The organism is Lacipirellula parvula (genome assembly GCF_009177095.1).
In the GTDB taxonomy this organism is placed as follows: Bacteria; Planctomycetota; Planctomycetia; order Pirellulales; family Lacipirellulaceae; genus Lacipirellula; species Lacipirellula parvula.
In genome coordinates, this window is the sequence record NZ_AP021861.1 from 1,671,636 (window position 1) to 1,729,306 (window position 57,671).

Below are 57,671 nucleotides of genomic sequence, written 5' to 3' on the forward strand. Positions count from 1 at the left end.
CCGGCGTCGCCGCGACGCCGACCGTCGGCGTGCTGGTGCGCGACCTGCGTGCGGCCGGCGGCGTGCAGATTTCCGCGAGCCACAACCCGCCCCAGTACAACGGCATCAAACTCTTCAGCAGCGCCGGCCGCGTCATCCCCGCCGCCGCCGGCCAGCGCGTCTTAGACCGCTACCGAGCCACTGTAGCCGCCGCTCAACGACCGGCCGGAGCGACTACCGCCGCCGTCTCCCCCCTCGCCGACCCAATCACCGCCCACCTCCGCCTCATCGAACAAATCTGCAATGTCCCCCGCATCCACAGCAAACGCTTCCGCGTGCTGCTCGACGCCAACCACGGCTCGGGAAGCGTCCTCGGCAAGGTGCTGCTCGAACATCTCGGCTGCGAAACGATCATCCTCGGCCCCACGCCCGACGGCGCGTTCGCCCACACGCCGGAACCGACCGAAGCGAACCTCGCCGGCGTGCTAAAGGACGTCGTCGAGCGGCAAGCGGCGATCGGCTTCTGCCAAGACCCCGACGCCGACCGGCTGGCGATTATCGACGAGCTCGGCCGCTACATCGGCGAAGAAAAAACGCCGGCCCTGTGTGTCGATCATGTACTACGCAGCGGCTTGCGCGGGCCAATCGTGACGAACTGCTCCACCAGCCGGATGAGCGAAGACCTTGCGGCGAAGTATGGCGTGCCGTTCTTCCGCTCGAAGGTGGGGGAAGCGAACGTCGTCGACAAGATGCTGGAGGTCGGCGCCCTGCTCGGCGCCGAGGGGAACGGCGGCATCATCGATCCCCGCGTCGGGCTGGTTCGCGACAGCTTCGTCGGCATGGCGCTCGTGCTCGACGCGATGGCGGCCCGCGATCTGCCGGTGAGTGCGCTCGCCGACGAACTGCCAGCCTACGCGATTCACAAGTCGACGATCGCCGTACCGAGCGCCGCGATTCCGGCCGCTCTCGAAAAACTGGCGACGGTCTTTCCAAACGCGACCGCCGACCGCCTCGACGGCTTGCGCCTCGACTGGCCGAACGGGGCCTGGCTGCTCGTGCGGCCGAGCAATACCGAACCGATCGTCCGCGCGATCGCGGAGGCGCCCACGATGGAGGAAGCCCGCGAGTTGTGCGAACGCTCAGCGCGAGCGATTACGCCGTGAGGCGAAAAAAATGTTTCGGCTCCTTCCCCCTGGAGGGGAGGGCTGGGGAGGGGGGAGGAACCCTGGTACCCGCCGCCGTCACCCCTCCCTAACCCTCCCCTCAAGGGGAGGGGACCTCAGGGTTTCATTTTTATAGAGTTCTAGCGGCGTGGCGACTTGTAGAGTCGGCGGACTTGCTCCGCACCGATGCGGAGCGCTCTGCGAAGCACGAATCGCGCCAACCACTCGGCGGGCTTCAACGATAGATAGGCCGCGTCGGCTAGCCATGGATTCTTGAGCCGCCGGGCCAGCGGCGGGCCGATGCGATTGTAGAGTCGGCGCAGCCGACGATGCAATCGCGGCGCTGCGATTGCGATGGCGAGCTCCGCGGCTTTGAGCGTTTGGAGTTGCTCGTTCACCGGCATCGAGCGGCCGTCGAACGCGACGACGCGGTGGCTTCGCACGAAACGGCAATGTCCTTGCGCTGCCGCGGTGCAGACGTAGCATTGAGGCGGATCGGTCGGGAGCTTGCTGTAGGCTTCGATCGCCAGGTCCATCGACTTCCGCCAAGCGGCGAGATGCCCAGCCGCCCAGCCGGTGCCGGCGAGCAAATGGCTGATGCGAAACCGATAGCGGCCGTTCGGCAAGGCGACCTGATAGGCGGCGAACGAATAGGCGAGAGCGGCGAAAATGGGGCCGGGCGCGGCGACAAATAGGATCACGAAAGCGAGCATGGCGCCCGATTCGGAGTCGCCGAAGGCGATGAGCGCTGCGAGCAGCAATCCAAGGAGCGCGGAGGCCGTGACGATTTTCAGCCAGCCAAACGCTTTCGCGATTTCCAGGAACAGTCCGCCGAATAGTGCGAGCACAATTCCCAGCCCCACGGCGATGGGAATGATTGCCAGCAAAGCGACCAGGATTAGTGGCGCGTTCTGGAGCGGCTCATTCAGCGCCTCGGCGAAGTAGACCAGGAACACATACCTGCCAAGCCAAGAGGCTTCCGCCGTATAGACCGATCCGCACCCAGAAGCGTTCCGCGGCTTGTGCGGGGCGGAAGGCATAGTAGCCGATCGTGCCCATGCAGTAGAGAAGAAGCGGGTAGAAAGGCCACCCAGCTCGCGCGGTGAGCATGATGCTCGCGTAGACGTCGAAGCCTCCGGACTGCCAAGCGTCGCTCAGCGGCTTGCCGTGGACGGAAGAGGCTGCGAAGCAGACAAGCGGCGTGAGAATGCCCGCGTAGATGTAAGCAAAACGCGTGGCTCTCTTTGGGAAACCATCGTCCTCTGGGCGGGCCTCACTGCTGGAGGACCCCGCAAGCGGAGTTGATGCGTCCAGCGGCGGCGGGTCCGGCGATGACATCGACAAACTCTCCGATGGGGGCGCGGTCGGCGGGGATGGCGACGGGGGCGTAGCGGCAGGAGGTGCCGATGTGCTGGGGGACCGAGGGGATGAACCCCTCGGCTCGCTGTTGGTTGGGATTCTCTTCCGTGAGGGGGGATTCTACTAGGACGCGGAGGGGCATGCCTTCTAGCGATGCGAAGTATTTGTCGCGGAGTTCCGCCTCGACGCGAGCGAGTTCGACGCCGCGGTCGTGTTTGGTTTGCTTCGAAATCTGCTCGCCCATCTCGGCCGCCGGCGTGCCGCGGCGGGGGCTGAACGGGAACATATGGATCTTCGAGAAGCCGACTTGGTGGCAGACGTCGACCGTTTCGGCAAACTCGGCGTCGGTTTCGCCTGGGAAGCCGACGATGATGTCGGTGGTGATTGCCGGGCGATCGAGGCGTTCTTTCAGCAGACCGCAGCGGTCGACGAACCGCTTAGCGCCCCAGCGGCGGCGCATCCGGCGGAGGACGCCGTCGCTGCCCGATTGCATCGAGATGTGCAGATGCGGCGTGACCTTGTCGGGATACTCGGCCATTACGTCGATCAGCTCGCGCGTGACCTCGGTCGCTTCGATGCTCGACATGCGAACGCGGAAGTCGCCGGGGACTTCCGCTAGCGAACGCACGAGGTGCGAAAGCCGTGTCCATTCCGCTTTCGGCAGCGTCCGGTTCCAATCAACGCCGTAGTGGCCGAGATGGATGCCGGTGAGGACGACCTCGCGATGGCCGGCGTCGACGAGCCGGCGGACTTCGTCGGCGATGTGGGCGGCGGGGCGGCTGGCAAGATTCGGCCGCACGTAAGGAATGATGCAAAAGCTGCAGCGGAGCATGCAGCCATCTTGCACCTTCACGTAGGCCCGATGACGGCGGGCGAACCCGCTGATGCCAGTGGGAACGTCGATGACGCCGAAGCGGCCGAGCAAGTCGGGGAGTTCCCGCTTGTCGGTGACGACTTCCGAGACATTGGGTAGCGCCGCGACCTCTTCCGGAGCGCGGGTGGCGTAGCACCCCATCACCACGATCTTCGAGTCAGGATTGTCGCGTGCCAGCCGGCGGATCACTTGGCGGCTTTTCGAGTCGCCTTCATTGGTGACCGTGCAGGTGTTGACGATGCAGAGGTCGGCCGACTGCTCGTCGAGCGCATCTTCGTAGCCGATGCCGAGCAGCCCCTCGCGGACGAACTCGGTTTCGTATTGGTTGACTTTGCAGCCCAGCGTCACTGTCTTAAGTTTCATCGCTATTCCACCGGCTCGATGGTGCTCCACATCGAACCCTTGCTGCCTTCCATATTGTCTTTGCCGTAGGCGTGAATCTGATCCCGCTTCAGTTCGGCGTGTTCCATCGTGGTCGTCAGCACGACCGCTTTGCCGTCGGCGTCGACCGACTTGGCGATCTCCTCGCACTGCTGCTTTTCGTGGCCGAACAGTTCGCGGAGCATCTTCTCGACGTAGTCGAACGTGTGGCCGTCGCTGTCCCACAGGAGGACGTTGTAGCGGGGCTGGCGGCGGTGTTCGCGGTCGGGGGTGGTTTGCTTCTTCGGCGCCACGACCACGACCGTTTCGTCGTCAGGATCGGAGAACATCGACATGGTCGCGTCGTTTCGTTGGAGCGATTCGGGCTCGGCGCCGCCGCAGAGGGGCGTTGCCGGGCCGCGGATGGGCGTAGTGCAGGGGGAGTGGGGCCATTATATTGGTTGCGTTCCCGGCGGCCAAACGGCCCGGACAATCGCTGCCACCCCTCGCTTGAACTGCCGTGCTAGACCAGACGCTTGAGCATATCGACGCCCACCGCCCGAAGTTCGAGGGCGACCTGATGGCCCTGCTACGGATCCCGAGCGTTAGTGCGGATCCGGCCTTCAAGGGGGATGTCCGCCGAGCGGCCGATTGGCTCCGCGACCACTTGGTGAAGCTGGGGCTTACCGTCCACCTGATCGAAACGAACGGCCACCCGATCGTTTACGCCGAATCGCCCCCCGTGCCGGGCGCCCCAGTGGCGTTGGTGTACGGCCACTACGACGTCCAGCCGCCGGACCCGCTCGACGAATGGCAGACGCCGCCGTTCGAGCCCGATGTCCGCGACGGCAAGGTTTTCGCCCGCGGGGCGACCGACGATAAGGGGCAAATGCTGACCCATGTGAAGAGCATCGAGGCGTGGCTCGCCACCGCCGGCAAGTTGCCGCTGCAGGTGAAACTGCTGATCGAGGGCGAAGAGGAAGTCGGCAGCGAGCACCTCGGCGATTTCCTCAAAGAGAACGTCGAGCGACTGGCCTGCGATTGCGTCGTCGTCAGCGATACGAGCCAGTTCGCTCCCGGCGTACCGGCGATCACCTATGGCCTGCGCGGCATCGCTTACTTCGAGTTGAAGCTGATCGGCCCGAAGCAAGACCTCCACTCGGGCGTCTTTGGCGGCGGCGTCGCCAATCCGGCCAACGCCCTCGCGAAGATGCTCGGCGCCCTGGTGGACGCCGACGGGCGGGTGACGATCCCCGGGTTCTACGACGACGTGGCCGATCTCACGGAACGCGAACGCCAGGAATTCGCGGCGCTGCCGTTTGATGAAGCGGCGTTCAAGTCGCAGCTAGGCGTCGAGCACCTCGCCGGCGAAAAGGGGTTCAGCACGATCGAACGCCGCTGGGCCCGCCCGACGCTCGACATCAACGGCCTCACCAGCGGTTACCAAGGCGCCGGCGCCAAGACGGTGCTGCCGGCCAAGGCGACCGCCAAGCTGAGCTGCCGGCTAGTGCCGAACCAAGATCCCCACAAGGTGGCCGCGGGCTTAAAGAAGCGGCTCGAAGAATTGCTGCCGCCGGGGATCAAGATGAAGCTGGTCGAGCATCATGGCGCCCCCGGGGTGGTGTTCCCGCTCGATAGCCCCTACCTGCAAGCGGCGGCCGTCGCCGTGGAGAAGGGCTTCGGTCGCCGGCCCGTCTTCATCCGCGAAGGTGGTTCCATCCCGATCGTCAATACATTCGCATCGCTACTCAACGCCGACGTCCTGCTGCTGGGCTGGGGACAGAACGACGACAATCCCCATAGCCCAAACGAAAAGTTCTCGCTCGACGACTTCCACCGCGGCACGCGTGCGAGCGCGGCGCTGTGGCAGGAGTTGGCGGCGATTAAGAAATAAGCTGCGGTTTCCCGTTTCCTCGCAAATCGACACGCACAGAAAGCATCGCCCCCCATGCTTGATAAGCGCTTTATTCTCGAGAATGCCGAATCTGTTCAGCAGAACTGCGACGCCCGCGGCATGAAGGCCGACGTGGCGCGGTTCGTAAAGCTCGAAACCGAATGCCGCTCGCTGCAGCAGGAAATCGAAGAGCTGTCGCGGCAGGCTAACGTCGTCAGCAAGTCGATCGGCCAAGCGAAGGATGATGCGGAGCGCGAAGCCCGTAAGGAAGAAGGCCGCCAGCTGCGGGAATCGAAGGAAGCGAAGCAGGCCGACTTCGACCGGATCGACGCCGAGGCGGGGGCGATCTACCGCAGCCTGCCGAACATGACGCACCCCGAGTCGCCCCGCGGCGGCGAGGATGCGAGTCGCGAGCTGCGGAAAGGCGCCACGCAGGTGACGCCCATGCGGTTCCCGGTGCAGGACCACGTCCAACTCGCCGAGCAGCACGACCTGATTGATTTCGAAGGCGCCGCCCGCATCGCCGGCCACGGGTTTTACTTCCTGCGGAACGAAGCGGCGCTGCTTGAAATGGCGCTGCAGCAGTACGCCGTCGAACTGCTCGTGAAGGAAGGGTTTACGCCGACGATCACCCCCGACCTCGCTCGCGGCGAGATTTTGGCCGGCGTCGGTTACATTCCGCGCGGGCCGGAAACGCAAATCTACACGGTCGAGAATTTCGACCTGAACCTGGTCGCGACTTCGGAGATCACACTCGGCGGGTTGTACGCCGGCATCACGATCGACGCCGACGACCTGCCGATCAAGCTTTGCGGAATCAGCCACTGCTTCCGCACCGAAGCGGGCGCCGCCGGGCGCGCCTCGCGCGGCCTCTACCGCGTCCACCAGTTCACGAAGGTCGAGATGTTCGCGTTCACGCTCCCTGAGCAGAGCGAGGACATGCACAATTACTTCTGCGAACTCGAGTGCGAAATCTTCGACGGCCTCGGCATCCCCTACCGCGTCCTCGACATCGCCTCGGGCGATCTCGGCGGGCCGGCCTACCGTAAGTTCGACCTCGAAGCCTGGATGCCAGGCCGCGGCGACGGCGGCGAGTATGGCGAAGTCACCAGCACGTCGAACTGCACTGACTACCAATCGCGGCGGCTCAACATCCGCTACAAGACGAAGGGTGAAAAGGGGACGAACTTTGTCCACACGCTCAACGGTACCGCGGTGGCGATCAGCCGAGCACTGATTGCGATCATGGAGAACTGCCAACAGCCCGACGGCTCAATCCTCATTCCCGAAGTCCTGCGGAAGTGGGTCGGGAAGGACCGCATCGGTGGCGCCGAAGACGATGACGAGTAGGTCGTCGCGACCTAATTGATCGAATTCATCCGGAGGCGTGCGAGCCTCTCGCAGCCCGAACCAAATTCTTTTCGCGGAGTGCGTGGTGCGATACTTTTCCCTACTAGCTCTGTTGTCCGGCTCGCTATACGCATCAGTCTGCTCGGCGGAGGGGCATCGCCTCGCCACGCAGGGTAACGACCGCCTCGCAATCGTCGCCCCCGATGGCTCGATCGAACGCGAGAAGCCGTGGGGCGGGATTCACGACATCCACCGACTGCCGAACGGCCACTTCATGGTCCAGCGGGGCGGGGCGGAGGTCGTCGAGATCGATCCGGCGAATGGTCACATCGTCTGGTCGTACGATTCAGCCAAGCAGGGCGGTAATGATGGCAAGCCGGTCGAGGTTCACTCATTTCAGCCGCTGCCTGACGGCAAGCTGATGATCGCCGAATCAGGCCCCGCGCGGATCATCGAGATCGATCGCGAGGGGAAGATTGAGAAGACCATTCCGCTCAAGGTCGAGCATCCGCACCCGCACACCGACACGCGGCTCGTGCGGAAACTCGACGACGGCCACTACCTCGTTTGCCACGAAGGCGACGGCATGGTGCGCGAGTACGACGGGGACGGGAAGATCGTTTGGGAATACGAGGTTCCCATGTTCGATAAGCCGGCGGCGGACGGGCATGGGCCGGAGGCGTTCGGCAACAAGTGCTTTGCTGCCGTGCGGTTGGCGAACGGTAACACGCTCATCTCGACCGGCAACGGCCACAGCGTCATCGAAGTGACGCCGGCGAAAGAAGTCGTCTGGAAGCTGGAGCAAAACGAACTGCCCGGCATCACGCTCGCCTGGGTGACGACGCTCGAGGTATTGCCGAACGGGCAGTACGTCATCGGCAACTGCCACGCCGGCCCGGGACAGCCGACGCTCGTCGAGATCGATCCCAAGACGAAGAAGGTCGTCTGGCAGTTCGATGGCTTCGAGCAATTCGGCAACGCGATGTCGAATTCGTTGCTGCTCGACGTCGACGGCGTGCGGCGCTAGTCAAGCCGCTCGCGTCGGGAATCTTTAACGACCGCTGCTTTCGCTAGGGCATTCTCGCAATCGCGTGGCTGATTCCAAGGGTTCGTCCGCCGGTTCTGCCGGTGGAAATTCTGCGCTCGCGCGTCTAAGTTAAGTGTCGCGAGCAGGCGGCTTCGGCCACGTTCGCTTGGTCTGACTCTTCCTCTCTTTTGCCGCGTGGAGACGCCCGATGAAGTTCGGCATGAACCTGCTGCTGTGGACCGCCCACCTCGACGATTCGATTCTGCCGGTGCTCGATCGGCTGAAGAAGATGGGCTACGACGGCGTCGAAGTCCCCATGTTCGAACTCAATGAGGAGTTTTACGGCAAGTGGGGCAAGCGGCTCGACGACGCCGGCCTTGAGCGTACCGCGGTCACCGTGCGAACCGACGCCGACAATCCGGTGAGCCCCGACGCCGCGATTCGCGCGAAGGGCGTGGCGGGCAATAAGCTCGCGGTTGATTGTTGCGAAGCGCTCGGCGCCGTCACCATGTGCGGCCCGTTCCACTCGGCGCTCGGCAGCTTCAGTGGCGCCGGCCCGACGAAGGATGAGTGGAAGTGGGGCGTCGAAACGATGCGCGAGGTCGCCGAGCACGCCGCCAAGACGGGCGTGACGCTCACGGTCGAGGCCGTCAACCGCTTCGAGTGCTACATGATGAACTGCATGCAGGACGCGGCCCGCTTCGTGCAAGACGTGGCTCATCCCCGCTGCAAGCTGATGTACGACACGTTCCACTCGAACATCGAAGAAAAGAACATCCCCGCCGCGATCGCCACGGCGGCGCCACACCTGGGCCATGTGCACATCTCGGAAAACGACCGCAGCACGCCCGGCAAAGGGAACGTCCGCTGGGCGGAGAACTTCGACGCGTTGGCGAAGACGGGGTACGACGGCTGGATGGTCGTCGAAGCGTTCGGTTTGGCGATGCCGGAAGTCGCCGCCGCCACGAAGATTTGGCGGCGGATGTACGAGAGCGAAGACCAACTCGCGAGCGATGCGCTGGCGTTTATGAAGAGCGAGACGACGAAACGTCGGGGCTAGTCCGGTTCAGGACTGAGCGTGCATGAGAGCCACCGGCTTCGCCGGTGGATGAAGTGCTCGTTCGCCGTGCTTGCGCTACGTCCATCGGCAGAGCCGGTGGCTTTTATCAGTTCGGGAGAACCCCGTTCCTACGTTGGGCTGCGCCGACCAAAAGGCCGATGGCGCCGAGGCCCACGAGCGCTCCGGTCGCGGGTTCGGGAACGGCGTTCATTACGTTCGCAGCGTTCGCGCTGCCGAACGCATTTCGCCACGCCGCGAGGTCGGCTGCGTCAACGTCGCCGTCGCCATTGGCGTCGCCATGCGCGGGCAAGGCGCCGGTGGTTTTGCCGTAGCCGCGCTGCCATGCGAGGAAGTCGCCGCCGTCGACTGCGCCGTTGCCGTCGAAATCGACAGGCGAGAGAGCGACCTTGTCAGAAACGATGAGCCGGTTGCCGCCGCTAGAATAAGTGGCGAGATAGGCGAGCTCGCCTCGATCATTGAATCCGCTGCGCTGGCCATCGCCATTGCCCGATCCGCCCTCGAAAAAAAGCCCATCGAGTGAGCTAAAGAGATCAAAACTGTCCCAAGACTGTTCTTCCACGGCAACCAAGCGCAGTTCCCCGGCCGGAGTCGACGCCCAGATTCCGGCATCATTCCATTCATAAATGCCTGATCCACTCAGCGTGGCCACAAATGCGACCTGGCCGGCGTTGTTGAAGGCCAAGTCGCTGAAACTGAGGAACGACGCACCGTCTGCGCCGGGAGCCAGCGTTCCTTGGAGAGCCAATCTCTGCAAGCTTCCCTGCTTGCGGACCCAAATGCTTTCCATGCCACTGCTGAGTAGGCTTTGGAAAGCAATATCGCCTCGGTTATTAAGCAGTAGTGAAGAAAAGTCAAAGAAGCTTGTATTCCACGTTGACCCCGGCGCAACATCGCCGCTTCGAACCACTGGCGTCGCGACGCCGTCATTTTCGACGTAGATGACAGGATAGTCGTACGCGTTTGTCTTCCACGTCTGCGAGACGTACGCCATCGTGCCTGAAGCATTCAGCACGGGATCTGTTGCGAAGTACCGATGCAATCTTCCCGCTTCGAGCCCGGCCGCTTGACTCCCTTCGCGGGCTACCAGTGAAAGGGCGTTGTTCCGCCGCGCCCAGATGCCAACGTCGTTGCCGGAGCCGACGCCTGTTCCTTGAATCGAGGCGCGGAACGCGATTGCTCCGTTCTGGTTCATCGATGGGTGGCTATTGAAGAACGACTTAAAGCTCGTGCCCGCTGGCGTCCCGGCTGCATGCTGGCCGCCGCGCGCGACGAGGTGCAGCAAGCTCTCGTTCTGTGCCCAGATGCCAGGTTCGTTGGTCGCATCCACGCCGGCGCCGCGAACCGTGCCGCGAAACGCGGTTTGCCCGGCGTTGTTCAAGGTGAGATCGATGAGCGTCGCGAAATCGACGCCTGCCGGCGTGTCGACGGCTTGCGTTCCCTCGCGAGCAATCATCTGGAGGGGGCCGCCTGCGTTCGACCAGATGCCGCTGTTGCTATCCAGGGTGACTCCTGCCACGTTCTCGCGTAGGAGGCCGCCGAAGGCGACGGCGCCTGAGGAATTGATCACCGGATTGGCGGCGCGGCGGAAGAGCGCGCCAGCGGGACCGCCGGGCGCGGCCGATCCTTCACGCGCGACGAGGGCGAGCGCGCCGCCGCCATCCGACCAGACGCCAGTGTCATTCGGCGCGGTCACGCCGCCGAAGTTGTTCGTCAGCGTGGCGGAGAAGGCGACTCGGCCGGCGTTGTTGAGAACTGGGGGCGACGGCCCGTCGGCGGTGATGAAGAACGTGGAGAATTGGCCCGTGGTCCCGGGGGCTGAGTCGCCTGTTTGAGCAACGATTCGATCAGCCGCGATGGCTGGCAAGTTCGTCAGTGCAGCGACCAGAAGAATATGAACAATGCGGAGCTTCATAGAGAGGACTCAGGGGAGCTTTAATCACAGATGCGTGGGCTGCTTGTTGGGCCCGAATCTAAGCGAGACTGCCAGCATACAGAGAGATAGTGGATGTAGCCACCATATTAATGGTTTATTGGCGCGCGTTCCGCAGAAAACGGGAGTTTGCCGTCGACGACGCAGCGGCGGCAGGAATGCTCGATAAAAAGCAACTAAGGGCTCAATCCAAGCTGAGCCGCGCGGTCGAGGAAGGGTTGGGCCGCAGCCTGCCGCCCCGTTTGCCTAAGCAAGATGCCGAGCGTGAGGTTCAGCTCCGGCGAGTCGGGCGTCGCTTCCAGCCCTTCGCGCAGGCATTGTTCAGCCGCGTCGCGCTCGCCCGACTTGAGCAGCGCTTCGGCAAGGCCGACGCGGGCTTCGGCGACTTCCGGCTGCAGCTGAATGGCGCGGTGATACGCTCCGACTGCGGCGGCTGGCTGATTGAGGGCGAGCAACGCATCGCCGAGCTGGAGGTGCGCCAGGAAGTGCTTCGAGTCGAGCCTGATCGCTTCGCGCAGCGGGGCCACGGCCGCGGCCGCGTCGCCCTTTTCCAAAGCGGCCAGCCCTTGTTGATACTGCTCGTCCGCGCTGGCATAGTCTAGCTGCTGCGCAATCTTGCGGGCTTCGGGAACGTCGGGCGTCAGCCGGGCGAGGGCGGTTAGCATCGCCAGCTGCCGAGTCTCGCCGCGGGCGTACATCCGTTCGGCGCCGATGAGCATCGCGGCGATCGCGATCAGCACGGCCCATTTGCCGGCATGGAGGAACGCCGGCACGAAGTTCTCGAATGCCGGCGCCGCGGCGTCGACGAGCGCGTCCTGCGTCTTTCGCTCGCTCACCTTCCAGATGAACCCGTCATAGTAAAAGTGGAGGAACGACGAGGTGACGAACGCGGCGATTAGCCACTGGCGAGCGTCGTCGAGATCGCCGCTGAACATCCGGTCGCCGGCGTGGGCGGTGACGAAGCGGATTGAACTGTACGCGGCGATCGCGGCGAGGTAGATGCCGAGCATCGTCGCCCGATCGCGGAACATGAACCCGAGCGGGCCGAAGCGCTCGCCCGCTTTCTCAAACAGCCGGCGATTGTAGATCCAGACGATCGCGCTGTACTGCACCGCGTGGTAGATCTCGAACATCGCGATGCCGATGAGGAGGTTCGTCGACAGGCGACCGCAGTACCAGTAGAACCAGCCAGTCGACGCGGCGAGCAGCAGCTTAATCCAGTTGATCGGCAAGCCGCGGCGGCTGCGGGCGATCAAGTTGGCTGCGTAGAGAGCGAGGACGATCGCGGAGATGCCGCCGACGATCCAGCGGACCGTGGCGAGCGCCTCCGGGCCGAAGATTGGGAGGCCGCATTGCCACATGGCACTCGCGACGCCGAACATGCGGGTATCGCTGAAGAGGACGCCGGCGGCGAAGATCACCAGGCAGAGGGCGTGGTCGAGCCTCGCATCGGTACGGTCGTTCTCGCCGCGGCGGATGTCGTAGATCCGCATGAAGCCGTAGGTTTGCATCAGCCCATGCCAGGTTCCCCAAACGAGGAGAATCAACTCCAGGCCATGCAGGTGAACCCACGGCAAATGGAGCGCCTGAGCTACCGAGGCGGGTGGGCTGAACAGGAGCGCCAGCGCGAGGATTAGCGGCGGGGCGAGCAGGAACCGCCAGCGGAACCGATTGAAGAGTTCACGATCGCCGTAGGCTCGCATGAACCCGGGCAGGTGGTGCCCGAGCGAAGCGAACGAAATGACGGCCAGGTAGATCTCTTCGGGGCTCAGCCACTGGCGGGCGGCGACCAGCACGGCGGGGACGATTAGCAGCGGCGTGAGGACCAGATAAAACAGGTCCCACGAGGGGGAGACGATCCACGGGCGGCGTGGGGCGGCGGTGGCTGCTGGGGTCGACACGCGGCGAGGCTGGCGGCGGCCAGCGAAGGGCGGAAAGGGGCGAAGAATCGCTTCCATAAGTATGGCGCCAGGGGGCCGCGAGGGTGCCCCGCAATCGGGCCGATTTCGGGCAGATCGGCGGCTGCGGGCAGGTTACAGCCCGCATTTTCGAGCCCCCGGCGGGCCGCGGGCGGGGGTTTTCCTTGGAAATCCGCGGGGCGGTGGTTTATGCTGGAGAGGTCGTCCCCAGGCCGCGGGAGGGTCCCGAATCGGTCCGGCGGCGCTGTCTACCTTTCACGCTGTGATGACCGCCATGAAACGCTCCGTTGCGTCGATGTTTGCCTTGCTGTTTTTGGCTGCCGAAGTGGCGGCTCCGCTGAGCGTTGCCCATGGCGAAGGGGCCCCGAGCCCTGCGGCCGCCGAGTCGGTCGACCTGTTCGATGCGATGAAGAGCGGCTCGGTCAATGCGAGCTTCGTCGCGAAGAACTCGAAGCGCGGCCGGATCATCATGGAGAACAAGACAAACCAACCGCTGACGGTTGAAATCCCCGATGCCTTCATCGGCGTTCCCCTCGCTCAGATGGGCGGTATGGGCGGCGGCATGGGTGGCGGCATGGGCGGCGGTATGATGGGCGGCGGCATGCAAAGCGTCGGCGGCGGCGCTGGACGAGGCGGGGGCGGCGGCGGTCGTGGCGGGGGTGGCTTCGGCGGTGGTCGTGGCGGGGGCGGCGGCCGTGGCGGCTTCAGCATTCCGCCGGAAAAGACCGTTCGCGTCGATGTGCCGCTGCTGTGCATGGACCACGGCAAGCGCGAGCCTTCGTCGAGCAAGCCATACGCGATCCTGCCGATTGAGAACGTGATCAAGGATCCGGCGGTCATCGAAGTGATCGCGGCCTACGCCAACGGCGACCTGCCGACCGGCGCCGCTCAAGCGGCGATCTGGAACATGAACAGCAACGTCGGTTTCGACGAGCTGAGCCAGAAGCTGACCGGCACGGAACGGACTCACGTCCGCGAACCGTACTTCAGCCGTGAGGAGATTCAGGGAGCGATGGCGATCGTCTCCGAAGCCCGCGAACTGACGGCAGGTCAAGAGGTTGAGGCGCGTGACTTCCCGATGCCGGGCGAAGAGACGGCGAAGGAAGTGACTGAAACTGCTAAGCCGGCTGATGAAGCCGCTGCCGCCGAAGAGAAGGCCGACGAGAAGCCGGAAGCTTCTGAAAAGGATGCGAAGCCGTCGCAGGAAGCGGCCGAACCGGCTGCTGAAGTCGAAGCTACCTAATAACTATCGAAGGGTGAGTCTTCCGCTTGCGGGAGGCTCGCCCTTTTTTTATGCGCTGATGGTAAATAAATCGGATTAATACGGGGTAATTCAGGCCCCGTGAATGTTCTGGCTCCCTCCCCCTGGAGGGGAGGGCTGGGGAGGGGGGATGAACCCTGGTACCCGCTGCTTTCACCCCTCCCTAACCCTCCCCCTCAAGGGGAGGGGACCTCAGAGTTGAGTTTTTCTGGGGCGGCCGCCGCTAAGTGAGCTACGCGGCGGCGCGGAAGTCGTTGCGGATTTCGGCGAGCAGTCGCTGAATCTCTTGCTGGTACTCGCTCCGCTCCTGCTCCCAGCGGCGGGCGTCTTGCTGATAGTGCCGCTGTTGGGCGTCGAGTTCTTGCTCGCGAGCCACGAGCAGCGACGCTCGGTTCTCGATGTCGCGATCACGATTGTGGGCCCAACGATCGAGTTCTTGCCGCTGCTGTTGCAGCGCGTTGAACTGTTCGGTGATTTCGAGCCGCGCCGTTTCGAGGTCGCTGCGGCGGCGCTTCAGTTCGTCGCTGGTGAGTTGGAACTGTTCCGTCAAGCGCGCCCGGACGTGGGCGACCGAGCGTGCGAGCGTTGACGGGGCGAGGACGCCTTGCAGTTGCAGCCAAGTTTCTTCGGTGGCCAGTCGCAGTTCGAGGGCTTCGCGCTGCGTGGCGCGGAGTTGCTCGGCGACTTGTTCGAGCGCTTGTTCCCGCTTGTCGAGTTCGGCGTGCTGGTGCGCGAGCGAGCGCGATTGCTCGTCGCTTGCTAAGCGCGAAGCTTCCTCGGCGGACGCCAGGGCGCGGCGTTCACGAACAACCTGATTCTCAAACGCGAGGCGATCGTGTTCGAGCTCGCGTTCCTTTTCACTGATCTGCAGCTGCCGTTCGGCGAGCATCGCCTCGGCGTTGTCGAGGTAGCCGCTGCGCATGGCGATTTGGTCGGCCTGCTGCTGCACTTCGGCGATGCGGCCTTCGACGATGCCGAGCCGTTCGAATCGCTTGAGCGCGGTTTCGATTTCGCGTTGGCGGAACTCCATGCGGCGTTCGTCGTCGACGAGACTGGCGGCCCGCTCTTCGGCGGAGGCCCGCATTTGCTGCAATTCGGCTCGCTTGAATTCGAGCTCGCCGGCCGTTTCGGCCAGGCGGCGTTCGCAATCGGCGAGGCTCGCCTCTTGCGTGATGACGCGCGTTTCGCGGGCGTCGAGTTCTTTTTGTCGTGCGTCGAGGGCGAGCCGCTCGTGCGAGGCGCGTTCGTGTTCGACGTAGAGCTTCGCCTCGCGCGAATCGAGTTCGCGTTGCCGCTTTTCGAACTTTTGCCGCGCGTCGTCGAGTTCGAGCTGCCGCGTGCGGCAGCCGGCAGTTTCGAAGTCGAGCGCGTCGAGCTTGGTTTGTTGCTCGGTGACGCCGAGTTCAAGCTCCAGCTCCTGAGCGGCGAGCTTCTTCTCGCGCTCGCTGAGTTCCTTGAGCCGTTGCATCAGCTCGTCGGCTTCTTCGAGCTGGGCCGCGGCGAGCGTTTGGCGATCGGTGAGTTCGGCTTCCCAAGTTTCGAGCCGTTCCTGCAGTTCGGTCAGCTCGCCTTCGCGCTGATCGATCCAGAGGCGGGCGTTGCGAATGCGGGAATCGAATTCGGCTTCTTGCGAGTTGAGTCGAGCCTCGCGGCGATCGACTTCGGTGAGCCGGCCTTGCAGCCGCTCGGCGAGGTTCGCAGCGTGCTGGGCGATCATGTTCGCCGAACCGAGCAACGGTCCGTCGCCGTCCATGGCCGATGCGTCGTCGAGACCCAGCCAAGCGGGCAGGGCGTCGGCGTCGACTTCGGCGACGACTTCGAGTTGCGGATCGGCGTCGTCGAATGCTTGTTCAGCGGCTTGCCCGGCGATGACGAGTTCGTCGGAGGCGCCGGCCATCGCCATGACGCCGGAGCGCGGGCGAGCCTCGCCCCCCGCGCGGCGGACCGGGTGCGCAGCGTCGAGCCGCATCTCGCGTTGCGGCTGCTCGCGGTTCTCGTCGTCGCTGGGGTGTGGTCGTTCGCTCGCCATGCCGTGATCGAAGTTGGTCGCCCGATGAGGGCGTCGGTGTCCGCGCGGGTGGGGAGCGCAATCGCCCTCACAACCCGCAAAGATTGCCTAACTGGAACGATCGGCACGGCGGGCCGGCAAAGTTTGGCCGAATTGCCTGGAATGAAGTTTTTGGGACGGCGGGAGCTGGCAGTGCTGGCGGCGGAAAGGCGTCTCGCTAACAAGTTGTTTGTGGGAGGCGTCTCCGACGCCGATGTTGGTAGCCACCACTAACGGCTTGGGCTGCTCACCGCTGCTTCGGGGTCGGAGACCCCTCCCACAAATGTTGAATAAAGGTTCGTGTCGCGTTTGGCGTCGCTTGTGAGTCGAGATGCGATTTTTGGCGACATATTGTAAGTCGTTTAGTGTCAGTCGATTAAGTGTGGTTTTTCATGCGATTGGCGAGGCGACAGGCGACAGTTGATGGCAAGTTGGGGGCTTTGTGGTTTTGGTTTGAGCGGTTCGGTTCGCGTTGAGGTTTGTTGGCCGAGTTCGGGCTGTGCGCGCAGCATTTCCGGAACGCTGCGGCGCGATGGACTTCACCTTAGCCGATTGCGGGGCGGTGGTGAGGAGCTATTTTCGGCCACCCCTCTGGCGTGGGGGCGGGGAGATGTCTCTCGCAAAGGCGCAAAGGTGCTAAGGAATACGCAAAGAGGATATGTATTGAATGCGAGCGAAGGCTTCGGAGCGGGTTTTGTGGCGCAACGAAAAGCCCCCGGTTTTAAGAACCGGGGGCTAAGGTTGGGGGATGCGTTGCGGTGGGATCTTGCTGGCTTGATTAGGCCTGGGCTAAGACCTGGATTTTCACGTCGCGGATCATGTCCTTCACGCGGTCGCGGTAGCTCGCCATGTGCGGGGCTTTGAGGTGGGCTTCGAGCGCTGGGACGCTTGACCATTTTTCGATGACGGTGACGACGTTGTCGCGGGCTTCGCCGGTGGAAACGCTCGTCTTCAGGTCGATCGCGGGGCCGTATTCGATGCAGCCGTCTTCGTCGCGGACGATGCTGATGATGCGGTGGAACTCGCCGAGGAACTTCTCGCGAACGCCGTCGGCGAGTTCGATGGTGGCTAGGACGTGGATCATGGCTTCGGTGTCTGTGGGGGAGAGGGAGTCGGCCCCGTTGCGGGAAGCCAGGAAAAACGCTTAGCCCCCGGTTCTTTAAACCGGGGGCCGAGCGGTGATGCGTGCGCTGTTGGGTTCGCGGTTCGCCCCCGGTTTAAAGAACCGGGGGTTAAGCGGGTTAACCCTTGGCCGAGTCGATTGCTTGTTGCAGGCGGGTCTTCGGTTGGACGCCCACGAAGCGGTCGACCACTTCGCCGTCCTTGAAGACCATCAGCGTCGGGATGCTGCTGACGCCGTAGCTTTGCGCGCTGTGGGGCGCGTCGTCGACGTTGAGCTTCACGACCTTGGCCGAGCCGGAGTTTTCGCCGGCTAGTTGTTCGATCAGCGGCGCGATCTGGCGGCACGGACCGCACCAGGGCGCCCAGAAGTCGACCAGCACGGGCTGAGCCGATTTGAGCACTTCGCTGTCGAAGTTGGTGTCGGTGATTTCTTGAATCGCGCCCATGGTATTCCTCCGGTTCCTCGTGGGCCGTCGACGGCGACGGCTCGGTTTGATGATCTCTCTTATTTCCCCGGCAGGTGGTACGGATCAGCCAGGGGAGTGGTTCAATTCAGGCGGTTTTCGCCGATCCGCGATTATCTTGGCGATGGCTGGCGATGTCAACGAACGGCTTTGTTTGGGGAGAGCCCGCGAATCACGCGAATTGGCGCGAATGAAAGACAGGGATTTGCTTCTTATTCGCGGTGATTCGCGTGATTCGCGGGTTGTTCTTCCTCTCATCCAGACGCTTGGCCGTCGCGCGTGGTTCAGACAATCGGGCGATCGATGCGATAGGCGTTTCCTCTAGTTGCCGACCGACGGCGGCGTCGGCGGTTGTCGAGGGGGGCGGGTTGTTCGATACTCATTGTTCGGCGCTCGCTGCGGGGCCGCTCGATTTATCAAAAGAGATTGGAGAATTGCGATGGCTCGGACTCCCAGCACGATGTTGCCGCTCGGCACGGCAGCGCCCGACTTCAAGTTGATGAATGTGGATGGCCGCGAGGTGGCATTGGCAGACTTTGCGGGCAAGCCGGCCCTCTTGGTGATGTTCATGTGCAACCACTGCCCGTTCGTGGTTCACGTGGCGGACGAGCTGGCGCGGCTCGGCAGCGAATACACGGGCCGCGGCGTCGCGGTGGTGGGAATCAACTCGAACGATACGGCGACCCACCCGGCCGACTCGCCCGAGCGGATGGTGGCGGAAGCGGAAGAGCGGGGATACGCGTTCCCGTATTTATTCGATGAGACGCAAGCGGTGGCGAAGTCCTACCGCGCGGCGTGCACGCCCGACTTTTTTCTTTTCGATCAAGATCGGAAGCTGGTTTACCGGGGGCAGCTCGATGACAGCCGACCGGGGAACGGCGTGCCGGTGACGGGGAAGGATTTGCGTGCGGCGCTGGATGCGGTGATCGCGGGAGCGGCGCCGGCAAGCGAGCAGCGGGCGAGCTTGGGATGCAATATCAAGTGGAAGGCGGGGAACGAGCCGGAGTATTTTGGGTAGTGGCGGGGGAACGGTGAGTAGGTGAGTAAGTGATGGGGCGCGCGGAGGGTTCTAGGCCGTCGGGATGTAAAGCCGCGGCCGTTGGCCGCGCGTTTTCGGAAGCGCCGAGCGTGTCCCCGCTTCCGCACTGGCGACACGCCAGTGGCACCCAGAACGCCGCCGGAACGCCCGCCGCGAGCGGACGGGGCTAAATGGGCGTGGTGATGTGGGGAGCGGTTTGGCGGGGCGGGGGAGTGGAGCGCCCCGTGCGGCGGCGATCAGGTCGTGCGCGATTGTTTTAGCAGCGCGGTCACGGCGGCGGGAAGTCCGCCTTTCTGTGCGGCGAGCGTCAGTTGGCGTTCGGCCCAGCTGGGGCCGGCGGCGAGTTGGCGGCAGCGTTCTAAATGCTCGCGGCAGCCGAGGTCTTCGGCGGTGGGCGATAGGCGTTCGACTAAGTTGTCGACAATCTGCGGCAGCGTGTGGGCCGTGTAGGTGTGGGAGTCGACGAGTTGCGCTTTGTTGCCGTAGCGGGCGGCCCGCCACTTGTTCTGCGCGACGAGCATGGGGTGGCAGTCGTGTTGGTAGGCGCCATGGTCGATTTCGTCGGAGAGCGCCTTCACTAAGCACTGCATCAGGGCGGCTAACGACAGCACGTCGCTGAGGTTGCCCGGCATGTCGCACATGCGGATTTCGACGGTGCCGAAGTTGTGGTGGGGGCGGACGTCCCACCAGAGTTCCCGGATCGTGTTGATGAAGCCGGTGCCGACCATGTGGTTCACCAGCCAGACGTATTCGCTCCAGTTGCGCATCAGCGGCGGGAGGCCGGCGGTGGGGAGGCCTTCCATCACCTTCGAGCGGTAGGAGTGAAGGCCGGTCGCTTCGCCTTCCCAGAACGGGCTGCTGCTGGAGAGGGCGAGCAGCGTCGGCAGGTGTCGCATGATGCGGTCGCAGATCATTACCGCTTTGTCGCCGCTGTCGACGCCGACGTGAACGTGCAGGCCGAAGGTCATCATCCGGCGGGCGAGGACTTGCAGCAGGTCGACGAGTTTCAGGTAGCGCTCGTCGGGCGTGACTTGTTGCTCGTCGCAGCGGGCGAAGGGGTGGACGCCGCCCCACCAGAGGCCGAGGCCGAGCGCGTCGGCGGCCGCTTCGACGACGCCGAGCCGGCCGCGGAGATCGCGTTCGGCTTCGCCGATCGATTGGCAGACGTCGGTGTTGATCTCGACGACCGACTGAATGATCTCAGGCTTGAAGCGATTGCCGCCGCGGTCGGGGAGGCGCTCGACGAGCTGGTTGAAGGAGTTCGAGAGGTTGGATGTTTGGAGATCGACGAGGCCGAGTTCGAGCTCGATGCCGAGGGAAGGGTGGCGGTTGGGGGTGAACTCGATGGGGGGCATACGCAGAGGGTTCAGGTGTTGGGGTTCAGGGTTCAGGAGGGAGAAGGGTTTTTGCTGAACCCTGAACCCTTAACCCTAATGGCTACTGATGCAACTTATGCGCCGGCTGCAGGTTCGCAGGCGAGGATCACGGCTCTGGCTAGAATCTTCACTCCAAGTGGCAGGGCGGCTTCGTTCACGTTGAAGGTGGGCGTGTGGAGCGGGCGTATGACGCCGTCGCCGGCGGCGATGCCGAGGCGGAACATGGCGCCCGGGACGTGGTCGAGGTAGCAGGCGAAATCTTCGCCCCCCATGCTCGGGCGGGGGATGACGCGGGCGATGACGCCGGGGGTGGTTTCGGCGGCTTCTTCGAGGATGCGGTTGGCGGCTGCGTCGTTGCGAACCGACGGGATGCCGCCGTCGACGCGGACTTCGATTTGCGTCGCGGTGATCTCTTCGACGCCGCGGGCGATCTGATGAATCTGCTCGATCGTCTGGGCGAGGACGGCGTCGTCGAGCGTGCGGAGCGTGCCGTCAAGTTCGACCTCTTCAGGAATGACGTTAGCGTTCTGCCCGCCGGCGATGCGGCCGAAGCTGAGCACGACCGAGTCGAAGCTGTCGGTGGTGCGGGGGATGAACTGGTAGAGGCTGCTGACGAGCTGCGCGGCGGCGGCGATTGGGTCGCGCGATTCGTGCGGACGGGCGCCATGGCCGCCGCGGCCGCGGACGATGATCGTGACGTCGTTGCAGTTGGCGGTGAACGGGCCAACGCAGAGGCCGATCTCGCCGGTGGGGCGGGGCGGATCGACGTGGAGGGCGAAGATCGAGCTGACGCCGTCGAGGGCGCCGGCGGCGATCAGGCTGCGCGCGCCGGCGGCGGTTTCTTCGGCGGGCTGCAGGATGGCCCGCCAGCGGAGGGGCCAAGGGGCTGCGCCGCTGGCTTCGAGCTTGTGAAGTGCGAGGGCGACGTGCGTGGCGATGGCGGCGTGGGCGTCGTGGCCGCAAGCGTGCATCACGCCTTCGCGAGTGCTGCGGTAGGGGACGTCGTTCGCTTCGTGGATGAGGAGGGCGTCGATGTCGCCGCGGAAGGCGATGCGCGGCAGGCCGGGCGCGGCGGAGCGGTTGTCGGCGAGGACGCCGCAGCCGTCGGGGCCCATGCGGAGGGCGAGGCCGGGTTGGTCGAGCGCCTGGTAGAGGGCGAGGCTGGTTTGGAGCTCGGCGCCGCTCGGTTCGGGGTTCGCGTGGAGGCGGCGGCGCAGGGCGACGAGGTCGGGCGTCGCGTCGGCGACGATGGCGTCGAGGGTTTGTTGCCAAGCGGGCATTGGGGCGGAAGACCCCTCCCATAAAGGGAGGGGCTCGCTGGGGTACGTTGCGGCGTTGTTGCCGCAAGTATACCCCATTCAATGCGCGCGGCACTGCGGGCCGTTGTGGCGTGGTGCGCGACCCCCGGGCGGAGCCCGGGGCTAGACGAACACCGGCGTGACCAGCTTCGGCAGGACGCCGCGTTCGTAGCCCATCGCCAGGAACTGCGTCACGGCGTCGCGGCCGCGGGCGCCGAAGTCGAGCGTCCAGTCGTTCACGTACATGCCGACGAACTTGTCGGCCTGGCTGCGGTCGAGGTCGCGGCCGTATTGCAGGGCATGCTCAAGGGCGGCTTCGCGATGGTCGAGGCCGTACTTGATGCTCTCGTACAGTAGCCGCTGAACTTCTAGCGTCGCTTCGGGGCCGAGGTCCTTGCGGATCGCGTTGGCGCCGAGCGGGAGCGGCAGGCCGGTGAGTTCCATCCACCAGACGCCGAGGTCGACGATCAGCTTCAGGTTGCTTTGGCCGTAGGTGAGCTGGCCTTCGTGGATGATCAGGCCGGCGTCGATTTTCTTGCCGTTGTACTCGCCGCGGTTGACGACCTCGATGATTTCATCGAAGGGGACGACCACATGGTCGAAATCCCGATCGAGGCAGAGCCGCAGGGCGAGGAAGGCGCTGGTGAGCGTGCCGGGGACGGCGATCGTCTGCGTGCGGAGATCGTCGATCGTGCAAAGCTCTTTGGCGATGACCATCGGGCCGTAGCCGTCGCCCATGCTCGCGCCGCAGGAGCAGAGGTCGTACTTGTCGTGCAGGAACGCGTAGGCGTGGATGCTGACGGCGGTCAGCTCAAGTTCGCCCTGGAACGCACGACGGTTGAGGGTCTCGATGTCGACCAGCTCGTGCGTGAATTGGTATTTGCCGGTGTCGATGCAGTCGTTCGCCAAGGCGTGGAACATGAAGGCGTCATCGGGATCGGGGCTATGACCGACGCGGATGAGCTGCTTGGCTTGGGTAGCGGACACGACGGACCTCGGCAGTGGCGGGCTGTTTGGCGGGTTGGGTAAGCAGCCCATCCTACCGATTTCGGCCGGGGCGGCGAAGGGGGCGAGTAGCCGCGGCTCAACGAGTCGCCGGAGCCGAGATAAATGGGGAATGCTGAATGGGGAATGGGGGAAGACGCGACTGCTTCCTAGCGCTTCCGCCATTCAGCATTCCACATTCCCCATTGATTTTTGTGACGCTCCGGCCGGTCGTTGACCGGCGGCTACTGCGATTAGCCCTGCAGTGAGAGGCCGGCGGATTCGTAGTGGGCGCCGGCGAGCGGGGCGATCGGCGTCGAAGGGGCTTCGGACTTCAGCTTTTCGCAGGCTTGCTTCCAGGTCTCGCGCTCGAATTCGAGCAGGTGGAGAGCCGCAGCGAGCGGGGCGGCGTCGTGGTTGAGCTGAGCCAGGGCGAGCTGCCGGAAGGCGAAGGCGTACTCGTCGGCCAGGCGGCGCGAAAGCTCCGAAGACATATCGAGGCCCTGCACGAGCGCTTCGACGATGTCGTTCGTGCGGGTGAGAAAGTTGTCGCACTCGAGGCGTTGCTCGGCGACGTTCCAGAGGAGTTCCGCCTGCCGGCCGAAGCGAATGGCGCCATCGAGCAGCATGAGTTGCAACTCAGGCTGCGAGGCGGTGAGAACGCGACCGTCGAGATAGCGGGCGTTGGCGCTGGCGTACGTCAAAATTCCGTCCCCCTCGGATGATTTGGCTGGCGAGTTACTTTATCGGCATGGAGGGCAGGGCGGCGGTAGTTTGATCGTCGGCGTTGCGTGCTAGCCCCGGGCTCTGCCCGGGGGGGGTAGCGGTGATGGCGCTGCCGGTCGTCGCGGCGTGGTGCGCGACCCCCGGGCGGAGCCCGGGGCTAGGAGTTACGCACCGGTGTAGGGCGCCAGCGGTTTCAGGTCGGCGAGGGCGGACTGGCTTTGCTGCAGTTTCGAGATCACGAGCTCAAGTTGGTAGAACTGGTTCGTCAGACGTTCTTCTTGCGAAGATAGCTGGGTCGTCCACTGATCGAGCCGCAACTCGTTCGACGCGATCGTCGCTTGTAGCGCCTCGCTGCTGGAAGCCATGAGCGAATGTTCGTCGCCGGCCAAACCGTCGACGACTTTTGAGATCTTCATCGCGACGCCGGATTGGGCGTTTGAAAGGAATTGCTCAACGCCGCCCGGATCGTTGGCGAACGCTGACTTCAGTTTCGTTTTGTTGACGGCAAGCTGGCCGTCGGCGTCGACGCTGATGCCGATTTGCTCGAGCGACTGGAAGTTGCCGAGGCCGGCGTAGCGATCGGTAAGCGCTCGCGACAGCCGGGTGTCGATTTGCAGCGCTTCGTTCGTGCCGAACAGCAGGCCGGTGGTGAGGGCGTCCGGGTCGAACGAGGTGAGCTTGTCGAGGTCGTCGCGGAGCGAGTTGTAGGCTTTGACGAACTCGTCGACGGAAGTGAGCAGCGTTTCGTCCGTTTGCGCTACGCCGACGGTGATCGGCGTATCGCTCGCCCCGCCGACGGTGAGATTCAGGCCCGGAATGGCGCCGTTGAAGACGTTGGTTTGGGAACTCACCAGCACGCCGCCGCCAGGGGTGCTGCTGTTGCCGTACAGGATGACCGCGTCTTGGGCCTTCGCGGTTTCGGTGAAGTTCATCGCCGAGGTGCCGGAGTCGATCAGCAATTGGTTCGCCGAGCCGGGGGCGTTGACCGACAGGCTGAGGCGGTAGCCGGTGCCGTCGTAGACCGTCGAGGCGGTGACGCCGGCTTTGAGATCGTTGATCTTCGCGGCGAGGGCCGACAGGCCAGTTTGGGTGCCGGTGGAGGCGGTGAAGGCGCCGGCGCCATTGATGATTTTTTTCCCGCCGATGAGCGTCGATTCGCCGAGGATTTTGAGGTCCTTTGCGGCGGTGCCGTTGCCGACCTCTTCGACCTTGAGCTTCGCCGAGCCCGTGCCGGCGTCTTCGAGCTCGATGCCGGTCTTCGCCGAGTTGAGCCGGGCGACGACCTTCGTGCCAGTCGCCTCGGCCTTGGCGTTGATCGCGTCGATCACCTGGCCGACGGTGGTGATGCCGGAGTCGGCGCCGTTGAGGTCGAGAACCAGCGACTTGCCGTTCGAATCGGTGATGCGAATGTCGCCGTCGCCGATGCCCTTGCCGCCGTTGAGCGACGACAGGGGGACCGCAGCGCTGGAGCTTTGCAGGTTGGAAAGGTCGATCGTGTGCGAGTTCGTGCCGTCGATGACCTGCCGTTCCGTGCCGTTGACGTCTTGTTTTGTGCTGGCGCGGGTGAGGTTGAGCGACTTGGCGATGTCGCCGCTGAGGTCGGTGACGCCGAGCGTGCCCGAGCCGCCGACGACGTCGACGAGGACGATGCCGTCGCCGGCGTCGTTGATGCGGGCTTCGACGCCGTTGGTGAGCTGGTTGATCGAGTCGATGACGTCGCCGACGGTCTTGGGCTCAAGGCCCGACGACTTCATGTTCGCAGTGCGGGCGGCGCCGTTGGAGTCGGTGACGCGGACCTCGCCGAAGACGACCCCCTTGCCGCCGTTGAGCGAGGAGAGGAGCGTCGCTTCGCTCAGCGTTTGGCGCTTGAGGGCGCCGGAGTTTTTGGCGCCGCCGGCTTGATTCGCGGCGAGGCCGAGCTTGTCGGCGGTGTTCGTGGCGTCGCCGTTGGCGATGAGCAGATTGCCGCCGCCGTTGGAGTTGTCGGTGATCACCAAACCGTTGCGCGCGGAGTTGATCGAAGCGGTGACGTTGGGCGACGCGGCGTTGACGGCCGAGATGACGTCGCTAAGCGTTTCGGCGCCGGCGAGATTGACGGAGCCAGTCACTCCCGCGCGATCGGTGATCTGCAGCGTGCCGAGCGTGCCGACTCCCTGGCCGCCGTTGAGGCTGCTGAGGAGCGAATCGCGGAGACCGCTGAGGACTCGTTTGCCGGTGATCGAGGAGCCGCTGGTCGTGGTGGCGATGCCGAGATCGTCGGCGGCGGTGCCGGTGACGCCGTTTTCAACCTTGAAGTCGCTCGACCCCGAGGTGAGGTCGGTGAGTTCCAGCCGATTGCCGTCGCTGGAAATGGCGGCGGTCAGTTTGCCGGCGCCGGCCGTGTTGATTTGTTCGAGGACTTTGCCGAGGGTGTCGGCGTCGTGGAGGTCGATGCCGAGCGACGAGCCGTCGGAGAGCGACACGTCAATGTCGACGATGCCTTGCTTGCTTACGGTGACGCCGTTGCCGTCGTTGAGCGTCGAGAGCTTCGTCCCCGCGTGGAGCCGGAGGATGTCGGCGCCGGTGGCGGTGTTCGCGGCGACGTTCACGCCGCCGAGGCCGAGACTCGCGGCGGTCGTACCGCCAGCGACTTCGGCGACGGTCAGCGAACCGCTGCCGCCGGAGCTATCGGTGAGCACGAACGAGTCGCCGCTGACCGAGGCGTTGACGCCGACGTCGGTGTTGTTGTTGATCGCCGCGACGACGTCGTCGACGGTGCGGGCGAAGCTGAGGTCGATCACCGCGGCGCTGCCGCTGCGATCGGTGATGCGGATCTTGCCGCGTTGCAAGCCGGCGCCTTCGTTGATCTGGTCGAGCGAGATGCCCTGGTCGAGGAAGCCGCCGAAGCCAAACGAAAACGTGCCGCTGCCGAGATTGGCCGAGGCGCCTTCGAAGACCTGACTGACGACTTGCTGCGCCGAGGCGGACTGCACCGGGCGGATTTGGAACGAGCCGATCGAAGGCGTCGAGCCGGTGGCGATGGCGACCTTGAGCAGGCTTTCGTTGCTGGAAGTGGCGGTGCGGGTCGAGTAGACGCTGCTCGTCTTGAGCTTGTTGGCGGTGAACTGAAAGCTGAGCAGCTTCGAGCCGAGCGTGTCGTAGGCGATCTGCTCTTGTTTCAGGCTTTCGTTGCGCGCCGTCAGGATGTCTTTGGGGCGCGCGGCGACCGCCATCAATTGCTTGACGGTGTCCTGGATGTTCAGCCCGGTGACCAAACCGACGCTGGAGGAGATTTTTCCCATACGTTCAGACTTTCGATCGCAGCATCAAGGCGTCGAGTCGGCCGCGTGGAGTTCTCGCCACAGGCAAGCCTACGTCGCGGAGGAGCATTCGCCGAAGCCGGTCGTCGGGCGACGGCGTATCAGGAGTTATCGGCAGAGTTCCGCCAGATACTCCATGCTGTTAACCGCGGTGCTAGCATGCGAGTTCGTCCGGAGTCGGGAGCCCATTCAACGCTGCTTGTCGGAAAAACCGTCATGCGCTGCGTAGTCGGATGTTCTTGAGGCGCCGGCGGTGCGAGCGGGGGAGTTCCCTTGGGCTTTGTCGCGGAGGAGCACCGTCGCCGCTGCGGCGGTAATGGCGTTGCTTTCGCGCGGCGATATGCGCGCAGGCGATTGTGTGGGAGTTGTGAAGAAAGAGCTTTGATTGTCGCGTTGTCAAGATGCCGCGGCGCTGAAAGCGAGTACGTCGCGCGGCGCGACAATCGATGTCTGAATTGTTTGTTTACAACCAGGTGGGCATTGGTAGGATGATCGCCACGCCGCGCTCTGTCGGCGTTTGCTGAACATCAACTGAGATGAAATAGTCGAAAGGACTTCGCTATGTTTCGCGCCGCTGGTTCCTGGTTCATGGCTCTCGCGACGAATGGCCGCAAACGCAAGCTTCGCCGGTCGCCTTCTCTTCCTAAGCGTCGTCAGCCGGGCAGCTTCTCGCGATCGCTGCGAATGGAAGGGCTTGAAGGCCGGCAGATGCTCAGCATGAATGTCGATTGGATCGCTCAGCAAGGCACGACCGCCACGGACGAAAATCGCGGGGTTTCGGCGGATGGCTTGGGCAATGTTTATACGACGGGCTACACCTCTGGAAGCCTGGGCGGCGCGAGTGCTGGCGGCATAGATGCATTATTGAGTAAGTACGACTCTAGCGGCGCGCTCCTTTGGACTCGGCAATTCGGAACGAGTGCTCGTGATGAGGGGCTTGAAGTCTCGGCCGACGGGCTAGGGAATGTGTACATCACCGGGCGCACTGCAGGCAACCTTGCAGGAACCAATGCTGGTAATGATGATGTTTTTGTGCGGAAATACGACGCCAGCGGAACTGCCCTCTGGACGCGACAGTTTGGGACTAGCTCCGTCGACCATTCCAGTGCCATCGTGGCAGACGGCTTAGGGAATATTTACGTCTCAGGCGTCACTTTTGGCAGTCTTGGAGGTCCAAGCGCCGGCGGTATGGATGGTTTCGTGCGCAAGTATGACGCCAGCGGAGCCGTGCTTTGGACTAGACAATTTGGGACCAGCGCTTCGGACGACACTCGCGGCATATCACTTGACGGAATGGGGAATGTGCACGTCACCGGCTACACTAGTGGCAACCTCGGAGGAACAAGCGCCGGGGGGCAAGATGCGTATCTGATGAAGTACAACGCCAGCGGAACGCTTCTTGGGACTCAGCAACTCGGAACTGCTGCCAGTGACGTCGGCACGGGCGTCTCGGCCGATGGGCTTGGAAATGTGTACATCACCGGCGTCACCTTGGGCAATCTTGGGGGAGTCAACGCTGGTGATAGAGATATCTTCGTAAGTAAGTACGACTCTACCGGTACTCTGCTCTGGACGCAGCAGCTCGGAACCGCCAGCTTAGATGTTCCGTCTGGCGGCATGGTCGCCGATGCCTTCGGCGGCGTTTACATCTCCGGTCGTACCGAAGGGAATCTTGGAGGGACGAGCGCGGGGGCATCTGATGCGTTCGTAACTAAGTACGATGCCAGCGGAACGCTTCTGTGGACTGAGCAGTTCGGAACTAGCGGAGACGAAGAAACTTGGGGCATCTCAACCGACGGATTCGGAAGTGTCTATATCTCGGGGCTAACCAACGGAAGCCTCGGCGGAGCTAACGTCGGGCTGGAAGATGTTTGGGTCGCACGTATCCATGAAGATTGGATCGCTCAGCTTGGCACCGCTAGTATGGATGAGGCGAGGGGATCGTCCACCGACGAGTTGGGCAACGTTTACATTTCCGGATTTACCCTCGGAAATCTCGGAGGCACGAACGCGGGCGGCCAGGATGGTTACGTCAGCAAGTATGCGGTCGACGGCACGTTGTTGTGGACTCGGCAATTTGGCACGACGGGGCATGACATTGCTTTTAGCGTCTCAGCCGACGGATTGGGCAACGTCTATGCCGCGGGCTACACCGCTGGGAACCTGGGCGGCGCGAATGCGGGTTTCCTAGATGTCTTTGTGACCAAGTACTCGGCCAGTGGAACTCTGCTGTGGACGCAGCAACTAGGTTCGATCGGAGATGAAATTGCCTACGGTATTTCGGCTGATGGCTTAGGCAACGTCTACGTCGGAGGGTACACCACGGACGTCCTCGCCGGTACAAGTGCGGGAGGTTACGACGCGTTCGTTTGCAAGTACGACGCAAGCGGCGTTTTGCTGTGGACACGCCAGTTCGGGGTAGTTGGCCAGGATATGGTTACCGGCGTTTCCGCTGATGGACTCGGAGGCGTCTACCTTTCAGGACATACGTATGGCAGCCTGGGCGGCGCTAGCGCGGGTCTGAGCGACGCCTTCATTGCAAAGTACGACGCCAGTGGAACCCAGCTGTGGGGCAATCAGATCGGCACGAGCGGACAAGATTCGGCCAGCGGCGTTTCGGCTGATGGATTAGGGAACGTGTACATCTCCGGCACGACCGAAGGGAGTCTCGGCGGCACGCACATGGGAGGCAATGACGCCTACATTGCGAAGTACAACTCCAGCGGGACGCTCCTGTGGATTCGCCAACTCGGAACGACCGCTTATGATCTCGGCTATGCGGTTTCGACGGACGGGATGGGCAATGCGTATCTCGTTGGACGTACCGACGGCAACCTATTCGGCACGAACGCCGGCGCCCAGGACGCATTTTTTACTAAATACGATGCCAGCGGGACGCTCCTGTGGACGGAGCAGTTGGGGACGAGCGGAACGGACATCGCCTATACGGTATCCGCTGATAGCCTTGGAAACGTCTTTGCGGCAGGGATGACGTCGGGCAGCTTGGGCGGGCCATTCATTGGCGTGCGTGACGCTTGGATCGCTCGATTGTAAATCGCTCAACGAAAAAAGCCGGTTCGGTCTGTTGAGGACCGAACCGGCTTCGTTAGGTTTCAATTAACCGCGGTTAGGATTAACCACGGAGCAGCGACAGGACGTTCTGCGGGTTCTGGTTCGAGATCTGCAGCACCGTGGTGCCCGACTGAACGAGAATCTGCGAACGGGTCAGGTTAGCCGATTCCGCGGCGAAGTCGGCGTCGCGGATCGAGCTTTCGGCGTCGCTCAGGTTCACAAGCACGTCGTTGAGGGCGTTCTTGTTGGTTTCGAGCGTCGTCCGTTGGAAGGCGCCGAGGCGACCGCGGAGCGAGGTGACCTGGTCGATCGCTTCGCCGACGATGGAGGCAGCGGTCGTGGTGTCGGTCGCCAGCGAGGCGTTGTTGCCGGTGCCGAGCTGGAACAGCTTGCCGCTGACGCCGCCGAGCTTCGCGGTGTTGACGCTGGCGATGCCGAGGCGAGCTTGCTGGTTGGAGACGACGTCCTGACCGAGTTGGAACAGGGCGCCGCCGCCGTCGATCGTGAACGAAGCCGTGCCGGTGAAGCCAGCGGTGAGCGAACCGCTGATGTCGAGGCTGGCCGTGTTGATGGAGAACTTGTTGCCGTCGCCGGTGACGACCACGCCGTTGATCGAGGCTTGGACGTCGGCGCCGGTGTTACGAGCACGGTCGGCGATGGCCGTCGTGAACGTACCGGTCGGGGTCGACGTGCTGCCTTCGCTGATGACGCGGAGGTCGACGACCGACTTGCTGCCGTAGCTGGTCGAGACCAGTTGGAGCGTCGTGCCGTTGACGACCGCTTCGACGCCGGTGGCGTCCTTCACCAGGTTGATGCCGTCGGCCAAGCCTTGGGCGCTGGTGCCAGCACCGAAGGAAAGGACTTCGGCGCCGTTCGAGCCGGCGAGTTCGAGCACCACGTCGCCGCTGATGCCGCCCGAGGCGGTGACGCCGCCGGCGGTGTTGGCAACGACTGGCGGGGTCTGGGTCGTCGGGCTGTACAGACCATCGCCGGTGCCGACGTTGATCGAGGCGTTGTAGTCGGCGAGGGCGTTGATGGCCGCCGAGATGTCATCGAGGTCGGTCGCGTTCGTGTCGTTGACCGTGACGGTGATGTTGCCCGAACCATCGACGACGGCGGTGGGGGCGCCAGCGGTGACCGAGGCCGATTCGGCGATGGTGACCGTCTTGCCGTTCGCCGAGGCGCCGGTGGTGGCTGCGGTGATGGTGATGGCGCGGCTGCCGGCGTCGCGGCCGCCGGTGAGCGTACCCGCACCGCTGGAGCTGGCGGTGACATTTTCGGTGCCGCCGGTGATGGCCGAGGCCACGAAATCGGTGCCGGCGTTGATGACCGCGTACACGTCGGCGACGGTGTCATTACCGCCAGCGATGTCGACAGAGACCGTTAGCGTGTTCGTGCTGGCGTCGTAAACAGTGCCTTCTGATGCGTTGGCATCGATGAGGACAGTTACCGCACCATTGCCTTCAGCCCCGGCGGCGGGGCCAGCCGCGGCGGCGGTCAGCGTAAAGCCGGATGGGCCGGCAGTGTCGAGGGCGACGGCGCCAGAGGCTTGCGTTACCGTGTTGGCGAACGTGGCGGTCGTGCTGGCGGCAACGCCGGTGACCTGCGCCGGGATGTTCGCGACGTTGACCTGGCCTTGGGTAGCGGCGGCGGTGACGTTCACCGAAACCGACACGCTGCCGGTGGCGCCGAGGTTGGCTTGGTCGATCTTCAGGTCGGCGATGTTGCCGAAGTTGCTGCCGGCCGTCGTGAGGAAGTCGAGGCTGCCGTCGAGCAGGCGGCGACCTTGGAAGGTCGTGGTTTGGGCAATGCGGTTGAGGGCTTCGAGCGAGCTGTCGACCTGGAGTTGGTTAGCAGAGAGTTGCTCGTCGCTGAGGGCGCCGGCGTTCGCGCTTTCCGTGACGAGGCCGCGGATGTCGTTGAGCAGCGAGCTCACCCGGCCGAGGGCGGAGTCGGCGGTGGCGATGACTTGGTTAGCGCGGTCGGTGTTCGTGATGGCGCGCTGAATGCTCGTGATGTCCGAGCGAAGGTTTTCGCTGGCGATCAAACCGGCCGGGTCGTCCTTGCCGGTGTTGATGCGGAGACCGGTGCTGAGCCGCGTGAGCGATTGCTCGAGCGAGGCGTTTGACTGGCGCAACGTGTTGCGAGCGACCAGCGATTGGACGTTTGTGTTGATACGAGTCATTCTTCAAACCCCTGTCAGGTAAGAGCTACTTTCCGACGCGGGCCAGAGCGCTTGGGAGCTGCTCAGTTCTGGCCAGGCATTTGGTCGATCGCACGGCGCCGAGGTCACCCGCCTCGCGTTGTCCACCGTTGTTCGGTTGTCGACGGCTCCGGCGAATCCTCGCCTCTATGCAAGCACTCGCCAGAGTCCATCGCGCCAAGCGTAGGTTGCAATTTGGCGGCGCGCTGAATTTTTTTGGCGAATCCACTGTCCGTGGCAGCTAGAACCGTCGCGAGCGTCTTGTGAGGGCGCTGGCGGCAAGCTCTAGCTAAACCGTCTGTGCGAAATATCGACGGAGTGAAAATAGGTGCTTGAGGGAGTGACAGCACCTTTCGGCGGGAATGCAGGTTGCCGAATGGCGTTTGCTAGACGCGGTCGGCATAGCCGGCAAGATCACGCGCCGGGCGCCAGGATGCCGTAGGCGGAAGGATTGGTGCAATCGTTAGAGTCGATGCGATAAGGCGGCGCGGCGACGACGAGGCAACACGCAGATGCAAACAAGCTAGTTGAGGCTCCCTCCCCCTGGAGGGGAGGGCTGGGGAGGGGGGATGAACCCTGGTACCCGCTGCTTTCACCCCTCCCTAACCCTCCCCCTCAAGGGGAGGGGACCAGAGAGATGTCTTTGGGTTGGGCTCCGAAAGCTCGCTGCTCTACGAATTGCGCCCCAGGCCGCGGGCGTCTTCGGGGCGGAGTTTGGCGGCCTGCTGATTCTCGCGACGGATCGCCTCGTAGACTTCGCGGCGGTGGACCGAGACGTCTTGGGGAGCTTCGATGCCGAGCTTCACTTTGTCGCCGCGGACGTCGACGACGGTGACCACGACGTTGTCGCCGATGATGATGCTCTCGTCGCGAGTTCTGGATAGAACAAGCATGGCGGCGTCTCCCGAATCGCGGCGCGAACCGCGGATTGATGGTGTATCTGGCAGGCGCGCTGTCGCTAGCGACGCCGCGCGTGGTGGTTATCGGTAGGGGGGAGTAGCGAGTTGCGTGTTTCGAGTTGCGAGTGAAAACTTCACGCAACCAACTCGAAACTCGTCGCTCGCAACTTCTTAAGCCGTCAGTCGCATCTCGCCGTCGGTTGGCAAGATCAGACGCACGGGGAGGGGATCTTTGGCGATCACTTGGCGACCCTTGCGGGCGTCGACGTTGATCACCAGCGGAGCACGCAGGTTCAGGGCCAGACCTTCGGCATGGCGGCTGACGACGACGACGACTTGCGCGTCGGTCGGCTCGACCAACTGAAGGGGGGCGAGATCCTGGCGTGCGATCCGCAACTGAAAGTCGGGCACAAAACGTCGCGGACTGACGACGCCGAGGGCGAACTCGGGCTCGTCAATCGATTGCAGCCAACCGAGCGCGGCATTGTGCGCGTCGGCCAGCACGACCCAACGGCGGCAGGAGCGAAGTCCGATCAAACCTTGTTCGAACGTCAGAATGTCCGACGGTCCGATCGAGAGGGCGCCAAATCGAGATGTTGTAATATCCATATCGCTACCCGCACCTTCCTTGAGGCGGTTCCTTTGCTCGACGCCATGTCGAGCGCGCCTGTGCTATCCCACGGCACCCATAGCATCGGCGTCGCGAGGCGGGAGAGGCCAGTAAAAATGCGCGGCTTCTTGGGAGCGGGGCGATCGGGTAGTTTGCGACGGTGGAGAAGACTTGTTCGTCGCTAGTAGTCGTTTGTCAGTTGTCCGTTGTCAGTTGCGGCTGTCGCAGATGCTGACCTCCGCATGTATTCGCCACTGACCACTGACCACGGACAACTGACGCTACAAGTAATTCAAAAGCGACATTTGCAGAATGCTGCCAGTAACGCGGAGCGAAGCTTCGAGCGAAACTTGTCGCGCGGTGAGGTTCGAGATTGCTTCGACCAGATCGACTTCCATTTCGTCGGAGAGCGCGGTGCGGAGTTGGACGTCTTCGTCTTCGAGGTTCTTCTGCGTGACGTCGAGCGCTTGTTGGCGGGCGCCGACTTCCGAACGCGAGAACGTGACGCGCTCGATATCGGCGTCGATCCCTGAGATGGCGTCTTCGATCCCCTTGATGTCGTTCGCCCCGAGGGCGTCTTTCAGGCGAATGAGCGTCGTAAAGACGCTGGGCGTGTCGAGGTAGTTTTTGTCGGCGCCCGACAGCGTGCCGGAGACGCTGGTCGCGCTCGTCGCGTCGGGGGCGACGAGGCCCAGGTATTTCGCGGCTTCGCTGCCCTCGGAAGCAGTGACGGTGATCGGGCTGCCCGAGAGGTTGACGATTTCGATGCCGTTGCCGGTGGCGTTCAGCCGTGCGGCGACGACGGGCGTGGGCGAGTTCTCGGGGCGGTTGTTGATCTGGTCGATGACGTCCTGCACCGTCTTCGCGGCGGAAACGTCGAAGTCGAGATGCGTCGCGCCGGGGCCCGAGCCGAGCGTGATGCGGAAGTCGTTGACGACATTCGGCAGATTGCTGAGAAACCCGGCGGGGGCCGCTTGGCCGCCGGTGGTGATCGTATAGGGCTGGCCGCCGCCGTCGGTGAGGTCGATGCCGTTGCCGTCGGCGCTCAGGGTGGCGGTGATCTGAACGCCGCCTGTGTTGTTCGATGCGTGGCCGTTGATCAGCGCGATGACGTCTTGGACGGTCTTCGCGCCGGCGGTGTCGATGTCGAGGTTCACCGTGCCGCCGACGCCGTCGCTGGCTGCGATGGTGAAGTCGTTGACGATGTCGGGAATGTTTTGCTCGTAGGCGTCGCGTCGCGTCGGAACGCCGACGCCGCGATTGAGGTCGGCGAGCCGCGTGTCTCCGTTAAAAGAGCGAATGCCGAGCTGCGAGGCGGTGCGGCCGCCGTTCTCGCCGATCTGCAAATTGGCGCCGCTGAGCCGCGAGCGAAGGTTGATGCCGCTGCCGTCGGCGTTGATTTCAGCCTGCAGGCCGGCCTCCGACCCGTTGATGATGTTCAGCAGGTCTTCGACGGTTTCGGCTTCGTCGAACGAGAGGGTGTAGGTTGCTTCGCCGCTGACGACGCGGATGCCGCTCGCCAGATCGAGCGGTTCGCCGCTGCCGCCGGAGAACGTGGCCGTGGCGTTGACGCTGACGGGCTGGGTACCGGCCTGAGCGGCGAAGACGGTGTCGCTGGCGTCGATCGTGGCGGTGAAGGTGCCTTCGCTATTGATCGCGGCCGCGACGTTGTTGGCGCTGGAGGCGTTGTTCTTGATGAACACGTAGAGCGTGTTCGCGGCGCCGCCGCTGTTGCCGGTGTTGCCTTGGACGTTGAGAGCGTCGCTCGGCTGGATGAACGAGAGGGGATCGTGCGAGCCGACGCCTTCGGCGCTCGTATCGGGCGTGGCGGTGAAAGTTCCTTCGGCGTTGATGGCGTTCATCACGTCGCCGACGGTCGTCGTCGCGGCCGCCGAGTCGATCGTGATTGTCAGCTGCTTCGACGTGGAGTTGTAGTTGACGCTGGGCGTGGAGCCGAGTCCCGCCTGGCTGTTGACGACGATGTTGACGTTGTTGAACGCCGTGCCGGCGGCGTTGGCGGTGAGCGTAAGGTCGTTGCCCGTGCCGCTGAATTGGAGCGAGGCGGAGGCGGCGCGGGCCGTGGCGGAGTATTGCGCGTATTCGGAGCCTTTGGGAACGCCCGGCGTGGCGCGCAGCAGTTCGTCGTCGACGAACTGCACGGTGGCGCCGTTGTACTGGGGGCCGTTGACGGAAGCGCGAATCAGCAGGTCGTTGTTGCTGCCGGCGGATTCGAGCCGGGTTTGCGCTTTGGCGCCGAGGAGGCTGCTCAGCGAGGTGGTTTTCGTCACCAACGGATTGAGGTCCGTGCCGACGAGCGGGTTGGTGAGTGTGCCGACGTTGTTGAGGATGCCCAACTCGCTGGCCGCTTTGCCGCTGTTCACTTCCTTGACGGAGAGATTGCCGCCGCCGGCAGGGTCGAGCTGCAGCGTGAGCCCCTGCCCCGTGATGGTGGCCGAAACGCGGCGTCCCGCGGGTGGATTCGCTTCGATCAGCCGCACGACGTCGCCGACGGTGGCGGCGTGGCTGATGTCGACGATGCTGGAATTGGTTCCGTCTGAGACCTGGATGGCGCCGTTGGCGCTGATGCCCTTGCCGCCGCGGAGCGAGCTGAGCGGGGTGTCGGCCGTCAGCTGTGGATTCAGGTCGATGCCGCCGAGGACTTCGTTCGAGATGCCGCCGAAAACCGATTGGCCGCTGGCGTTCGTGGAGAAGAGCACGCCCAGATCGGAGTAGGCTTGGATCGACTTGTTGTCGCCGTTGTAGGTGACGTGCGCGCCGTCGTACGAGTAGGGCTCGACGTTGGTTTGCGAGCCGGCGAACAGGTAGCGGCCGCGGAACTGCGTGTTGCCGACGGAGACCAGCTGCTCGATGGCACGGTTGATTTCGGTGATGGCGGCCTGACGTTCCGTGTCGGTCGAGGTCGTGCCCGAGACGCCGAGGGCCAGACCGCGGATGTCGCCCAGCATGCTGGCGACGTTGTTCAGCGCGACGTCGGTGCTTTTGAGGAACGACTGGCCGGTTTCGATGTTCGAGCTGATTTGCGTTTTGCGTTCGAGCAGCCGTTGCAGCGTCATCGCGCGGCGAGCGGCGGGGGCGTCTTCGCTCGGTAGCGTGAACCGCTGGCCCGTGCTGACCTGGTTTTGCAGTCGGAACAGGTCGAGCTGGTCGCCCTGCATTTGCGCGAGCAGGCGCTGGCGGACCAGCAGGCTGCTGACGCGGGTGCTCGGGAGCGGGATGATGCTGGCCATGGCTGGAGACGGCTCTGGGGGCCGGCTGTGCGTGTTTTATGAACCACGCCGGGGTCGGGACGACCCGGCTCGCTGGGTTACAGGTTGACGAGGACGTCCATGAGTTCGGAGAGCGTCGAGATGAATCTCGCCGAGGCCTGGTAGGTGCGTTGGAGCATGATCATGTCGATCGCTTCTTCGTCGAGATTGACGCCGCTGACGGCTTGCGCTTTGGCTTCGAGCGTTTGCTCGAACACGTTGAAGCCGTCCGCCAGCGAGGCGGCGACGGTCGCGCCTTGAGCCGTCTCGTTAATCAGTTGGTCGTAGAGTCCGGTGATCGAGTTGCCGTTCAGGCTCGACAGCCCGGCGTCGTGGAGAGCGACCAAGCGTTGGCCGTTTTCGACGTTGACGCCAATGCCTGCGGACGAGGCGGCGAATTTCGAGCCGTCGGCGGCCACGACGTCGTTGATCGCCAAGGTCGAGGCGCTCGAACCGGTGAAGAACGTGTTGATGCCGATCGAGGCGAGGAAGCCGCTGTTGTCGTCGGCGAACGAGAGCCGCGTTTCGGCGCTGCCGGCTGTGAGCTTCAGCTTGTTGTCGGTAGTGACTTGCGCGGTCACGCCGGCGATGGCGTTGATTTGGTTGACGATCGACCCCAGCGACGAGTCGTCCTGGAGTCCGTCGAGATCGACGTTGATGACGTGCGTCTCGGTCAGCTTGGTGGTCGTGTTGTAGACGAGTAGCTTGAACTGACCGTTCGTCGGCGTGAACGGCAGACCGGCGTCGTCGAGCGGCACGCCGGCGTTGTTCACCGATTCGGTGCTGGTGACGCTTTGGAAGCCGGTGGCGCCTTGGCCTTGCGAGTAGATTTTATTGAACTCGAACGCGAGTGATGCGGCGAAGTTATCGAGCCGATCGAGGAAGCCGCCGACGATCTTGTCGCGGGCTTCGTAAATGCCGTGGAGTTCGCCGCCGGCGACGTGAAGCGGGCTGTTGTTTTCGGCGAACTGGATGGTCGCAACGGGCCGCCCGTCCTTGGTGGCGTAGTCGGTTTTGACTAGCCGGTTCGTGCCCTCGAAAACGAGCAACTCGCCGCCGACGGTCACGTTGACCGCGCCGACGGCGTTTTCCGTGACGTTGACGTCGGCGATTTCGGAGAGGCGTTTGAGGGCGACGCTGCGCTGGCTGCGGAGGGCGCCGGCCTGGCTCGCCGTGGGGTTGCCCCCCTCCAGCGAGACAATTTGAACGTTGAGCTTGCGGATGTTGTCCGTCAGCGAGTTGATCTCGTCGGTGAGGTTGTTCACCTCGATGCCGAACTCTTCGTACGAAGTGTTGACGCGCCGGCTAAGCGTGTTGATCGTGGTGGCGAGCGACTTGCCCGCTTGCACCGCGAGGTTGCGGACGGCCATTTCGTCCGGCTGATCGATCACTTGATCGATGCTATTGAAGAAGTTCGACATCTGCGTGCTGACGTCGGTGTCCGACAGCTCGCCGACGATCGATTCGAGGTCGGTGTAGGCCTTCTGTTGGATGTCGGCGCTGGCGCGATCGCTGGCGACGCCGCGGAGGCGGTCTTCGACGAAGGAGTCGATGTTCTGCACGATGCCGGCGATTTGGACGCCGAGACCGAGCGTGAGATTCCCCAGTTTTTGCACTGGGGCGGGCGTGTAGAGGGTTCGCTCGCGGACGTAGCCCGGCGTGTTGGCGTTGGAAATATTATTTCCCACGACATGCAAGCCGATTTCCATCGCTTGCAGCGTGTTGCCGGCCATCTGAATGGAGCCGAAGAGCGACATAACAAGGCCGATGAGCTAATGGAGAAGCGCCGCGCGTGGGAAGCGCGACGTGACGCCCGACCGGCAGCCCGTTGCTGCCGACCGTCGTCTTTGCGCGCTAAACTCGCGGCGTTTCCTAAACTGCCTGGTCGATGAGCGAGCCTCCTCGTTCCACGAGGCGACCTTTTCCATATGTCGGCTGCGAACGGCCTCCGGTAGCAATGATCTCCAGCATTTGTGAAAGATGTAGGACGGTGCGCTGTACGGCGACCCACTGCGCGAGGCACTCGTGGCGGATGAGTTCCGCCCGTTGACGAGCCTCGGCGACCGGGGTTTTTAGGGCATTTGCGGTCGCACGGGGCAATGCGGCCGAGAGTTCTTCGATGGAGCGCGAGGGGAGCCCCTGGGCGTCGGCTTGCGCGAGAAGTTCTTGCCGGCGCTGCTGGCATGCTTGCAGCTCCGCGGCGAGTTCGCTTTCCCGCACGGTGAGATCGGCGAGGCCCTGATGGTCGCGCTGGATGATCAAATTACGCTTCATCGAGAGGAGCGCGAGAAGCTCGTGCTGCGCCGTCGAAAGACGATGGAGCAACTCGGCGAGTTCCGATTCCCAGTGAAGCGACGTGGCGGCGATCAAGGTTGGCGCCCTCATGAAAGCCACCGGCTCGGCCGGTGGACGAGGCTAGCGGTGAGCCGCCTCGTGATTCGTCCGCCGGCGGAGCCGGCGGCTTTTATGGAGCCGGCAGTTGCCGGCGGTTGTTCGAAATAAGACTTAGCGGCGACGAAGCGAGGAGAGGTCGGTGAGCGACGCCGCGGAAGGCTTATTCACCTTGTCGAGCAGCGCCGCTTCTTTGGGGAACTGACGCTTGAACATTGCGCCGGCGAGATCGCCCGCATTTGACTTCGTCATTTCATCCGCCAGTTGATGATCAAGTTGTTGTTGGAAAATTTTCTCAGCGTTGCCGCCGTTGAAGTAAGCAGGTTCGCCGAGGGTGCTCCGCATCGACTTCATCATCTCGCCGTAGAAGCTCTTGCCGACGAAGTCTTGGAAGGCGTTCTGCAGTTGGCGAGCGCCCTTGAGACGCTGCTCTTCGGACGTGTACGTCGCCCGCAACGGTTCGATATTCGCGGTGCTGTTGAGGTTGATGTTCATGGTGGAATGGAAAGCTACTGCGAAGAAGAGATGTGCTTGGGTTTGTCAGTTGTCAGTGGTCCGTTGTCAGTTGCGAAGACAGGAGGAGTCTTGCGGCGGCGACAGCAGCAACTGACTACTGACCACTGACGACGGACGATTTGCACTTTCTATTCCACAATCAAGCGCCCATGCAATTTTCCGCTACGAGCAATCTCTTTAATAATTTCGATGCGATCTTCGTTCGGCACTTTGATCGAGTTGAGGGCGTCGACCAGGGCATCGAGCTTCGTTGAATTCACTTGCTCGGTGCCGATCGGCGTGAACCCGGGCGGGTCGCCCGCTTCGATGACGACGTTGTTGTGCGAGATGACGACGTCGCCGATGGTGACGTCGCCGCTGATGACGATCGTGCCCGTGCGATTGTTGATGATGACGCGGGCTTCGGGCTCGGCCGAGTAGATGTCGACGTCGAGGATGTCGGCGACGAACGCGACGGGGTTGTCTTGGTATTCTTGCGGAATGCGGACGACGATGTTCGAGGCGTTGACCGCTTGCACGAAGCCGTCGCCTTCGCGGGAGTAGAGCTTGTGGATCGAGTCGACCACTTCCGTGGCGGTTTGGAAGTTGGCGTGGTGTTCTTCGAGGATCAGCGTGATGCAGCCGTTGTGAACGAACGGCGTGAAGACGTCTTCTTCCATCTGGCAGCCCCCTTTGACGATCGCGACCATTGGCGATTCGGGGTCTTGCAGGTGAAGGGCGCCTTCGCACAGGCCGTAGACGCGGCGGTCTTGCGTGTGGGGGCCTTGCAACGCGGCGAACGCGAGCCGGCCGCCGTTAAGACTCTTGCCGTTGATGCCGCTGACATAGCAATCGATTTGATCGCCGCGACGAGCGCCGGTGGCCGGCACGCGGGCGGTGACCATCACGAGGGCGACGTTCTTCACCTTTTCGAGGTCTTGCAGCCCGCTGCGACCGCCGAGGGGGACTTCCGGCACCGGCACGCCCATGATTTCCATCGCGCGAGCGAGCGCCCGCATCGTCGCGGGGTCTTTCGCTTCGCCCGTGCCCGGCAGACCGACGACGAGGCCGAACCCGCGCAGCACGTTCGTTTCCTGGCCCTTCACGCGGACGATGTTCCGCAAGACGGTGCGGGCGTGAAGGTCGCCGGCGCCAACGCCCAGCGAAGCGACGGCGAGCAGCATCAGGATGGCGGAGCGGAAGAGTGTCATAATCGTCAATCGAAAAGCAGGCGATAAGGAGCGACAGGCAGGCGGCTTTAGAACGCCTTGTAGCGATCGTAGAACTTCGCGAACCAACCCCGTTCGTAACCTTCGCGAACCATGCCAACCTCTTTCTTTTTGATGTTGAGGTTGACCATCGAGTCGGTGGTGACGGTGCGATCGGGCTGGATCGACTCGCGGCTCACCTCGCCGTTGAGGAAGATTTTCCAGTTCTCTTCGTTGTTCTCGACGTTCCAGTTGGCCTCGATGTAGAGGTTGCCGTTGGGGCGGATGTCGATCACTTCGGCGCCGATTTTGAACGACATCGCGTCGCGAAGTTCGAGGTCGGATTCGGCCCGGTACTGGCTATTGTTGATGCCCGCGATGCGGGGGTCGCCCGCGGCCTGTTCGGCGAGGCGGATCGATTTGCCGTCGAAGGCGAGCCAGCTGGTGAGGGCCTGGTTGATGAACGAGTTTTTGCGTTGTTCGGCGTCGCCTTCGCTGATCATGCGGGTGCGGTAATCGACGATCACGGTGAGCGTGTCGTGGAGCTGCACCTCGCGGGGGCGATGGTCTTCCGGCAGTTCGCGAAACATGAAGCTGCCGGTTTGCATCGTCGTCCCGGTTTGCGGCTGGGAGGCGATTGGCGCCAGGAACAGGCTGCTGTCCTGAGCGTGGGCCGAGCCGACGAGCAGAGCACTGGCCGTGAACGAGGCGGCGAGCGACGAGCGGCGAAGGTTGTTTGAGAAGAGCGACATGAGATGTTCCGGTGAGGGTGCCGGGGGGAATTGCAATTACCGCGCCGAAGCTGGATTGGAGGCAATTTCAGTCGCCGAGGTTCCGGCGGTGAAGATTTCGAGTTCGCGGACGCCGACCACGCGAGCGGCGTAACGTTCCTTGCTAGCGACCGATTGCACCATCACCAGATCGCCTATTCCGCCATCCTGCTGGGCGATGGCGTAGGTGCGAACCGAGACGCCAGCGGCGCGGGCGCGGATGCTAACGCGCTCGTTGCGGCGAACGACGATGGGCGAGCGAAGCTGGTTGGTTTGGATCATCGAGTCGGGGCGAATCCCTTGGACTGCCTCGTGGCCGATGACCGCTTCGAGCGTCGTGGCCGCCTGAGCGGGGAGGGCGCCGAGGTAAGGACGGAGTTCGACGTCGGTGCGGCGGACGAGGTCGCCGCGGTTGATTGGCTGCAGGGCGAAGATTGCCATCTCTAGGCGATCGACCTTGGCGTAGACCATCGCCACGGGCTTGTCGTTGGCGTGCAGCGTCAGCTTTTGGCGGCCGATCCACGGGGCCTCGCCGCCGGTGAAGCGGATGCTATCGCCCGCCTGCTCGACGATGCCGACGAGCTTCGAATCGGCTTCGACGCGAACATTCCAAAGATCGTGGCCTGTTTGCTGGTAGAGGTGGCGACGCACGGCGGTCGAGAGTTGCTCGGCCGTGAGCTGGACTTCGGCCTCGGTGCGGAGGGCCGGCTGTTGCGGCGCGACAGGCTTCGCAGCGGCGCCTGCAACGGCGCCCGCGGCGGGGGCGACGCTGGCAACAGGTTCGGGGCTTACGGAAACGACCGCGGTGCCGCCAAAGCGAATGCCGCGGACCTCGATGCCGCGCGAAGCGACCAGGTCGCGAATCTCGGCGAGGCGGAGGTACTGCGGCGTGCCAGCGACAGGGGAGGGGATGAGCGGCGTCGCGGCCAGTTGGTCGCGGAGGGCGGCGTCGGCCGATTTGATCTCGGCAATATCGCCCAGCAGGACGACGCTTCCCTTGGCTTCGACGCGATTGCGGAGGATGACCTCGGTCGCGTGGGCGGCGGCGGCCCAGCAGAGGGCGACCGAGAACAGGGCGAGCGTGATGATCTGGCGTGACATGGCGTTGATTACCGAGGCGTAGGCTACCGGGGCGTGCTAGCGTTGCGAGGCTACGTTAGTAGCGGCGGAGGTTCGAGGCGACCTGCATGATCTGGTCGCCGGCCTGGACGACTTGCGAGTTGAGCTCGAAGGCCCGCTGGGTGGTGATCAGGCTGATCAGTTCCTGCACCGGCTGGACGTTGGAGGCTTCGAGCACGCCTTGGCGGACGGTGCCCATGCCGTTGGCTCCGGGGAGGCCGTCGACCGGGAAGCTGGAGGCGTCGGTCTGGCGGTACAAGTTGTCGCCGAGCTTGATCAGGCCGTCAGGGTTCAGGAACTGCGACAGCATGATTTGCCCGGCGTTTTGCAGGGCAGGACTGGAGGCGGTGCTGTACTGCACCTGGCCGTCGGTGGTGACGACGATGTTGGTCGCTTCGATTGGAATCGAAATCGGCGGGTCGATCACCAAGCCGTTTTGGGCCGAGCCGAGGACGACCTGATTATTGGCGTTGATGCCGAAGTTGCCGGCTCGCGAGTAGAGGGTGCCGCCGTTGGTGGCGTCGACGACGCGGAAAAAGCCGTCGCCTTCGATGGCGAGGTCGAGCGGGCGGTTCGTGGTTTCGAACGCCCCCTGCTCGTAGTTGGTTTGCGTGCTGGAGACGCGGGCGCCGAGACCGACTTCGACGCCGGTCGAGGTGATGTTGCCGTCGGCGTCGAGGGCGCCCGGGTAGCGTAGCTGGCGGTAGAACAGGTCCTGGAAATTGGCCCGGTCCTGCTTGAACGCCGTTGTGTTCACGTTCGCCAGATTATTGGCAATGACGTCGAGCTTGGTCTCGAGGGCGTCCATGCCGGTGGCGGCGGTGTAGAGGGTTTGTACGCTCATGGCCGTTTTGATGAGTGAGAGGTGAGGGCTTGGCGGCTCTGTTAGCCCCCGGCTCTGCCGGGGGGGAGCGTCGCGTAGGGCGACGTCTTGCGGTGTGGTGCATTACCCCCGGGCAGAGTCCGGGGCTAGGACGATGGCTTAGCTGCGCGTCGAGAGGAGACGATTGACGAGGCCGCTGATCATGTTGTCTTGGTGCTGAATCATGCGGGTATTGGCTTCGTAGGCTCGCGTGGTTTCGATCATCGACATCATTTCTCGCGTCGGATTGACGCCTGATTCTTCGAGGTAACCTTGGCGGACGTCGCGTTGCTCGTCGGCGACGGGCGTCACCGGAGCGAGCGGGCGGAAGAGGTTGTTGCCCATCTTCACCAGATCGCCGTCCGACTGCGGCTTGGCGAGGCCGATGGCGGTCCAATCGCCGTCTTGCGCGATGTTGCCGCCTGGATAGACCTCCCAGCGGCGGGTGTTGTCGATGAAGATTTCGTTGCCGTCGGCGTCGAGGACAGCCATATCGTCCTGCGTGACCAGGCGGCCGTTCGCATCGATCGTGAAATTGCCGGCCCGCGTGAGGTAGACGTTGCCGTCGGGGTGCTGGACCTGGAAATAGCCTTCGCCGTTGACCGTGAAGTCGGTCGGGATGTCGGTTTGGCGAACGCTTTTTGAGTTCCAGTCGGTTTCGACCTCGGCGATTTTGACGCCGCCGCCCACGTCGTTTTGCGTGCCGCTGTGCGGGTAGTCGCTCTGCTGCTGAATCGCCTGGGCGAAGCGGGCTTGGAACACGGGAATGTCGCGCTTGAAGCCGACCGTCTCCATGTTCGCCATGTTGTTGGCGATCACTTCGAGCCGCTGCTGCTGGGCTTGCGCCCCTTCCGCAGAGATGTACATGCCGTAAGGCATTGTGAAACCGTCGTGCAGGCGTTGCCCCCCTGCATGTTGGTGGACCTGCTCTATGCACGCGGCGTGCCGAGAAAGATCTGCGGAGAATGATTGGAGTTTTCTGCAGCGCAATGCGTGGTGCAGCTGCTAGCAGGCTAGCGGCGCCAGCGGCAGAAGGCGCCGGTCGGTGCCGATCGGCAACCGGCAGAGTTTGCCGGTTGCGGGGAGTGGGCAGTGCACGCCCCAAACAACGAATGCTCTGGCTCCCTCCCCTTGGAGGGGAGGGCTGGGGAGGGGGGAAGAACCCTGGTACCCGCTGCAGTCACCCCTCCCTAACCCTCCCCCTCAAGGGGAGGGGACCACAAGATACATTTCAACCACGCTAGCCTTGGCGGGCGGCGAGGATGATGGCTTCGGCGCCGAGGGTTCGCAGTTCGTCGGCGACGGCTTGGCCGGTTTGCTCGGCGGAGCGGAGGGCCGCGGCGGCGTCTGCTGCGGGTAGGTCGGCGATAAGCGAACTACGGAGGATCTCGCGACCGTCGAGGCTGGCGACCAACCCGTCGACGCGGAGCAACGCGCCGTCGACGCGGCCCCAGGCGGCGATCGGGGCGGAGCAGCCGCCGTGGAGCGCGGCGAGCACGGCCCGCTCGGCGACGATGCCGAGCCGCGTCGCCGCATCGTTTAGTTGGGCCACGATGTCGTGCGTCGCCTGGTCGTCGGCGCGGCATTCGAGGGCGAGCGAACCTTGCCCCGGCGCCGGCAGCATGTGGGGCGGTTCGAGGAGTTCGGTGATCCGGCCGGCGAGGCCGAGCCGGGTGAGGCCAGCGGCTGCCAGCACGATGGCGTCGAACTCGCCCTCGTCGAGTTTGCGGAGGCGTGTGTCGACATTGCCGCGGATGCCGGCGACGTGCAGATCGGGTCGCAAGTGGAGCAGCTGCGCGCGGCGCCGCAAGCTGCCAGTGCCGACGCGGGCGCCGGCGGGGAGTTCGGCGAGCGACGGGCCAGTGCGCGCCACCAGGGCGTCGGCGACGGTTTCGCGCGGCGGCGTCGCGGCGAGCACGAGCCCAGCGACTTGCTCCGTCGGCAGGTCTTTGAGGCTGTGGACCGCGAGGTCGACTTCGCCCGCGAGGACGGCCGCTTGGATCTCTTTCGTGAACACCCCCTGGACGCCGATGCCGGCGACCGGGCCGAGTTGCTCGACGTCGCCGCGGGTAGTGATCTCGACGATCTCGACCGTGGCGCCCAGCTGTGTCAGCTCGGCCGCCACCCAGTCGCTTTGCCAGCGGGCCAACTTACTAGCGCGGGTGCCAATGCGGAGCGGACGAGCGGCGGGCATCAATTTTCCGGACTGAGGCCCGGCAGCGGAGGCGAAGCAGGAAGCTGGCGGAACGAGGTCGCTTTGTAACCTTGTTGCGGCGGAGTCACGACGCCGCAGCTCATGATGTATTGTAACGCCTGTTCCATCGTGATGTTGAGATCGATGGTTTCGCTCCGCTTTACCGTCGCGGTGAACCCCGTGAACGGCATCGGCGACGTCGGCACGAGCACGGCCAGCACCGGCTCGTTCGCCGCACAGGCGATGTCGAGCAGGCTCTCGCCGGTGACGAACGCGAGTTGGTAGATCCCCTTGCGGGGGTACTCGATCGCCACGATCCGCGTGTAGGCGATCTCGGTTTCGTTGAACATGAAGTCGGTCACTTGTTTGACCGACGAGTAAACGTTGCGAATCAGCGGCAGCCGCGTGACGCCGCGTTCGAACTGCGTCCAGAAGAAGCGGCCGATGCCGGCGGCGAGGAACTTGCCGAGCAGATACAGCGTCAGCACGAAGACGCAAAGGAAGATCGGTACGACGATCCGCCGCTGCAGGTATTTGTTTTCGACGTAGAGCTGATAGACGGCGTCGGCGGAAGCCGGCATCGGGCCGTGGCCGACGATCGCGGCGACTTCGTCGTAGTCAGCGGCGGGAATGTACTGCCCGTCGGCGGTTTGACGGTAGGCGGCGCCGTTGATCAGCGCGCGACCCTTCACCGGTTGGTTCGTGGGAACCAGATCGGCGGGGATGATGTCTTTTTCGTGATAGTCGACGAGCAGCGTGCGGGCCGTGTTTTCGAGCGGCACCAGCAGATAGTCGGCGACCGTGTTCCAGACCCACAAGATGATGACGATCGTCAGCAGCGGCGGCAGCAACACGCCGAGGCCGCGCACGATCGCCCGGCGGAACGGGTCGAGCGCGCTTTCGGGCTTCGCGGTGGGCTGCGGCGAGGACATCGGCGGGAACAAAAACAGAGGTAGGAAGGTTCTAGGCGGGAGTGCGGGCAGGGACCAGCACGGTGACTTCGGCGGCGCCGGCGCGGAGCAGCACACGCGCGGCTTCGCTGCACGTGGCGCCGGTCGTCAGAATATCATCGACGATTAAGACGCGGGCGGCCCCTAAATGATAGGACGGGCCTACGACCATTTCTCCCGCCAGATTGCGAAATCGTGCGGGGCGTGATAACCCGACTTGCGGCGGCACATTCCGCACAAGCCGCACCATCTCACCCCAGCACGGAACATGGAGCCGTTCGGCGATCCGCCGCGCCATGATCAGCGGACCGTTGACGCCGCGTTGCCAACGCTTCCAGCGGTGCATCGGAACGGCTGTGACGATATCGATATCCAATTCGGCGAGCTGCGATTCGAACCGCCGCCACGCCAATTCCATCAGCGAATTGGCAGCCACGCCGTTGCGATCGGTCTTGGTACGCATAACGAGTTGGCGCAGCAGCCCCTCGTAACTGCCGAGAGCGAGGGTTCGTTGGAAACGCAGCTTATCGCCGCGGCAGTGATTGCAATCGAGCGTCACGCCGCCAGTGGCCGGCACGGGGGCGGCGCAGCGGGAGCAGACGGGCCAATCGATCAGCTCAAGCTTTCGTTGGCAGGGCGAGCAGATCGAGATCGACGCAGCATCGGCGTCGTGTGCTAAAAGATCGTCGTTGCAGGCCACGCACCGTCGCGGGAAGAGCAGATCGAGCCCCGCCCGATAGGCTTCACTCCACCAGCGACGGCTCGGTGCCAGGGCACGGGACATGCAAACCATCCGCGGTACAAATGATTAGTTGACTGGTGGCTATTGTCTCCGACGCCGCAGTCAATGCAAGCATTTTCCCGCATTCCTTTGCGCCTCTGCGCCTTTGCGAGAGATCGATTAGCAGAAGAATGCCTCACGCGAAGGCGCAAAGGAATAGGGGCAAACTGGCCGAGCTTGACGCTAGCAGCCCGATTGAACTACTCTCCGCGGCTTCTACCCCCGCAGTTTCCGGCGTGCTGGCGATGTTTATCCTCAATCGATACCTGCTCCGGCAATTCGTGCAGGTCTTCGCCATCTGTTTTTTGAGCCTCACCGGCCTCTACATCGTTATCGATGCGTTCGGGCACCTCGACCACTTCTCGTCGTATGCCGAGAAGGGGGGCAGCCTGTTCGGCATCATGACCAAGTACTATGCCTACCGCACGCTCTCGTTTTTTGACGGGACGAGCGGCATCCTGGCGATGATCTCGGCGATGTTCACCGTCACCTGGTTGCAGCGGCATCAGGAACTGACGGCGATCATGGCGGCCGGCATTTCGAAGATGCGAATCATGAAGCCGATTTTGTTAGCCGCGGTGACTGTCAGCTTGCTTGGCGTGGCGAACCGCGAACTGGTGATTCCACGCGTCCGCGACGAACTGACCCGCGATACCAAAGATCTCGGCGGCGATGCGGCCCGCGATTTGGAGCCGCGCTTCGATCGCAACGGCATCCTTATCGGCGGCGAGAAGATCGTGATGGCCGAGCGGAAGATCGTGAAGCCGGCGTTCGTGTTGCCGGCGGAGTTGGCGAAAAATGGCCAGCAACTCGTGGCGGCCGAAGCGTTTTACACAGATCCAGTGGACAATCGGCCGGCAGGGTTTGTGCTGACCGGCGTCACGGCGCCGTCCCGCGTCGATCGCATGGCGTCGGTGATGGTGGAGGATCAGCCGGTGATCGTCACGCCGCAAGATGCGTCGTGGCTTGGTGCGGACCAACTGTTCGTCGTCAGCGATTTGCCATTCCCGCTGCTCGCGAGCGGTTCGAACTGGCGGAAGTACGCGTCGATCGGCGAACTCATTCACGAACTGAACGACCCGGGAGCCGACCTCGGCTCCGACGTGCGGGTGACGGTTCACACGCGGATCGTGCAACCGCTCATGGATGGCACGCTGTTGATGCTTGGGTTGCCGCTGATGTTATCGAGGAGCAATCGCAACATCTTTCTGTCGATTGGCATCTGCATGGGCGTGGCGACGGCGTTCACGCTGATCGCGTTGGCATGCCAGTCCTTGGGATCAGTGAATATGCTGCGGCCGTCGCTGGCGGCGTGGCTGCCGCTGCTGATCTTCGTGCCGGTGGCGGCGGCGATGAGCCAGACGCTGCGGACGTAGCGGGCGGACAGGCAGGCATTTCCGGACTCTAGCCTCGGGCTCCGCCCGGGGGTGGCGTTGCGTAGCAGGGCGCGTTGCGAGATGGCGGCCGACCCCCCGGGCGGAGCCCGTGGCGAGTTGGGCGAGGGTTGAGCATTGCTCCTGGGGCCGATAGGCTGGAGCGTCTCGTTTTCCAAGCATGCTGCACGAGATAATCCCGGCAGCAACGATAACCCTCGGACAACAACCCTCGCACAACCGACTCTGGAGCTGCTATGAAAGTCGCCACGATGACCACGAACAAGGGCGTCATTCGCCTCGAATTGTTCGCCGACAAGACCCCGAAGACCGTTGAGAACTTCGAGAAGCTCGCGAAGAAGGGCTTTTACGACGGGCTGAAGTTTCATCGCGTCATTGAAGACTTCATGATTCAAGGGGGTTGCCCCGAAGGAACCGGCACCGGCGGTCCTGGCTACAAGTTCGGCGACGAGTTCGTGGCGGACCTGAAGCACTCGGGCCCTGGCATTCTGTCGATGGCCAATGCCGGCCCGAACACCAACGGCTCGCAGTTCTTCATCACGCACGTGGCGACCCCGTGGCTCGACGGCAAGCACACCGTGTTCGGCAAGGTGCTTGATAAGGGGCAAGACGTCGTCAACAAGATCAAGCAAGGTGATAAGATTGAGACGTTGGTGATCTCGGAAGAGTAAGACAACTCGTCCGTTTAATAAGCTTGGGAAGAGGCTCGCTTTGGCGGGCCTCTTTTCGTTTTGTTTGAAGACCGCAGGGATGAACCCCGCGGCTCGCGGGGGAACGACGCGCGCGGGAGTGCTTGGTGCTGTTGTGACGGATGTAGCGATGGGGCGGTTACGGGAATGTAATCTGAGCGGCGAGCTATCTTTTCAGCTGATAAAGGATTCGCACCACGCCGAGCCGCTCCGCTGACATGCTTCACGTTCGCGAAATCAACCAACTTGCCGAGTTAGCGACGCTCCGAGAGACCTGGAATCGCCTCCTGCAGGCGACTCCGCGGTACTCGTTCTTCCAGACGCTCGAATGGCTTGAAGCGGCGTGGAGCCACTATCCGCAGCAGCGGCTGCGGGCGGTGATCGTGGAACGCGACGGCGAGACGATTGGCATCGTGCCGTTTTGCGTGCGGACCGAACGGCGCCGCGTCGGCTCGGTCGAGGTGCTCACCTACCCGCTCGATGATTGGTCGACGTTTTACGGCCCGATCAGTGCGGAACCGCAAGTGGCGATCCGTGCGGCCTTGCGTCACGTGATGGAGACGCCGCGCGACTGGGATCTCATCGATCTCCGCTATATCGATCAGGCGGCCCCCGAATACATGACGATTGGCGAGACGCTGCGCGGCGCCGGGGCGCGGCTGTTCGTCCGTCCGCGGATGGAAGTCCGCTTTTGCAGCATGGCGGGCGGTTGGGACGCGTACGTCGAATCGCGGTCGCGCAACTGGCGGCGGCAGATGCGCCGCGACGTCGAGGTGCTCGAAAAGCATGGCGCCGTTGAACTTGTGCGGTATCGCCCCGCTCCGGGCGGAACGGGGCGTGACGCGCGGACCGCAGAGGTTTACGAGATTTGCGAACAGATCGCCGCGCACAGTTGGCAAGCGGATGCCGAGTCGCAAAGCACGCTGTCGTCGCCGCGGGTGCGCGACCTGTTGTTTGAAATTCACTGCCGAGCGGCGGCGCTAGGGATGCTCGATACGAACATCCTCACCGTCGGCGGCCGGCCGGTGGCGTTCAACTACAACTACGTCGCCGCAGGGCGAACTTACGGCTTGCGGGCCGGGTTCGATCCGACGGCGGAGATGGAACACTGCGGCCGGATTCTGCTCTTCAAGATGCTGGAAGACTCGTTTGCCCGCGGCGACGAAGAGTACAGCTTTGGCCCGGGGCGGCAGGTGTATAAAGACCGGTTCGCCACCGAGATGCGGCAGGCGTATACGTTCCGCGCCTATTCGGCGGCGACGTTGAAGTCGCGGCTGATGAAATGGCGGGAGCAGATTGCGGACAGCCTTTACTCAGAGCGAGAGTTGAACGAGATGGGGCTCGTCGACTGAGCAAGGCGAGGGTGGTAGCGGCTTCTGCTGAGTGAGCTAGCGTCGGGCTACAGATGGGCGTGGGGGATTCGCCCCCATGGTCGCGCAGCGCGTCGGGCTAGGTTTTTGTGCCGATTCTGTGGCATGAACACCAAGCCCTTCTCTGCTCCGCGCCGCCATGCTGACCACCACTGAGCTGAACGACATCGACGAACTTGACGCCATCCGTCCCACGTGGCGTCGTCTTTGGTCGCAAACGCATCGAGCCAGTTTCTTTCAGACGCTCGAGTGGCTCGAAACGACTTGGAAGCACTACCCCGACTTGCAGAAACTGCGGGTGATTGTCGTCGAACGCGACGGCGTTCCGGCTGGCATCGTACCGTTCTGCGTCCGCGCCGAACGCCGTAAGGTCGGCATGTTGCGGATGTTGACTTATCCCCTCAACGATTGGGGGACGTTTTACGGACCGATTGGTCCCGATCCGGCGACGGCGTTTCGCGCGGCGATTCGTCGCGTGCAATCGACGCAGCGCGACTGGGATCTGATTGATCTCTGCTGGGTGGACGAAGCGGCGCCGGAGTTTCTGGCCGTTGGGCAGGCGATGCGTGACGTGCGGTTGCCGTTTTTTAGTCGGCCGCGGATGGAAGTGCGGATCTGTCGCATGGAAGGGACTTGGGAAGAATTCGTTGCGAAGAAATCGCACAACTGGCGGCGGCAGATGCGCCGCGACTTGCAGCAGCTTGAGCAGTTGGGCGAAGTGCGGCTGTTGCGCGGGCGACCAGAGCCAGGCGGGCAGGGGACGGAGGCTGCGCACTTCGAGCTTTACGACCTGTGCGAGCAGGTCGCCCGCAAAAGCTGGCAGGCCGACGCCGAGTCGCAAAGCACGCTCTGCTCGCCGCTCGTGCGGAAGGTGCTGCTGCCGTTGCACCGGCATGCGGCGGCGCTCGGAATGCTCGACGTGGCGGTGCTGATGGTTGGCGGTCGGCCGGCGGCCTTCTTCTATAACTATGTCGCTGGCGGGAACGTCTACGGCCTGCGAATGGGCTACGACCCGGCGGAAGAACTCGCCGGAGCGGGCAAAATCTTGCTCCACAAGATGATCGAGGACTCGTTCCGGCGGGGCGATCGGGAATATTCCTTCGGTCCGGGGCGACAACCTTACAAAGATCGGTTCGCCACTGAGATGCGGCATGCCTACACTTTTCGCCATTATTCGCGCGGCTCGTTGCGCTCACAGATGATGCAATTGCGCGAGCGGGTCTACGCGAGGCTGATGACGCCCCAGCAGATCATCGAGCGGGAGCTCGTGACCTGATCCGGAGCGGGGAGCGGGTCGCCAGGAGACTTGCGAGTTGGGTATATTGAGGCGACCCAGCTGGCGGCCTCAGCCAGCGCCACTCGACGACTCCCCGGAGAGACTCCCGCGATGGTTGCCCGCCTTACCGCCTGCCTGGCGGTTCTGTTGATGTTCGCCACTGTGGTCCGTGCGGCCGAGAACGTGCCGCCGAAGGGATTTGTGGCGCTGTTCGACGGCAAGGATCTCAAAGGTTGGAAGGGTGGCTCGACGGCCGACCCGAAGAAGATCACGCCCGAGCAACAAGCCACTTGGGACGCCGACGTGCCGAAGCATTGGAGCGTCGATGATGGCGAGTTAGTGAGCGACGGTCACGGTCCGCATTTGGTCACCGATAAGAACTACGGCAACTTTGAGTTGTGGGTTGACTGGAAGCTCTCGCCGAAGGGCGACAGCGGCATCTACCTGCGCGACACGCCGCAGGTGCAACTGTGGGATCCGACCAATGAGGAAGCCCATCAGCATGGTTCTGACAAGGGCTCGGGCGGTCTGTGGAACAACCAAAAGGCCGAACGTTGGCCGAGCGAAGTCGCCGACAAGCCGATCGGCGAATGGAACCGCATGTACGTCCGCATGGTGGGCGACAAGGTCACCGTCGTGCTGAACGACAAGAAGGTTGTCGACAACGTTGTGCTGGAGAACTACTTCGACCGTGCGTTGCCGGTGATCCCGGAGGGGACGATCCAGCTGCAGACGCATGGCAGCGAAACGCGATTCAAGAACGTCTTTGTGCGTGAGATTCCCGCGGACGAAGCGGCGAAGTTGCTGTCGGACATCGGCGGCGGCGAAGAGGGCTTCGTCGAGCTGTTCAACGGGAAGGACCTCGCGGGCTGGATTGGCGCGACGAAGGACTACGAGGTCGTCGACGGGGCCATTCAGGCCAAGAAAGGGGCGGGCGGCAACCTGCTGACCGAGAAGGAGTACGACAACTTCGTGGTGCGGCTGGAGTTCAAGCTGCCGCCGGGCGGAAACAATGGCCTCGCGATTCGCTCGCCGGGCCCTGAGAAGAACCCGGCGTACGACGCGATCGAGCTCCAGGTGCTCGACGATTCGCCGGAGCACTATCCCGATCTGCACGATTACCAAGCTCACGGAAGCGCCTACGGGCTAGTCCCCGCTACCAGGGGGTATCTCAAGCCGGTCGGCGAGTGGAACTACCAGGAAACGGTCGTCGATGGCGACAAGATCGTGACCACCCTGAATGGCCACAAGATTCTCGACGCCAATCTGACCGAGGCCCTCAAGAAGCCGGCCGATGGGCTGGAGCATCCGGGGGCGACGCGCCCCAAGGGGCACTTCGGGTTTGCGGGGCACAGCGACCCCGTGGCGTTCCGCAACGTGCGGATTAAGGAATTGAAATAGTTCCGCGCCGCGGGGCAACGGCCCGCCGGAGCGGTAACTTGAAGGGCTTGGAGCCTCTTTTCCCGTTGCTCCGGCGGGTCGTTGACCCGCGGCTCCGTCTTGAAATTGCGCGAAGCCGATACTCGGGACGCGGCTTGTGGCAGTTTGGGAGTTCCGTCTAGAATACGCCCTTCCGCTTCCGATAGCGTTCGGCGAATTGGATGCTCCGAACGACCAGCGCACGAAATCCCACCAAGATCATGCCCGAATTTCCCCCGCTGTTTGTCTTCGCCGTGATTCTAGTCGGCTTTGTGGCGACGAATCTGGCGCTGACGCATCTGATCGGCCCGAGGAAGAAGACTCCGGTTAAGGATATGCCCTACGAGTCGGGCATGGATCCGATCGGGGATGCGCGGCAACCGTTTAACGTACGGTTCTGCTTGGTCGCGATTCTGTACCTCGTCTTCGATATTGAACTGCTGTTCCTCTATCCGTGGGCGGTCAGCGCGTTCAGCGATGACGGCGGAATCCCGGTGGAACTCCGCGGTACCGTGTTTGGAATCATGCTGGCCTTCATCGCCACGCTTGTGATCGCTTACATCTATGCGTGGCGGAAGGGAGTGTTCAAGTGGCGGTAGGAATTCCTGATAACGTCTTTGTGACGAAGCTCGACGCGGCCGCAAACTGGGCCCGTACCAACAGCCTGTGGCCGATGCCGTTCGCGACGGCCTGCTGCGGCATCGAGCTGATGGCGACCGCTTCGTCGCGGCACGACTTGGCCCGCTTCGGCGCCGAAGTGATGCGGTTCACGCCGCGGCAGTGCGATCTGTTGATCGTCGCCGGTCGCGTCGTGATGAAGATGCTCCCCGTGCTGCAGCGGATCTGGATGCAGATGCCGGAGCCGAAGTGGTGCATTTCGATGGGTGCCTGTGCCTGCACGGGCGGCGTGTTCGACACCTACGCCGTGGTGCAGGGGGTCGATCGCTTCATCCCGGTCGACATGTACGTCCCCGGTTGCCCGCCGCGGCCCGAGCAGTTGATCGCCGCGATCATGGAGATGCAAACCAAGATCAAGGAAACCGGCACGTTCAACGGCCGCGAGTTCGCTCAACGCACCTCGCCGACCGGCCCGCTGCCGTTCGAGGTCGATGAACTCCGCCGCCGTCGCGAAATGACGCCGGTGCCGGGCCTCGAGATTTACGGTCAGCACCCGCTGACGCCCCGGTAGGTATTAAGTTGAGTGCAGTAGCCCTAAGACGCGGGAATGACTGAATGACGAAATCCGAATGACGAATAAAGGAAGCGAATTTCATTCGTCATTCGTCATTCGTCATTCTGCCTTCGTCATTTGCCTCGCATTGTGGTTCAAATCAAAAGAAACCAGTCCATGCCCAGCCTCGCAGAGATTCAAGCTAAGTTCGGCGCCGAGATCGATGAGTCGTCGTTTCGCGACAATCGTCGGATTGTCGTGCCGTCGGCGAAGATCTACGAGATTCTGTCGTGGCTGAAGGATGGCGGGTTCAACATGCTGGTCGACGTCACTGCCGTCGACTACCTGGAATACCCGGAAGCGACCGATCGGTTTCACGTCATTTATTCACTGCTGAACATGGACAGCGGCGAACGGCTGATCGTGAAGACGCCGCTTAACTTGCCGGAGCTGGAATTGCCGACGGTGACCACCCTCTGGATGGGCGCCGACTGGATGGAACGAGAAGTGTACGACATGTACGGGATTGTCTTCGCGGGACATCCCGACTTGCGTCGCATTTTGATGCCGGATGAATTTACCGCGTACCCGCTGCGGAAGGACTATCCGCGGAAGGGGTTTGGAGAGCGGCATAATTTCCCGGTGATCACGCGAGCAGAGAGCTAGACGTAGGTCGGGCTTTCAACCCGACAGGCTTGCTGAGTTGGTTTGAAGAACGGTCGGGCTGACATGCAGTTCGGCCGCCACGTGACGCCGTCAGGCTAAAAGCCTGACCTACAGAATCAGGCTGAAGGCCTGACCTACAAAACATGCCCCTCGCTGTATCAGACGCCGCTGAAATCGATTCCGTCGACCAGGAATACCTGTGGACGCTGAACTTCGGCCCACAGCACCCCGCGACGCACACGACGCTGCGCCTGGTGCTGACGCTCGACGGCGAAAAGGTCGTCAAGGCGGTCCCGCACATCGGCTATCTGCATAGCGGGTTCGAGAAGCTGGGCGAAGATCTCGACTTCAATCAGTACGTCACAATCGTCGACCGGATGAACTATCTGTCGCCGATGGCCAACGAAATTTCGTGGCATCACACGGTCGAAAAGCTGCTGGGGATCGAGCTGACCCCGCGCTGCAAGTATCTCCGCACGATCTTGGCCGAACTGATGCGGCTGCATGATCATTTGCTTTCGTGCGGCGCCCAGGCCCTCGATCTCGGGGCGTTCACGGCGTTTCTTTACGCCTTTACGCAACGCGAGAAGATTTACGACATCGCGGAATACGCTTCTGGCCAGCGGTTTCATGCGAGCTTCACCCGCGTCGGCGGCGTGATGTTCGATGTGAACAACGACTGGATCGCGAAGGTCCGCCGCTTTACCGAAGGCTTCAAGCCGGTCCACGCGGAACTGCACCGCCTGCTGACTCGCAATCGTATTTTCGTTGATCGCTGCAAGGGAATCGGCGTTCTGTCGAAGGAAGACGCGATCAACCTGAGCGTCACTGGCCCGCTGGCCCGTGCGAGCGGCGTCGTGCGGGATCTTCGCAAGGACGAACCGTACCTCGCCTACGCCGACCTCGATTTCAAGGTCGTCTGCGCTAATGGCGGCGACGTCTACTCCCGTTATCTCGTCCGCATGGCCGAGATGATGGAGAGCATCAAGATCATCGAGCAGGCGATCGAGAACATTCCCGCCGGTCCGGTGAACGTCGACGCGGTGACCGACATGGTGCTGCCGACGAAGCCGGCCGTTTACCGGAGCATCGAAGGGCTGATTCAGCACTTCGAGGTCCTGATGCCGAACCGCGGTTTCCCCGTGCCGGTGGACGAAGTCTACGGCGCTACGGAAGCCCCGAACGGCGAGCTTGGGTTCTACATCGTCGGCGACGGCACGAATCGCGCGTATCGCGCTCGCACCCGTCCGCCGTCGTACATTCATTTTTCGATTTTCCCCCACCTGATTAAGGGGCACCAGTTGAGCGACGTCGTCGCCGTGCTGGGCAGCCTCAACATCATCGCGGCCGAGTTGGATCGCTAACCAGCGGTTAAGCACTGAAACGATGCCAGTACTATCAGAACAAATTCGCGAGCGGATTCGGGCCGAGTTCCCGAAGTACCCCGATCGACGCGCGGTGACGTTGCCGGCGCTGCACATCGTGCACGACGAGCTACGTCAGGTTTCGCCGGAAGCGATTCGCGAGATCAGCGAACTGCTCGAAATTCATCCGGCCGAGATCCACGACACAATGTCGTTCTACCAGTTCTTCCGCGAGCCCGACCGGCCGCTGGGGAAGCGTCGGGTCTGGGTCTGCCGCAGCATTTCTTGTATGCTCCGAGGCGGCGAGGAACTGCTCGAGGGTCTGTCCCACAAGTGGCATGTCGGTCCTGGCCAAACCTCGGCCGATGGATCGGTGTCGCTCGAATATGCCGAGTGTCTCGGAGCGTGCGAAGGAGCGCCTTGCATCCTCGTCGACGACGAGTGCCACATGAACGTCTCGCAAGAAGACGTGGAGAGGATTGTGGGCAAGCAGTAGCGTTGCGGATCGCCCGCGCGTCGCGCAACCTCAAACGAATTAGTTAGCCGAGGGTTCAGGGTTCAGGGTTCAGGAAATACTGGCCCCTTTATTTCCTGTCCCTCCTGAACCCCGAACCCTGAACCCTCCCCAATGCCTGCTTTCGAACCAGTCCTGTTGGCCCGGATTGCCAAGCCGAACAGCGCGAAGCTGGAAACGTATCGCGCCGACGGCGGCTACGGAGCGCTGAAGAAGGCGCTGTCGATGACGCCGGTCGACGTGACGACGCTCGTGAAGGATTCGGTTCTTCGCGGTCGCGGCGGCGCGGGTTTCCCCGCGGGGTTGAAGTGGACCTTCCTCCCGAAGGATCATCCGGGCCCGATCTACCTCTGCGTCAACGCCGACGAGAGCGAGCCGGGCACCTTCAACAACCGCATCCTGATGGAGCTCGATCCCCATCAGTTGATCGAGGGGA

Annotated in this window: 47 protein-coding genes (2 of these 47 cut by a window edge); 19 read left to right on the top strand and 28 right to left on the bottom strand. The window is 63.3% G+C overall.

Annotated elements, in window-relative coordinates:
• Nucleotides 1-1,142 carry the 3' portion of a phosphoglucosamine mutase gene (locus tag PLANPX_RS06355; protein ID WP_152097923.1) on the top strand. The gene continues 220 nt to the left of window position 1, outside the view, so 1,142 of the gene's 1,362 nt are visible here — the last part of the coding sequence; its start codon lies beyond the left edge, outside the window; its stop codon occupies nt 1,140-1,142.
• A 140-nt stretch (nt 1,143-1,282) separates the two neighbouring features.
• On the opposite strand, the gene PLANPX_RS06360 is transcribed toward PLANPX_RS06355, so the two are convergent.
• From PLANPX_RS06360 to PLANPX_RS06370, 3 genes are all read right to left on the bottom strand, one after another.
• Nucleotides 1,283-2,182 (bottom strand): DUF6688 family protein, encoded by a 900-nt coding sequence (locus PLANPX_RS06360; RefSeq protein WP_152097924.1) that lies wholly within the window; start codon nt 2,180-2,182, stop codon nt 1,283-1,285.
• A 233-nt stretch (nt 2,183-2,415) separates the two neighbouring features.
• Complete coding sequence (gene mtaB, locus PLANPX_RS06365; RefSeq protein ID WP_232536310.1) at nt 2,416-3,738, bottom strand: tRNA (N(6)-L-threonylcarbamoyladenosine(37)-C(2))-methylthiotransferase MtaB; 1,323 nt, start codon at nt 3,736-3,738, stop codon at nt 2,416-2,418.
• Between the two features lie 2 nt (nt 3,739-3,740).
• Nucleotides 3,741-4,091, bottom strand: a complete 351-nt coding sequence (locus PLANPX_RS06370; RefSeq protein WP_232536311.1) for an ATP-dependent Clp protease adaptor ClpS — start codon at nt 4,089-4,091, stop codon at nt 3,741-3,743.
• A gap of 164 nt (nt 4,092-4,255) precedes the next feature.
• On the opposite strand from PLANPX_RS06370, the gene PLANPX_RS06375 reads away from it, so the two are divergent.
• From PLANPX_RS06375 to PLANPX_RS06390, 4 genes are all read left to right on the top strand, one after another.
• Nucleotides 4,256-5,629, top strand: a complete 1,374-nt coding sequence (locus PLANPX_RS06375) for a dipeptidase (RefSeq protein ID WP_152097925.1) — start codon at nt 4,256-4,258, stop codon at nt 5,627-5,629.
• A 54-nt stretch (nt 5,630-5,683) separates the two neighbouring features.
• Entirely contained in the window at nt 5,684-6,979 is a 1,296-nt protein-coding gene (gene serS, locus PLANPX_RS06380) for a serine--tRNA ligase (protein WP_152097926.1), read from the top strand.
• Nucleotides 6,980-7,064: 85 nt separating this feature from the next.
• Entirely contained in the window at nt 7,065-8,006 is a 942-nt protein-coding gene (locus PLANPX_RS06385) for a PQQ-binding-like beta-propeller repeat protein (RefSeq protein WP_232536312.1), read from the top strand.
• Nucleotides 8,007-8,214: 208 nt separating this feature from the next.
• Nucleotides 8,215-9,066, top strand: coding sequence for a sugar phosphate isomerase/epimerase family protein (locus PLANPX_RS06390; RefSeq protein ID WP_152097928.1), 852 nt, complete (start codon nt 8,215-8,217; stop codon nt 9,064-9,066).
• 106 nt (nt 9,067-9,172) lie between these two features.
• Here PLANPX_RS06390 and PLANPX_RS06395 read toward each other — a convergent pair whose 3' ends face one another.
• A complete protein-coding gene (locus PLANPX_RS06395) occupies nt 9,173-10,999 on the bottom strand; it encodes a DUF7453 family protein (protein WP_152097929.1) in 1,827 nt (608 codons plus the stop codon).
• Between the two features lie 194 nt (nt 11,000-11,193).
• Nucleotides 11,194-12,918 carry a tetratricopeptide repeat protein gene (locus tag PLANPX_RS06400; RefSeq protein WP_172991905.1) on the bottom strand — a complete coding sequence of 575 codons (1,725 nt, stop codon included), beginning with the start codon at nt 12,916-12,918 and terminating at the stop codon, nt 11,194-11,196.
• A gap of 292 nt (nt 12,919-13,210) precedes the next feature.
• Here PLANPX_RS06400 and PLANPX_RS27195 point away from each other — a divergent pair, with 292 nt between their 5' ends.
• Complete coding sequence (locus PLANPX_RS27195) at nt 13,211-14,179, top strand: hypothetical protein (protein WP_172991906.1); 969 nt, start codon at nt 13,211-13,213, stop codon at nt 14,177-14,179.
• 250 nt (nt 14,180-14,429) lie between these two features.
• On the opposite strand, the gene PLANPX_RS06420 is transcribed toward PLANPX_RS27195, so the two are convergent.
• The 3 genes from PLANPX_RS06420 to trxA all read right to left on the bottom strand — a co-directional run bounded on the left by PLANPX_RS06420 (nt 14,430) and on the right by trxA (nt 17,812).
• Entirely contained in the window at nt 14,430-16,226 is a 1,797-nt protein-coding gene (locus PLANPX_RS06420; RefSeq protein ID WP_152097933.1) for a hypothetical protein, read from the bottom strand.
• Between the two features lie 796 nt (nt 16,227-17,022).
• Nucleotides 17,023-17,328 carry a putative quinol monooxygenase gene (locus PLANPX_RS06425; RefSeq protein WP_152097934.1) on the bottom strand — a complete coding sequence of 102 codons (306 nt, stop codon included), beginning with the start codon at nt 17,326-17,328 and terminating at the stop codon, nt 17,023-17,025.
• A gap of 157 nt (nt 17,329-17,485) precedes the next feature.
• Nucleotides 17,486-17,812, bottom strand: coding sequence for a thioredoxin (trxA, locus tag PLANPX_RS06430; protein ID WP_152097935.1), 327 nt, complete (start codon nt 17,810-17,812; stop codon nt 17,486-17,488).
• A 457-nt stretch (nt 17,813-18,269) separates the two neighbouring features.
• Between trxA and PLANPX_RS06435 the strand changes: the two genes are divergently transcribed.
• Nucleotides 18,270-18,848: a thioredoxin family protein gene (locus tag PLANPX_RS06435; protein ID WP_152097936.1), complete on the top strand. Its 579-nt coding sequence runs from the start codon at nt 18,270-18,272 to the stop codon at nt 18,846-18,848.
• A gap of 257 nt (nt 18,849-19,105) precedes the next feature.
• Here the strand turns inward: PLANPX_RS06435 and PLANPX_RS06440 are convergent, their stop codons facing one another.
• The 5 genes from PLANPX_RS06440 to fliD form a co-directional block, all read right to left on the bottom strand.
• Nucleotides 19,106-20,224 carry a carboxylate-amine ligase gene (locus tag PLANPX_RS06440; protein WP_152097937.1) on the bottom strand — a complete coding sequence of 373 codons (1,119 nt, stop codon included), beginning with the start codon at nt 20,222-20,224 and terminating at the stop codon, nt 19,106-19,108.
• 95 nt (nt 20,225-20,319) lie between these two features.
• Entirely contained in the window at nt 20,320-21,525 is a 1,206-nt protein-coding gene (locus PLANPX_RS06445) for a M20 metallopeptidase family protein (RefSeq protein ID WP_172991907.1), read from the bottom strand.
• Nucleotides 21,526-21,666: 141 nt separating this feature from the next.
• Nucleotides 21,667-22,530, bottom strand: coding sequence for a menaquinone biosynthesis family protein (locus PLANPX_RS06450; RefSeq protein WP_232536313.1), 864 nt, complete (start codon nt 22,528-22,530; stop codon nt 21,667-21,669).
• Between the two features lie 251 nt (nt 22,531-22,781).
• Entirely contained in the window at nt 22,782-23,231 is a 450-nt protein-coding gene (gene fliS, locus PLANPX_RS06455) for a flagellar export chaperone FliS (protein ID WP_172991908.1), read from the bottom strand.
• A 186-nt stretch (nt 23,232-23,417) separates the two neighbouring features.
• The gene (fliD, locus tag PLANPX_RS06460; RefSeq protein ID WP_152097941.1) at nt 23,418-26,534 is read right to left on the bottom strand and encodes a flagellar filament capping protein FliD; all 3,117 of its coding nucleotides are present in this window, start codon (nt 26,532-26,534) and stop codon (nt 23,418-23,420) included.
• Nucleotides 26,535-27,113: 579 nt separating this feature from the next.
• On the opposite strand from fliD, the gene PLANPX_RS06465 reads away from it, so the two are divergent.
• The gene (locus tag PLANPX_RS06465) at nt 27,114-29,606 is read left to right on the top strand and encodes an SBBP repeat-containing protein (protein ID WP_152097942.1); all 2,493 of its coding nucleotides are present in this window, start codon (nt 27,114-27,116) and stop codon (nt 29,604-29,606) included.
• A gap of 79 nt (nt 29,607-29,685) precedes the next feature.
• Here the strand turns inward: PLANPX_RS06465 and PLANPX_RS06470 are convergent, their stop codons facing one another.
• The 15 genes from PLANPX_RS06470 to PLANPX_RS06540 form a co-directional block, all read right to left on the bottom strand.
• Complete coding sequence (locus tag PLANPX_RS06470) at nt 29,686-31,809, bottom strand: flagellin (protein ID WP_152097943.1); 2,124 nt, start codon at nt 31,807-31,809, stop codon at nt 29,686-29,688.
• 689 nt (nt 31,810-32,498) lie between these two features.
• Nucleotides 32,499-32,720, bottom strand: a complete 222-nt coding sequence (csrA, locus tag PLANPX_RS06475; protein WP_152097944.1) for a carbon storage regulator CsrA — start codon at nt 32,718-32,720, stop codon at nt 32,499-32,501.
• A gap of 177 nt (nt 32,721-32,897) precedes the next feature.
• Nucleotides 32,898-33,335: a flagellar assembly protein FliW gene (gene fliW / locus PLANPX_RS06480; RefSeq protein WP_152097945.1), complete on the bottom strand. Its 438-nt coding sequence runs from the start codon at nt 33,333-33,335 to the stop codon at nt 32,898-32,900.
• 282 nt (nt 33,336-33,617) lie between these two features.
• Nucleotides 33,618-36,584, bottom strand: coding sequence for a flagellar hook-associated protein FlgL (gene flgL / locus PLANPX_RS06485; RefSeq protein WP_152097946.1), 2,967 nt, complete (start codon nt 36,582-36,584; stop codon nt 33,618-33,620).
• A 77-nt stretch (nt 36,585-36,661) separates the two neighbouring features.
• Nucleotides 36,662-38,359 (bottom strand): flagellar hook-associated protein FlgK, encoded by a 1,698-nt coding sequence (flgK, locus tag PLANPX_RS06490; RefSeq protein WP_152097947.1) that lies wholly within the window; start codon nt 38,357-38,359, stop codon nt 36,662-36,664.
• Between the two features lie 115 nt (nt 38,360-38,474).
• A complete protein-coding gene (flgN, locus tag PLANPX_RS06495) occupies nt 38,475-38,987 on the bottom strand; it encodes a flagellar export chaperone FlgN (protein ID WP_152097948.1) in 513 nt (170 codons plus the stop codon).
• A gap of 120 nt (nt 38,988-39,107) precedes the next feature.
• The gene (locus PLANPX_RS06500; protein WP_152097949.1) at nt 39,108-39,488 is read right to left on the bottom strand and encodes a rod-binding protein; all 381 of its coding nucleotides are present in this window, start codon (nt 39,486-39,488) and stop codon (nt 39,108-39,110) included.
• 149 nt (nt 39,489-39,637) lie between these two features.
• Complete coding sequence (locus PLANPX_RS06505) at nt 39,638-40,699, bottom strand: flagellar basal body P-ring protein FlgI (protein ID WP_152097950.1); 1,062 nt, start codon at nt 40,697-40,699, stop codon at nt 39,638-39,640.
• A 47-nt stretch (nt 40,700-40,746) separates the two neighbouring features.
• Nucleotides 40,747-41,448, bottom strand: a complete 702-nt coding sequence (locus PLANPX_RS06510) for a flagellar basal body L-ring protein FlgH (RefSeq protein ID WP_152097951.1) — start codon at nt 41,446-41,448, stop codon at nt 40,747-40,749.
• 36 nt (nt 41,449-41,484) lie between these two features.
• A complete protein-coding gene (flgA, locus tag PLANPX_RS06515) occupies nt 41,485-42,567 on the bottom strand; it encodes a flagellar basal body P-ring formation chaperone FlgA (protein ID WP_152097952.1) in 1,083 nt (360 codons plus the stop codon).
• A 55-nt stretch (nt 42,568-42,622) separates the two neighbouring features.
• Nucleotides 42,623-43,429 (bottom strand): flagellar basal-body rod protein FlgG, encoded by an 807-nt coding sequence (gene flgG / locus PLANPX_RS06520; protein ID WP_152097953.1) that lies wholly within the window; start codon nt 43,427-43,429, stop codon nt 42,623-42,625.
• Between the two features lie 138 nt (nt 43,430-43,567).
• Nucleotides 43,568-44,326: a flagellar hook-basal body protein gene (locus PLANPX_RS06525; RefSeq protein ID WP_152097954.1), complete on the bottom strand. Its 759-nt coding sequence runs from the start codon at nt 44,324-44,326 to the stop codon at nt 43,568-43,570.
• A gap of 361 nt (nt 44,327-44,687) precedes the next feature.
• Nucleotides 44,688-45,641: a hydroxymethylbilane synthase gene (gene hemC, locus PLANPX_RS06530; protein ID WP_152097955.1), complete on the bottom strand. Its 954-nt coding sequence runs from the start codon at nt 45,639-45,641 to the stop codon at nt 44,688-44,690.
• Nucleotides 45,641-46,573, bottom strand: coding sequence for a DUF502 domain-containing protein (locus tag PLANPX_RS06535; RefSeq protein ID WP_152097956.1), 933 nt, complete (start codon nt 46,571-46,573; stop codon nt 45,641-45,643). Before PLANPX_RS06535 ends, hemC begins: the two co-directional genes overlap by 1 nt.
• Before the next feature lie 31 nt (nt 46,574-46,604).
• Nucleotides 46,605-47,375, bottom strand: a complete 771-nt coding sequence (locus PLANPX_RS06540; RefSeq protein WP_172991910.1) for a ComF family protein — start codon at nt 47,373-47,375, stop codon at nt 46,605-46,607.
• Nucleotides 47,376-47,503: 128 nt separating this feature from the next.
• Here PLANPX_RS06540 and PLANPX_RS06545 point away from each other — a divergent pair, with 128 nt between their 5' ends.
• The 11 genes from PLANPX_RS06545 to nuoF all read left to right on the top strand — a co-directional run.
• On the top strand, nt 47,504-48,748 hold the full coding sequence (locus tag PLANPX_RS06545; protein ID WP_152097958.1) for an LptF/LptG family permease: 1,245 nt from the start codon (nt 47,504-47,506) through the stop codon (nt 48,746-48,748).
• 254 nt (nt 48,749-49,002) lie between these two features.
• Nucleotides 49,003-49,437, top strand: coding sequence for a peptidylprolyl isomerase (locus tag PLANPX_RS06550; RefSeq protein WP_152097959.1), 435 nt, complete (start codon nt 49,003-49,005; stop codon nt 49,435-49,437).
• Nucleotides 49,438-49,673: 236 nt separating this feature from the next.
• Nucleotides 49,674-50,807 carry a GNAT family N-acetyltransferase gene (locus PLANPX_RS06555; protein WP_152097960.1) on the top strand — a complete coding sequence of 378 codons (1,134 nt, stop codon included), beginning with the start codon at nt 49,674-49,676 and terminating at the stop codon, nt 50,805-50,807.
• A 157-nt stretch (nt 50,808-50,964) separates the two neighbouring features.
• Nucleotides 50,965-52,101 carry a GNAT family N-acetyltransferase gene (locus tag PLANPX_RS06560; protein ID WP_152097961.1) on the top strand — a complete coding sequence of 379 codons (1,137 nt, stop codon included), beginning with the start codon at nt 50,965-50,967 and terminating at the stop codon, nt 52,099-52,101.
• A 111-nt stretch (nt 52,102-52,212) separates the two neighbouring features.
• Nucleotides 52,213-53,502 carry a 3-keto-disaccharide hydrolase gene (locus tag PLANPX_RS06565; RefSeq protein ID WP_152097962.1) on the top strand — a complete coding sequence of 430 codons (1,290 nt, stop codon included), beginning with the start codon at nt 52,213-52,215 and terminating at the stop codon, nt 53,500-53,502.
• Nucleotides 53,503-53,741: 239 nt separating this feature from the next.
• Nucleotides 53,742-54,119 carry an NADH-quinone oxidoreductase subunit A gene (locus PLANPX_RS06570; protein ID WP_152097963.1) on the top strand — a complete coding sequence of 126 codons (378 nt, stop codon included), beginning with the start codon at nt 53,742-53,744 and terminating at the stop codon, nt 54,117-54,119.
• Nucleotides 54,110-54,709 (top strand): NADH-quinone oxidoreductase subunit B, encoded by a 600-nt coding sequence (locus PLANPX_RS06575; RefSeq protein WP_172991911.1) that lies wholly within the window; start codon nt 54,110-54,112, stop codon nt 54,707-54,709. The genes PLANPX_RS06570 and PLANPX_RS06575 overlap by 10 nt, the downstream gene beginning before the upstream one ends.
• 159 nt (nt 54,710-54,868) lie before the next feature.
• Nucleotides 54,869-55,357: an NADH-quinone oxidoreductase subunit C gene (locus PLANPX_RS06580; protein WP_152097965.1), complete on the top strand. Its 489-nt coding sequence runs from the start codon at nt 54,869-54,871 to the stop codon at nt 55,355-55,357.
• A 143-nt stretch (nt 55,358-55,500) separates the two neighbouring features.
• Entirely contained in the window at nt 55,501-56,721 is a 1,221-nt protein-coding gene (nuoD, locus tag PLANPX_RS06585; RefSeq protein WP_152097966.1) for an NADH dehydrogenase (quinone) subunit D, read from the top strand.
• Between the two features lie 22 nt (nt 56,722-56,743).
• Complete coding sequence (locus tag PLANPX_RS06590) at nt 56,744-57,217, top strand: NAD(P)H-dependent oxidoreductase subunit E (RefSeq protein WP_172991912.1); 474 nt, start codon at nt 56,744-56,746, stop codon at nt 57,215-57,217.
• 132 nt (nt 57,218-57,349) lie between these two features.
• Nucleotides 57,350-57,671, top strand: partial view of an NADH-quinone oxidoreductase subunit NuoF gene (gene nuoF, locus PLANPX_RS06595; protein ID WP_152097968.1) — the 5' portion only. 1,016 nt of this gene lie beyond the right edge of the window; the window shows 322 of its 1,338 coding nt (coding positions 1-322); it begins with the start codon at nt 57,350-57,352; its stop codon lies beyond the right edge, outside the window.

Coding starts and splice junctions, on each gene's coding strand:
- PLANPX_RS06360 (WP_152097924.1), bottom strand. CDS start 2,182: ATGCCTTCCGCCCCGCACAAGCCGCGGAACGCTTCTGGGTGCGGATCG.
- mtaB (WP_232536310.1), bottom strand. CDS start 3,738: ATGAAACTTAAGACAGTGACGCTGGGCTGCAAAGTCAACCAATACGAA.
- PLANPX_RS06370 (WP_232536311.1), bottom strand. CDS start 4,091: ATGTCGATGTTCTCCGATCCTGACGACGAAACGGTCGTGGTCGTGGCG.
- serS (WP_152097926.1), top strand. CDS start 5,684: ATGCTTGATAAGCGCTTTATTCTCGAGAATGCCGAATCTGTTCAGCAG.
- PLANPX_RS06390 (WP_152097928.1), top strand. CDS start 8,215: ATGAAGTTCGGCATGAACCTGCTGCTGTGGACCGCCCACCTCGACGAT.
- PLANPX_RS06395 (WP_152097929.1), bottom strand. CDS start 10,999: ATGAAGCTCCGCATTGTTCATATTCTTCTGGTCGCTGCACTGACGAAC.
- PLANPX_RS27195 (WP_172991906.1), top strand. CDS start 13,211: ATGAAACGCTCCGTTGCGTCGATGTTTGCCTTGCTGTTTTTGGCTGCC.
- PLANPX_RS06420 (WP_152097933.1), bottom strand. CDS start 16,226: ATGGCGAGCGAACGACCACACCCCAGCGACGACGAGAACCGCGAGCAG.
- PLANPX_RS06425 (WP_152097934.1), bottom strand. CDS start 17,328: ATGATCCACGTCCTAGCCACCATCGAACTCGCCGACGGCGTTCGCGAG.
- trxA (WP_152097935.1), bottom strand. CDS start 17,812: ATGGGCGCGATTCAAGAAATCACCGACACCAACTTCGACAGCGAAGTG.
- PLANPX_RS06435 (WP_152097936.1), top strand. CDS start 18,270: ATGGCTCGGACTCCCAGCACGATGTTGCCGCTCGGCACGGCAGCGCCC.
- PLANPX_RS06440 (WP_152097937.1), bottom strand. CDS start 20,224: ATGCCCCCCATCGAGTTCACCCCCAACCGCCACCCTTCCCTCGGCATC.
- PLANPX_RS06445 (WP_172991907.1), bottom strand. CDS start 21,525: ATGCCCGCTTGGCAACAAACCCTCGACGCCATCGTCGCCGACGCGACG.
- fliD (WP_152097941.1), bottom strand. CDS start 26,534: ATGGGAAAAATCTCCTCCAGCGTCGGTTTGGTCACCGGGCTGAACATC.
- PLANPX_RS06465 (WP_152097942.1), top strand. CDS start 27,114: ATGTTTCGCGCCGCTGGTTCCTGGTTCATGGCTCTCGCGACGAATGGC.
- PLANPX_RS06470 (WP_152097943.1), bottom strand. CDS start 31,809: ATGACTCGTATCAACACAAACGTCCAATCGCTGGTCGCTCGCAACACG.
- csrA (WP_152097944.1), bottom strand. CDS start 32,720: ATGCTTGTTCTATCCAGAACTCGCGACGAGAGCATCATCATCGGCGAC.
- fliW (WP_152097945.1), bottom strand. CDS start 33,335: ATGGATATTACAACATCTCGATTTGGCGCCCTCTCGATCGGACCGTCG.
- flgL (WP_152097946.1), bottom strand. CDS start 36,584: ATGGCCAGCATCATCCCGCTCCCGAGCACCCGCGTCAGCAGCCTGCTG.
- flgK (WP_152097947.1), bottom strand. CDS start 38,359: ATGTCGCTCTTCGGCTCCATTCAGATGGCCGGCAACACGCTGCAAGCG.
- flgN (WP_152097948.1), bottom strand. CDS start 38,987: ATGAGGGCGCCAACCTTGATCGCCGCCACGTCGCTTCACTGGGAATCG.
- PLANPX_RS06500 (WP_152097949.1), bottom strand. CDS start 39,488: ATGAACATCAACCTCAACAGCACCGCGAATATCGAACCGTTGCGGGCG.
- PLANPX_RS06505 (WP_152097950.1), bottom strand. CDS start 40,699: ATGACACTCTTCCGCTCCGCCATCCTGATGCTGCTCGCCGTCGCTTCG.
- PLANPX_RS06510 (WP_152097951.1), bottom strand. CDS start 41,448: ATGTCGCTCTTCTCAAACAACCTTCGCCGCTCGTCGCTCGCCGCCTCG.
- flgA (WP_152097952.1), bottom strand. CDS start 42,567: ATGTCACGCCAGATCATCACGCTCGCCCTGTTCTCGGTCGCCCTCTGC.
- flgG (WP_152097953.1), bottom strand. CDS start 43,429: ATGAGCGTACAAACCCTCTACACCGCCGCCACCGGCATGGACGCCCTC.
- PLANPX_RS06525 (WP_152097954.1), bottom strand. CDS start 44,326: ATGCCTTACGGCATGTACATCTCTGCGGAAGGGGCGCAAGCCCAGCAG.
- hemC (WP_152097955.1), bottom strand. CDS start 45,641: ATGCCCGCCGCTCGTCCGCTCCGCATTGGCACCCGCGCTAGTAAGTTG.
- PLANPX_RS06535 (WP_152097956.1), bottom strand. CDS start 46,573: ATGTCCTCGCCGCAGCCCACCGCGAAGCCCGAAAGCGCGCTCGACCCG.
- PLANPX_RS06540 (WP_172991910.1), bottom strand. CDS start 47,375: ATGTCCCGTGCCCTGGCACCGAGCCGTCGCTGGTGGAGTGAAGCCTAT.
- PLANPX_RS06545 (WP_152097958.1), top strand. CDS start 47,504: ATGCCTCACGCGAAGGCGCAAAGGAATAGGGGCAAACTGGCCGAGCTT.
- PLANPX_RS06550 (WP_152097959.1), top strand. CDS start 49,003: ATGAAAGTCGCCACGATGACCACGAACAAGGGCGTCATTCGCCTCGAA.
- PLANPX_RS06555 (WP_152097960.1), top strand. CDS start 49,674: ATGCTTCACGTTCGCGAAATCAACCAACTTGCCGAGTTAGCGACGCTC.
- PLANPX_RS06560 (WP_152097961.1), top strand. CDS start 50,965: ATGCTGACCACCACTGAGCTGAACGACATCGACGAACTTGACGCCATC.
- PLANPX_RS06565 (WP_152097962.1), top strand. CDS start 52,213: ATGGTTGCCCGCCTTACCGCCTGCCTGGCGGTTCTGTTGATGTTCGCC.
- PLANPX_RS06570 (WP_152097963.1), top strand. CDS start 53,742: ATGCCCGAATTTCCCCCGCTGTTTGTCTTCGCCGTGATTCTAGTCGGC.
- PLANPX_RS06580 (WP_152097965.1), top strand. CDS start 54,869: ATGCCCAGCCTCGCAGAGATTCAAGCTAAGTTCGGCGCCGAGATCGAT.
- nuoD (WP_152097966.1), top strand. CDS start 55,501: ATGCCCCTCGCTGTATCAGACGCCGCTGAAATCGATTCCGTCGACCAG.
- PLANPX_RS06590 (WP_172991912.1), top strand. CDS start 56,744: ATGCCAGTACTATCAGAACAAATTCGCGAGCGGATTCGGGCCGAGTTC.